Source organism: Pseudaeromonas pectinilytica (genome assembly GCF_054780855.1).
In genome coordinates this window covers 57672-113210 of the sequence record NZ_BAAGVN010000363.1, presented here as the reverse complement: position 1 = coordinate 113210, position 55539 = coordinate 57672, and the positions used below count along the sequence as shown (strand labels likewise).

The 55539-nt window shown below is 55.8% G+C and carries 65 protein-coding genes and 2 pseudogenes (2 of these 67 running past the window's edge); 15 read left to right on the top strand and 52 right to left on the bottom strand.

All coding sequences use genetic code 11. The features are described from left to right. A protein-coding gene (locus tag ACYVG7_RS21730; protein ID WP_460885189.1) for an alpha-amylase crosses the window boundary here: on the top strand, positions 1–362 show its end. It extends 1762 nt beyond the left edge of the window; only the last 362 of its 2124 coding nucleotides appear in the window; its start codon lies beyond the left edge, outside the window; it ends in the stop codon at positions 360–362. A 101-nt stretch (positions 363–463) separates the two neighbouring features. Here ACYVG7_RS21730 and ACYVG7_RS21725 read toward each other — a convergent pair whose 3' ends face one another. Both ACYVG7_RS21725 and rsmD read right to left on the bottom strand, forming a co-directional pair. Continuing rightward, on the bottom strand, positions 464–778 hold the full coding sequence (locus tag ACYVG7_RS21725; protein ID WP_460885188.1) for a DUF1145 domain-containing protein: 315 nt from the start codon (positions 776–778) through the stop codon (positions 464–466). Then, complete coding sequence (gene rsmD / locus ACYVG7_RS21720; RefSeq protein ID WP_460885187.1) at positions 775–1389, bottom strand: 16S rRNA (guanine(966)-N(2))-methyltransferase RsmD; 615 nt, start codon at positions 1387–1389, stop codon at positions 775–777. The genes ACYVG7_RS21725 and rsmD overlap by 4 nt, the downstream gene beginning before the upstream one ends. 429 nt (positions 1390–1818) lie before the next feature. Here rsmD and ftsY point away from each other — a divergent pair. From ftsY to rpoH, 4 genes and pseudogenes are all read left to right on the top strand, one after another. Beyond that, positions 1819–2763, top strand: a pseudogene (ftsY, locus tag ACYVG7_RS21715) (signal recognition particle-docking protein FtsY); the annotation flags it as partial. A gap of 3 nt (positions 2764–2766) precedes the next feature. Further along, positions 2767–3450, top strand: coding sequence for a cell division ATP-binding protein FtsE (gene ftsE / locus ACYVG7_RS21710; RefSeq protein ID WP_460885186.1), 684 nt, complete (start codon positions 2767–2769; stop codon positions 3448–3450). After that, positions 3440–4393 carry a permease-like cell division protein FtsX gene (ftsX, locus tag ACYVG7_RS21705; protein ID WP_460885185.1) on the top strand — a complete coding sequence of 318 codons (954 nt, stop codon included), beginning with the start codon at positions 3440–3442 and terminating at the stop codon, positions 4391–4393. Before ftsE ends, ftsX begins: the two co-directional genes overlap by 11 nt. Positions 4394–4702: 309 nt before the next feature. After that, a complete protein-coding gene (gene rpoH / locus ACYVG7_RS21700) occupies positions 4703–5557 on the top strand; it encodes an RNA polymerase sigma factor RpoH (protein WP_460885203.1) in 855 nt (284 codons plus the stop codon). A gap of 192 nt (positions 5558–5749) precedes the next feature. On the opposite strand, the gene rplQ is transcribed toward rpoH, so the two are convergent. The 33 genes from rplQ to argC form a co-directional block, all read right to left on the bottom strand. Continuing rightward, positions 5750–6139 (bottom strand): 50S ribosomal protein L17, encoded by a 390-nt coding sequence (gene rplQ, locus ACYVG7_RS21695; protein ID WP_460885184.1) that lies wholly within the window; start codon positions 6137–6139, stop codon positions 5750–5752. A gap of 43 nt (positions 6140–6182) precedes the next feature. Beyond that, entirely contained in the window at positions 6183–7172 is a 990-nt protein-coding gene (locus ACYVG7_RS21690; protein ID WP_460885183.1) for a DNA-directed RNA polymerase subunit alpha, read from the bottom strand. 24 nt (positions 7173–7196) lie between these two features. Then, positions 7197–7817: a 30S ribosomal protein S4 gene (rpsD, locus tag ACYVG7_RS21685; RefSeq protein ID WP_460885182.1), complete on the bottom strand. Its 621-nt coding sequence runs from the start codon at positions 7815–7817 to the stop codon at positions 7197–7199. A gap of 36 nt (positions 7818–7853) precedes the next feature. Beyond that, positions 7854–8243, bottom strand: coding sequence for a 30S ribosomal protein S11 (gene rpsK / locus ACYVG7_RS21680; RefSeq protein WP_012728351.1), 390 nt, complete (start codon positions 8241–8243; stop codon positions 7854–7856). A 17-nt stretch (positions 8244–8260) separates the two neighbouring features. Further along, complete coding sequence (rpsM, locus tag ACYVG7_RS21675) at positions 8261–8617, bottom strand: 30S ribosomal protein S13 (protein WP_460885181.1); 357 nt, start codon at positions 8615–8617, stop codon at positions 8261–8263. A gap of 143 nt (positions 8618–8760) precedes the next feature. Then, on the bottom strand, positions 8761–8874 hold the full coding sequence (gene rpmJ / locus ACYVG7_RS21670) for a 50S ribosomal protein L36 (RefSeq protein WP_005319705.1): 114 nt from the start codon (positions 8872–8874) through the stop codon (positions 8761–8763). Between the two features lie 31 nt (positions 8875–8905). After that, positions 8906–10237, bottom strand: a complete 1332-nt coding sequence (gene secY, locus ACYVG7_RS21665) for a preprotein translocase subunit SecY (protein WP_460885180.1) — start codon at positions 10235–10237, stop codon at positions 8906–8908. 7 nt (positions 10238–10244) lie between these two features. Further along, on the bottom strand, positions 10245–10679 hold the full coding sequence (rplO, locus tag ACYVG7_RS21660; RefSeq protein WP_460885179.1) for a 50S ribosomal protein L15: 435 nt from the start codon (positions 10677–10679) through the stop codon (positions 10245–10247). A 3-nt stretch (positions 10680–10682) separates the two neighbouring features. Beyond that, on the bottom strand, positions 10683–10865 hold the full coding sequence (rpmD, locus tag ACYVG7_RS21655; protein ID WP_460885178.1) for a 50S ribosomal protein L30: 183 nt from the start codon (positions 10863–10865) through the stop codon (positions 10683–10685). Positions 10866–10871: 6 nt separating this feature from the next. Then, the gene (rpsE, locus tag ACYVG7_RS21650) at positions 10872–11372 is read right to left on the bottom strand and encodes a 30S ribosomal protein S5 (RefSeq protein ID WP_460885177.1); all 501 of its coding nucleotides are present in this window, start codon (positions 11370–11372) and stop codon (positions 10872–10874) included. Positions 11373–11386: 14 nt separating this feature from the next. Further along, positions 11387–11740, bottom strand: coding sequence for a 50S ribosomal protein L18 (gene rplR, locus ACYVG7_RS21645; protein ID WP_460885176.1), 354 nt, complete (start codon positions 11738–11740; stop codon positions 11387–11389). 9 nt (positions 11741–11749) lie between these two features. Beyond that, positions 11750–12283: a 50S ribosomal protein L6 gene (gene rplF, locus ACYVG7_RS21640; protein WP_460885175.1), complete on the bottom strand. Its 534-nt coding sequence runs from the start codon at positions 12281–12283 to the stop codon at positions 11750–11752. 12 nt (positions 12284–12295) lie between these two features. Further along, the gene (rpsH, locus tag ACYVG7_RS21635; RefSeq protein WP_460885174.1) at positions 12296–12688 is read right to left on the bottom strand and encodes a 30S ribosomal protein S8; all 393 of its coding nucleotides are present in this window, start codon (positions 12686–12688) and stop codon (positions 12296–12298) included. A 21-nt stretch (positions 12689–12709) separates the two neighbouring features. Further along, on the bottom strand, positions 12710–13015 hold the full coding sequence (rpsN, locus tag ACYVG7_RS21630) for a 30S ribosomal protein S14 (protein ID WP_460885173.1): 306 nt from the start codon (positions 13013–13015) through the stop codon (positions 12710–12712). Between the two features lie 11 nt (positions 13016–13026). Further along, positions 13027–13566, bottom strand: a complete 540-nt coding sequence (gene rplE, locus ACYVG7_RS21625) for a 50S ribosomal protein L5 (RefSeq protein ID WP_460885172.1) — start codon at positions 13564–13566, stop codon at positions 13027–13029. A gap of 13 nt (positions 13567–13579) precedes the next feature. Further along, complete coding sequence (rplX, locus tag ACYVG7_RS21620) at positions 13580–13897, bottom strand: 50S ribosomal protein L24 (RefSeq protein WP_460885171.1); 318 nt, start codon at positions 13895–13897, stop codon at positions 13580–13582. A 13-nt stretch (positions 13898–13910) separates the two neighbouring features. Beyond that, positions 13911–14279, bottom strand: coding sequence for a 50S ribosomal protein L14 (gene rplN, locus ACYVG7_RS21615; protein ID WP_460885170.1), 369 nt, complete (start codon positions 14277–14279; stop codon positions 13911–13913). A 144-nt stretch (positions 14280–14423) separates the two neighbouring features. Further along, positions 14424–14672, bottom strand: a complete 249-nt coding sequence (gene rpsQ / locus ACYVG7_RS21610; protein WP_460885169.1) for a 30S ribosomal protein S17 — start codon at positions 14670–14672, stop codon at positions 14424–14426. After that, positions 14673–14864: a 50S ribosomal protein L29 gene (gene rpmC, locus ACYVG7_RS21605; protein WP_460885168.1), complete on the bottom strand. Its 192-nt coding sequence runs from the start codon at positions 14862–14864 to the stop codon at positions 14673–14675. It lies immediately after the preceding gene. Beyond that, a complete protein-coding gene (gene rplP / locus ACYVG7_RS21600; protein ID WP_460885167.1) occupies positions 14864–15277 on the bottom strand; it encodes a 50S ribosomal protein L16 in 414 nt (137 codons plus the stop codon). Before rplP ends, rpmC begins: the two co-directional genes overlap by 1 nt. 13 nt (positions 15278–15290) lie before the next feature. Then, on the bottom strand, positions 15291–16004 hold the full coding sequence (rpsC, locus tag ACYVG7_RS21595; RefSeq protein WP_460885166.1) for a 30S ribosomal protein S3: 714 nt from the start codon (positions 16002–16004) through the stop codon (positions 15291–15293). 18 nt (positions 16005–16022) lie between these two features. Then, the gene (gene rplV / locus ACYVG7_RS21590) at positions 16023–16355 is read right to left on the bottom strand and encodes a 50S ribosomal protein L22 (RefSeq protein WP_460885165.1); all 333 of its coding nucleotides are present in this window, start codon (positions 16353–16355) and stop codon (positions 16023–16025) included. 10 nt (positions 16356–16365) lie between these two features. Then, complete coding sequence (gene rpsS, locus ACYVG7_RS21585; RefSeq protein ID WP_377150763.1) at positions 16366–16644, bottom strand: 30S ribosomal protein S19; 279 nt, start codon at positions 16642–16644, stop codon at positions 16366–16368. A gap of 22 nt (positions 16645–16666) precedes the next feature. Next, the gene (rplB, locus tag ACYVG7_RS21580; protein WP_460885164.1) at positions 16667–17488 is read right to left on the bottom strand and encodes a 50S ribosomal protein L2; all 822 of its coding nucleotides are present in this window, start codon (positions 17486–17488) and stop codon (positions 16667–16669) included. A 15-nt stretch (positions 17489–17503) separates the two neighbouring features. Next, complete coding sequence (gene rplW, locus ACYVG7_RS21575) at positions 17504–17809, bottom strand: 50S ribosomal protein L23 (protein WP_460885163.1); 306 nt, start codon at positions 17807–17809, stop codon at positions 17504–17506. Next, the gene (gene rplD / locus ACYVG7_RS21570; RefSeq protein WP_460885162.1) at positions 17806–18411 is read right to left on the bottom strand and encodes a 50S ribosomal protein L4; all 606 of its coding nucleotides are present in this window, start codon (positions 18409–18411) and stop codon (positions 17806–17808) included. Before rplD ends, rplW begins: the two co-directional genes overlap by 4 nt. Before the next feature lie 17 nt (positions 18412–18428). After that, positions 18429–19067: a 50S ribosomal protein L3 gene (rplC, locus tag ACYVG7_RS21565; RefSeq protein ID WP_460885161.1), complete on the bottom strand. Its 639-nt coding sequence runs from the start codon at positions 19065–19067 to the stop codon at positions 18429–18431. Positions 19068–19090: 23 nt separating this feature from the next. Next, positions 19091–19402: a 30S ribosomal protein S10 gene (gene rpsJ / locus ACYVG7_RS21560; protein ID WP_005307944.1), complete on the bottom strand. Its 312-nt coding sequence runs from the start codon at positions 19400–19402 to the stop codon at positions 19091–19093. A gap of 341 nt (positions 19403–19743) precedes the next feature. Further along, positions 19744–21132 (bottom strand): argininosuccinate lyase, encoded by a 1389-nt coding sequence (gene argH, locus ACYVG7_RS21555; protein WP_460885160.1) that lies wholly within the window; start codon positions 21130–21132, stop codon positions 19744–19746. A 121-nt stretch (positions 21133–21253) separates the two neighbouring features. Further along, positions 21254–22465, bottom strand: a complete 1212-nt coding sequence (locus ACYVG7_RS21550) for an argininosuccinate synthase (RefSeq protein WP_460885159.1) — start codon at positions 22463–22465, stop codon at positions 21254–21256. Further along, entirely contained in the window at positions 22465–23382 is a 918-nt protein-coding gene (locus ACYVG7_RS21545) for an ornithine carbamoyltransferase (protein WP_460885158.1), read from the bottom strand. The genes ACYVG7_RS21550 and ACYVG7_RS21545 overlap by 1 nt, the downstream gene beginning before the upstream one ends. Positions 23383–23437: 55 nt before the next feature. After that, entirely contained in the window at positions 23438–24217 is a 780-nt protein-coding gene (argB, locus tag ACYVG7_RS21540; RefSeq protein WP_460885157.1) for an acetylglutamate kinase, read from the bottom strand. A gap of 14 nt (positions 24218–24231) precedes the next feature. Then, complete coding sequence (gene argC / locus ACYVG7_RS21535) at positions 24232–25239, bottom strand: N-acetyl-gamma-glutamyl-phosphate reductase (RefSeq protein ID WP_460885156.1); 1008 nt, start codon at positions 25237–25239, stop codon at positions 24232–24234. 240 nt (positions 25240–25479) lie between these two features. Between argC and argE the strand changes: the two genes are divergently transcribed. From argE to ybaK, 3 genes and pseudogenes are all read left to right on the top strand, one after another. Then, the gene (gene argE / locus ACYVG7_RS21530) at positions 25480–26625 is read left to right on the top strand and encodes an acetylornithine deacetylase (protein WP_460885155.1); all 1146 of its coding nucleotides are present in this window, start codon (positions 25480–25482) and stop codon (positions 26623–26625) included. Between the two features lie 148 nt (positions 26626–26773). Beyond that, on the top strand, positions 26774–29404 hold the full coding sequence (gene ppc, locus ACYVG7_RS21525; RefSeq protein ID WP_460885154.1) for a phosphoenolpyruvate carboxylase: 2631 nt from the start codon (positions 26774–26776) through the stop codon (positions 29402–29404). 150 nt (positions 29405–29554) lie between these two features. Beyond that, positions 29555–30016, top strand: a pseudogene (gene ybaK / locus ACYVG7_RS21520) (Cys-tRNA(Pro) deacylase). Positions 30017–30092: 76 nt separating this feature from the next. Here ybaK and ACYVG7_RS21515 read toward each other — a convergent pair. Then, positions 30093–32525, bottom strand: a complete 2433-nt coding sequence (locus ACYVG7_RS21515) for a bifunctional aspartate kinase/homoserine dehydrogenase II (protein ID WP_460885153.1) — start codon at positions 32523–32525, stop codon at positions 30093–30095. 21 nt (positions 32526–32546) lie between these two features. Further along, positions 32547–33713 (bottom strand): cystathionine gamma-synthase, encoded by a 1167-nt coding sequence (gene metB / locus ACYVG7_RS21510; protein ID WP_460885152.1) that lies wholly within the window; start codon positions 33711–33713, stop codon positions 32547–32549. A 168-nt stretch (positions 33714–33881) separates the two neighbouring features. Between metB and metJ the strand changes: the two genes are divergently transcribed. Next, positions 33882–34202 (top strand): met regulon transcriptional regulator MetJ, encoded by a 321-nt coding sequence (gene metJ, locus ACYVG7_RS21505; RefSeq protein ID WP_460885202.1) that lies wholly within the window; start codon positions 33882–33884, stop codon positions 34200–34202. Positions 34203–34515: 313 nt separating this feature from the next. On the opposite strand, the gene nudE is transcribed toward metJ, so the two are convergent. Beyond that, positions 34516–35079: an ADP compounds hydrolase NudE gene (nudE, locus tag ACYVG7_RS21500; RefSeq protein WP_460885201.1), complete on the bottom strand. Its 564-nt coding sequence runs from the start codon at positions 35077–35079 to the stop codon at positions 34516–34518. A 101-nt stretch (positions 35080–35180) separates the two neighbouring features. Here nudE and yrfG point away from each other — a divergent pair, with 101 nt between their 5' ends. Together yrfG and ACYVG7_RS21490 are read left to right on the top strand one after the other, a co-directional pair. Then, entirely contained in the window at positions 35181–35867 is a 687-nt protein-coding gene (gene yrfG, locus ACYVG7_RS21495; RefSeq protein WP_460885151.1) for a GMP/IMP nucleotidase, read from the top strand. A gap of 136 nt (positions 35868–36003) precedes the next feature. Continuing rightward, positions 36004–37083, top strand: coding sequence for a calcium:cation antiporter (locus ACYVG7_RS21490; protein WP_460885150.1), 1080 nt, complete (start codon positions 36004–36006; stop codon positions 37081–37083). A 265-nt stretch (positions 37084–37348) separates the two neighbouring features. On the opposite strand, the gene ACYVG7_RS21485 is transcribed toward ACYVG7_RS21490, so the two are convergent. The 12 genes from ACYVG7_RS21485 to gspC all read right to left on the bottom strand — a co-directional run bounded on the left by ACYVG7_RS21485 (position 37349) and on the right by gspC (position 48567). Continuing rightward, a complete protein-coding gene (locus tag ACYVG7_RS21485) occupies positions 37349–38104 on the bottom strand; it encodes a type II secretion system protein N (protein WP_460885149.1) in 756 nt (251 codons plus the stop codon). Continuing rightward, a complete protein-coding gene (gene gspM, locus ACYVG7_RS21480; protein ID WP_460885148.1) occupies positions 38101–38577 on the bottom strand; it encodes a type II secretion system protein GspM in 477 nt (158 codons plus the stop codon). The genes ACYVG7_RS21485 and gspM overlap by 4 nt, the downstream gene beginning before the upstream one ends. Next, positions 38574–39758, bottom strand: a complete 1185-nt coding sequence (gene gspL / locus ACYVG7_RS21475) for a type II secretion system protein GspL (RefSeq protein WP_460885147.1) — start codon at positions 39756–39758, stop codon at positions 38574–38576. The genes gspM and gspL overlap by 4 nt, the downstream gene beginning before the upstream one ends. Next, positions 39755–40753 carry a type II secretion system minor pseudopilin GspK gene (gene gspK, locus ACYVG7_RS21470; protein WP_460885146.1) on the bottom strand — a complete coding sequence of 333 codons (999 nt, stop codon included), beginning with the start codon at positions 40751–40753 and terminating at the stop codon, positions 39755–39757. The genes gspL and gspK overlap by 4 nt, the downstream gene beginning before the upstream one ends. Beyond that, positions 40750–41385, bottom strand: coding sequence for a type II secretion system minor pseudopilin GspJ (gspJ, locus tag ACYVG7_RS21465; protein ID WP_460885145.1), 636 nt, complete (start codon positions 41383–41385; stop codon positions 40750–40752). The genes gspK and gspJ overlap by 4 nt, the downstream gene beginning before the upstream one ends. Next, entirely contained in the window at positions 41372–41731 is a 360-nt protein-coding gene (gene gspI, locus ACYVG7_RS21460) for a type II secretion system minor pseudopilin GspI (protein ID WP_460885144.1), read from the bottom strand. Before gspI ends, gspJ begins: the two co-directional genes overlap by 14 nt. Then, on the bottom strand, positions 41728–42381 hold the full coding sequence (gspH, locus tag ACYVG7_RS21455) for a type II secretion system minor pseudopilin GspH (RefSeq protein ID WP_460885143.1): 654 nt from the start codon (positions 42379–42381) through the stop codon (positions 41728–41730). Before gspH ends, gspI begins: the two co-directional genes overlap by 4 nt. Continuing rightward, positions 42382–42822 carry a type II secretion system major pseudopilin GspG gene (gene gspG / locus ACYVG7_RS21450; RefSeq protein ID WP_460885142.1) on the bottom strand — a complete coding sequence of 147 codons (441 nt, stop codon included), beginning with the start codon at positions 42820–42822 and terminating at the stop codon, positions 42382–42384. A gap of 63 nt (positions 42823–42885) precedes the next feature. Further along, complete coding sequence (gene gspF / locus ACYVG7_RS21445) at positions 42886–44106, bottom strand: type II secretion system inner membrane protein GspF (RefSeq protein ID WP_460885141.1); 1221 nt, start codon at positions 44104–44106, stop codon at positions 42886–42888. Between the two features lie 2 nt (positions 44107–44108). After that, on the bottom strand, positions 44109–45569 hold the full coding sequence (gene gspE, locus ACYVG7_RS21440; RefSeq protein WP_460885200.1) for a type II secretion system ATPase GspE: 1461 nt from the start codon (positions 45567–45569) through the stop codon (positions 44109–44111). 71 nt (positions 45570–45640) lie between these two features. Continuing rightward, entirely contained in the window at positions 45641–47653 is a 2013-nt protein-coding gene (gene gspD / locus ACYVG7_RS21435; protein ID WP_460885140.1) for a type II secretion system secretin GspD, read from the bottom strand. 23 nt (positions 47654–47676) lie between these two features. Further along, positions 47677–48567 (bottom strand): type II secretion system protein GspC, encoded by an 891-nt coding sequence (gspC, locus tag ACYVG7_RS21430; protein ID WP_460885139.1) that lies wholly within the window; start codon positions 48565–48567, stop codon positions 47677–47679. 184 nt (positions 48568–48751) lie between these two features. Between gspC and hslR the strand changes: the two genes are divergently transcribed. The 3 genes from hslR to pckA all read left to right on the top strand — a co-directional run bounded on the left by hslR (position 48752) and on the right by pckA (position 52022). Further along, complete coding sequence (hslR, locus tag ACYVG7_RS21425; RefSeq protein WP_460885138.1) at positions 48752–49162, top strand: ribosome-associated heat shock protein Hsp15; 411 nt, start codon at positions 48752–48754, stop codon at positions 49160–49162. A 32-nt stretch (positions 49163–49194) separates the two neighbouring features. Further along, entirely contained in the window at positions 49195–50079 is an 885-nt protein-coding gene (gene hslO, locus ACYVG7_RS21420) for an Hsp33 family molecular chaperone HslO (RefSeq protein ID WP_460885137.1), read from the top strand. A 320-nt stretch (positions 50080–50399) separates the two neighbouring features. After that, complete coding sequence (gene pckA, locus ACYVG7_RS21415; protein WP_460885136.1) at positions 50400–52022, top strand: phosphoenolpyruvate carboxykinase (ATP); 1623 nt, start codon at positions 50400–50402, stop codon at positions 52020–52022. A gap of 103 nt (positions 52023–52125) precedes the next feature. Here the strand turns inward: pckA and greB are convergent, their stop codons facing one another. Then, on the bottom strand, positions 52126–52611 hold the full coding sequence (greB, locus tag ACYVG7_RS21410; protein ID WP_460885135.1) for a transcription elongation factor GreB: 486 nt from the start codon (positions 52609–52611) through the stop codon (positions 52126–52128). Positions 52612–52852: 241 nt separating this feature from the next. On the opposite strand from greB, the gene ACYVG7_RS21405 reads away from it, so the two are divergent. After that, on the top strand, positions 52853–55156 hold the full coding sequence (locus tag ACYVG7_RS21405) for a Tex family protein (protein WP_460885134.1): 2304 nt from the start codon (positions 52853–52855) through the stop codon (positions 55154–55156). 100 nt (positions 55157–55256) lie between these two features. Here ACYVG7_RS21405 and ACYVG7_RS21400 read toward each other — a convergent pair whose 3' ends face one another. Then, positions 55257–55539, bottom strand: the end of a protein-coding gene (locus ACYVG7_RS21400; protein ID WP_460885133.1) for a putative metalloprotease CJM1_0395 family protein. Its footprint extends 596 nt past the window's final position; 283 of the gene's 879 nt are visible here — the last part of the coding sequence; its start codon lies beyond the right edge, outside the window; the stop codon is at positions 55257–55259.

Genomic DNA, 55539 nt, shown 5'->3' with positions numbered 1-55539 from the left:
ACGATACCAAGCTGTTCTTCGGGGATTATGAAGATGCCGCCTTGCAACGCCGGGTTGCCAACAGCTTTATGTTGCTGCCGGGTGGCGTGCAAATCTACTACGGCGATGAATCCGGCCGCGGTCTGATGAAGAACGATGGCGTCTTTGACCAGGCGGTACGCTCCGATATGAACTGGAGTGAACTGGCCACTGGCGAGAAGGCAGACCTGGTGAAACACTGGCAAAAGCTGGGTGAATTCCGCAATAACCATCCGGCTGTTGCCGCAGGCAGCCATAAGAAGCTGAGCGACAAGCCTTACACCTTCGTCCGGCAAAAAGGCGATGACAAGGTGATGGTGGTGTTTGCAGGCCGCAAGGGCTAAGCCACTACCTGAATCAGGCAACAAAAAAGCCAGTCTATCGACTGGCTTTTTTTCATTTCAGTTCCAAACGCCCAAGCACATGAATGACTCCAGCGCTATAGCTAATCTTTTTTCCGAGCTTGCAGGGCCGCACTCTGGGCCTGAGCCGCCTTGAACAACTGTTCGCGCAACTCCAACATGGTGAAAAAACCAAATAATAGCACCGAGATATAGTGCTTCGCGCTCAGCGGAAGCAGATCCTTGGCGATCAAGGTCAGCAAGACGGCCTGTATACCGTGCACCAGCAACATCAGCACGGCAAACGCCGGGATCAGGGTACTGATTTTACCCGGCAGTGGATGGATAAAGGTGAAATAGACAGCCCCGACCCAGAAGCCAAGCACGATTAGCTTAGCTAGCCACAACACAATCTTCATGGTGCAACACTCTCCCGTTGGTAAAGCTGATAACACACTTGTCCAGCCTGCTTATCTTTCAACAAGCGCCAATTGGCTGGTAATTGCGGCGCCACACCTTCACGTTCACGCTCGATATAAATCAGCGCCTCATCGCTCAACCAGCCACCCTGCTCCAGACGCTGACAGACGGTATCCAGCAAATCTCGGCGAAAGGGCGGATCCAGAAAAATGATATCAAAAGGCTCCGCGGAATCAGCCAGCCACGACAGAGCATCCCGCTGGATAACCGTTGCCTGCTGACTCTGTAACGTCGACAGGTTCTTGCTCAACTGCTGGGCTGCGCCCTTATCCATCTCCACCATGGTGACATGGCGAGCATAGCGAGAGAGTGCTTCAAATCCCAGACTGCCACTGCCAGCAAACAAGTCGAGACAACGGCTGTCGCGCACCTCGGCGGCTAACCAGTTGAACAGAGTCTCCTTGATGCGATCCGTGGTCGGGCGCAGACCCTCGACTTCACGCACGGGGAGTTTGCGACCTTTCCATTGGCCACTGATCAGGCGGATAAAGCCACTGCGACCACTCCCGCTTGGGGGACGAGGAGCAGGCTTGGGGTTGCTTCGGGGCATCGCGTTTCTTCACCGAAATATAGTGATAGTATAGGCGTCTATTTTTCCATCCTATACCGACCAAGGGGCCGCCATTCTAGCAGCCCCACAGTGAGTGAGTAAGTTGTAATGGCAAAGAAAGGTTTCCTGTCGTGGCTAGGTCTCGGCCGTTCGGCCAATGAAGCAGCATCCCCCGTCGACGCAGCGCCCGAGGCGGCCGTGCTCGATCCATCACCAGTCACTGAGGTGGATAACTCCAGCGCCGGAGCTAGCACTGCTACTGAAGCAATCCAGGATGCAGAGCCCTATATCGTCGGGGAAGCCGAGCCACAGCCTAAAGACGAAGCCGAAGCCGAAGCCGAAGCCGAAGCCGAAGCCAGCATAATGTTCGATGCCGATCCTGAAGCACAGCCCTTGAATGTTGAAGAGACAGTAGCCCTGCATCCCGAGACCCAGGACAAACCTAAAACCGCGGGCTTCTTTGGTCGTCTGGTGCAGGGATTGATGCGCACCCGGGAGAATATCGGAGCTGGCTTCCTAGCCCTGTTCCGCGGCAAGAAACTGGATGACGAGCTGTTCGAGGAGTTGGAAACCCAGCTTCTGACCGCTGATTTGGGCGTCGAGACCGCATCGCGCATCATCCGCAACCTGACAGAACAAGCCTCATTCCGCCAACTTAAGGATGCCGAGGCCCTCTACGACCTGTTGAAAAAGGAAATGGCGGACATTCTTAAGCCGGTCGATCAGCCTCTCGTCATCGACGGCAGCAAGCGTCCTCACGTCATCCTGATGGTCGGGGTCAACGGCGTCGGCAAGACCACCACCATTGGCAAATTGGCCAAGCGCTTCCAGCAAGAGGGTAAAACCGTGATGCTGGCGGCTGGTGATACCTTCCGCGCCGCTGCCGTAGAGCAGTTGCAGGTGTGGGGACAACGCAATCAGATACCGGTCATTGCCCAGCACACCGGAGCAGACTCGGCGTCGGTGATTTTTGATGCCCTCCAGGCGGCGCGCGCGCGGAACGTGGATGTCCTGATCGCCGACACAGCAGGCCGTTTACAGAACAAGGCTCATCTGATGGAAGAGCTGAAGAAAATTGTCCGGGTGATGAAGAAGCTGGATGCAGAAGCACCTCATGAAGTGATGCTGACGCTGGATGCCGGAACCGGCCAGAATGCGCTCAGCCAAGCGAAATTATTTGATGAAGCTGTTGGTATCACCGGGATCACCCTGACCAAACTGGATGGCACCGCGAAGGGCGGTATCATCTTCGCTGTAGCCGACAAGTTTGGCATTCCAATCCGCTACATTGGCGTGGGCGAAAGCATTGAAGATTTACGCCCGTTCCAGGCCGATGATTTTATCGAAGCATTGTTTAGCCGGGAATCAAATTAACCCATGATTCGTTTCGAACAGGTCAGCAAGCACTATCCGGGTGGTCATCAGGCTCTGCAGAAGATCAGCTTTCATCTGCAGAAAGGCGAAATGGCATTTCTCACCGGTCATTCCGGCGCAGGGAAAAGTACCCTGTTAAAACTGATCGGGGTCATGGAGCGCCCCAGCGCCGGACGTATCAGCTTCCATGGCCATGATGTTAGCCGCATCTCCCGCAGTGATATCCCCTATATTCGCCGCCAGATTGGCATGATCTTCCAAGACCACCGCCTGCTGATGGACCGCACCGTGTACGACAACGTGGCCCTGCCGCTGATCATCGATGGCTTCACTCCTGCCGAGGCACAAAAACGCGTCTCGGCGGCACTGGACAAGGTCGGGCTCCATGATAAATCCGGCTATTTGCCATTGATGCTTTCCGGTGGTGAACAGCAACGGGTCGGTATCGCTCGAGCCATTGTAAATACCCCACCTCTGTTATTGGCGGATGAACCCACTGGTAACCTAGATGCACAACTAGCAGCCGATATCATGCAGCTATTTGCCGAATTCAATGACGTCGGCGTCACTGTGCTGATAGCTTCCCATGATCAAGGCCTGATCCGCGCCAGTGGCTGCCGCACGCTGACCCTTCATGAGGGACGGCTAATGGGTGATCAAGTCTCTGGAGATCGCAATGAAGCGTAAGCGCCACACCGCGAACCTGTCCCGTAACCTGTCACTGTTCTTCTATCATCACCTGCAAGAGGCGCGCCGAGCCGTGGCCGGGATCTGGTTTGCTCCTCTGACCTCCTTGATGACTATCTCGGTGATCGGCATTAGCTTGGCATTACCGGCAACCCTCTACCTAGTACTGAAGAATGCGGAGCTCGTCAGCCATCAGTGGCAGAGCGGCACCCAGATCACTCTCTATCTACGTAAGGCTAACGACGACAATGCCGCCTTAACCTTGAGTGAACGCATCAAAGCCTTGCCGGAGGTTGCCGCCGTCCGCTACATCTCGCCGGCACAGGGGATGACGGAGTTTGGCGCTTTGTCGGGGTTCAGCGGTGCCATGGATTACCTAAGCGATAACCCTCTACCTCCGGTTCTGGAAGTGACCCCGCAGCCGCAGTTCCGTACAGCACAGGGTGCGCGGGAGCTGTTAGCCAAACTCACTCAGGAAGCAGAAGTAGAACAAGGCAAGCTGGATATGCAATGGCTGGAGCGGTTGGATGGCATTGTCAACCTGCTACGACATTCTATTCAAGGTATCACCACGCTGTTGTTACTGGGCGTATTGCTGACCGTGGCCAATACCCTGCGCCTGAATATTCTCGGGCGCCGAGCCGAGATTGAAGTCATGAAACTCGTGGGCGCGACCGATAGTTTTATCTATCGCCCCTATCTGTATCTCGGTCTCTGGTATGGCTTTATCGGCGGTTTGCTGGCTTGGTGGTTGTGTGAGGTGCTGATGCTCTGGAGTGAGCGTGTGGTCGTTGAATTGGCATCATTGTACGAAAGCTCATTCCGACTGGCCGGCTTGACCGCTGATGAAGGGTTAAGCCTGCTTGGACTCAGTGTACTATTGGGCATAGGTGCCGCATGGTTTTCCGTTTACCGCCACATCCGGGAAATTGAACCCAGTTAGATTTTTCAAATCAGGATCGCTTATGAGTGTGAGGCAGGCACGATCTGTGATTATTTTTGCGGAACTTTTTCCTGATTCTGACACTCTGAGTATCGAGGGTTAAATCCGAGCCGATGGTTACATGCCATCAACTCGGAGGGCATGTTTGACGGGCTAGATACGTGCATTCACCGACATGCTTTTTTCAGGGGGAAACTTGAAAGTTTCCCCCTTTTTTATGTATATAAGGTGAGCCTAGCGGCGGATCCAGACGTTTATCGCCACCGAGCGGTGTGGTACAGTCCGCAGGAACAGATAAAGAGGTTAACGATGACGACAGCTATTCAACAATCCATGTTTCTAGTCCCCCAGGGCAGCCTGGAAGGATATATTCAGGCGGTGAACAGCATTCCAGTGCTGACGGCTGATGAGGAACGTGAACTGGCAGAGCGCTTGCAGCAGCAGGGCGATCTTGAGGCTGCGCGTTTATTGGTTATGTCCCATCTGCGCTTTGTGGTTCATATCGCTCGTAGCTACGCTGGCTACGGCTTGCCGCAAGCCGATCTGGTACAAGAAGGTAATATCGGCCTGATGAAGGCGGTTAAGCGCTTCGATCCGGGTGTCGGCGTTCGCCTAGTCTCCTTTGCCGTGCACTGGATTAAATCCGAAATTCACGAATTTGTGCTGCGAAACTGGCGCATGGTTAAAATTGCGACCACCAAGGCGCAGCGGAAACTATTTTTTAACCTGCGTAAATCTAAAAAGCATCTAGGCTGGTTCAGCGGCGAAGAGATCCGTGCGGTGGCTGATGACTTGGGCGTCACGCCACAAGAGGTGGTCGAAATGGAAGCGCGCATGAGCGGCCATGACGTGGCCTATGATGGCTATGACGATGATGATGGCGAGGGTGTCGCCTACGCCCCAATTCATTATCTGGAGGATAAAAACTCGGATCTGGCCGCCACGTTTGAAAGCGATAACTGGGAACATCATGCTGAAAACAAGCTGGGACAAGCATTGTTGCGCCTAGACGAAAGAAGCCAGCATATTGTGAAGCGCCGCTGGCTGGATGAGAACAAAGCGACGTTGCAAGAGTTAGCCGATCTTTACTCCGTATCAGCAGAGCGTGTCCGCCAATTGGAGAAGAACGCATTAAAACGTTTGAAGGAAGCCCTCGAAGGCTAACTCAGCCCCCATTTCTATACTGATACCGGCCTTAGCGCCGGTATTTTTTTTACAATTTTTTCTTAATGACGAACGGATTCGCAAAAGTGATGGCGATTGGGAAGGCGGTATCGCGAGGGATGAGGAACAATAGCGAAATACAAAAAACAAAAAGCCGGGGTAATCCCCGGCTTTTCATAAGAGAAGAGTAAATTACTCTTCTACGCTGACAGCCTCAGCGGCTGCAGGGCGACCTACCAGCTCAATATAAGCCATAGGAGCCTTGTCACCGGCACGCAGACCACACTTGAGAATGCGGGTGTAACCACCAGCACGCTCCAGGTAGCGCGGACCCAATTCGGTGAACAGCTTGCCAACAACTTCGCTATCGCGAGTGCGGGCAAATGCCAGACGACGGTTAGCAACACTGTCAATCTTGGCGAGTGTAATCAGAGGTTCAACTACACGACGCAGCTCTTTTGCCTTAGGCAGAGTCGTCTTGATGATTTCATGACGAACCAGGGAGCTGGCCATGTTACGGAACATAGCCTGACGATGGCTGCTGTTCCGGTTCAGTTGACGACCACTCATACGATGGCGCATGACCTTATCCTTCTAACTTAATCTGTGAGACCCGTAATCTGGATTACTCATCAGCGAGGCTGGCAGGCGGCCAATTCTCGAGGCGCATGCCCAGAGAAAGACCACGGGAGGCCAAGACGTCCTTGATTTCAGTCAGGGACTTCTTACCGAGGTTCGGAGTCTTGAGAAGCTCGACTTCGGTACGCTGCACCAGATCACCAATGTAATGGATGGCTTCAGCCTTCAGGCAGTTCGCAGAACGAACTGTCAGTTCCAGATCGTCGACAGGACGCAGCAGGATCGGATCAAACTCCGGCTTCTCTTCCTTCTTCTCGGGCACGCTGACATCACGCAGGTCCACGAAGGCTTCCAGTTGCTCAGCCAGAATAGTGGCCGCGCGACGAATAGCTTCTTCAGGATCCAGTGTGCCGTTGGTTTCCATATCGATAACCAACTTGTCCAGGTCAGTACGCTGCTCAACACGTGCAGCTTCGACATTGTAAGCAATGCGAACTACAGGACTGAACGCGGCATCCAGCAGAAGACGGCCAATTGGACGTTCTTCATCATCGCTGTGTACGCGAGCAGATGCAGGTACATAACCACGGCCACGCTGCACCTTCAGACGCATGCTGATTTCAGCATGAGCGCCGGTCAGGTGGCAAATCACGTGATTCGGGTTGAGAATAACGACGTCATCACCATGAATGACGTCGCCTGCAGTAACAGGGCCCGCACCAGACTTGGTCAAAGATAGGGTAACCTCATCCTTGCCTTCCAAGCGCACAGCAATGCCTTTCAGGTTGAGCAGGATCTCAAGGATATCCTCCTGTACACCTTCCTTGCTGCTGTACTCATGCAGTACGCCGTCGATCTCGACCTCCGTGACTGCACAACCCGGCATGGAAGAAAGGAGAATGCGGCGCAGCGCATTGCCCAGGGTGTGACCAAAACCACGTTCCAGCGGCTCAAGCGTCACTTTCGCGTGAGTCTGACTCAGTTGTTCAATATCAACGAGGCGTGGCTTAAGAAAATCTGTTACAGAACCCAGCATTATGTCCTCTCTTAGAAGCTAGCCTTACTTGGAGTAAAGCTCGACGATCAGCTGTTCATTAATGTCGGCGGACAGATCAGAACGTTCCGGCAGACGCTTGTACACGCCTTCCATCTTATCTGCGTCAACTTCAACCCAAGTCGGCTTTTCACGCTGCGTAGACAAGTCCAGTGCGGCCTTGATACGAGCTTGTTTCTTCGCCTTCTCGCGAACAGTGATAACGTCTTCAGGAGAAACCTGGTAAGAAGGAATGTTAACAACGCGACCATTAACAACAATGGCTTTGTGGCTTACCAATTGACGGCATTCGGCGCGAGTAGCACCAAAGCCCATACGGTAAACGACGTTGTCCAGACGACCTTCCAGCAGCTGCAACAGGTTTTCGCCGGTATTACCCTTCTGACGGGCAGCTTCGCGGTAGTACGTGCGGAACTGCTTCTCCAGAATGCCGTAAATACGACGAACTTTCTGCTTCTCACGCAGCTGAACACCGTAGTCAGACAGACGCGGCTTGCGCGCACCATGTTGACCAGGCGCAGTATCAATTTTGCACTTTGAGTCAATCGCGCGAACGCCTGACTTCAGGAACAGGTCAGTGCCCTCACGACGGCTAAGCTTGAGCTTAGGACCGATATATCTTGCCATGTTCTTTCTCCAACAATCCTATACCAAGAGGCTCAGTTACACGCGGCGCTTCTTGGGAGGACGACAACCGTTATGCGGGATCGGAGTCACATCTGTGATGTTAGTAATGCGGAAACCAGCCGCATTCAGAGCACGGATTGACGACTCACGGCCAGGACCAGGGCCCTTCACCATGACTTCCAGGTTCTTAACGCCATACTCTTTGGCAATTTCGCCAGCACGTTCAGCAGCTACCTGAGCAGCGAACGGAGTAGACTTACGAGAACCACGGAAACCAGAACCACCTGCAGTAGCCCATGAAAGAGCATTACCTTGACGGTCAGTAATGGTTACGATCGTGTTGTTAAAAGATGCATGAACGTGAGCGATACCATCGCTTACTTGCTTTCTAACGCGCTTGCGAGCACGAGTCGGAGCTTTTGCCATTTTCTACACCTTCCCGCTTACTTCTTAATCGGCTTACGAGGACCCTTACGGGTACGCGCGTTAGTTTTGGTGCGTTGTCCACGAACTGGCAGGCCACGACGGTGGCGCAGACCACGGTAGCAACCGAGATCCATCAAGCGCTTGATGTTCATGGAAATCTCACGACGCAGGTCACCTTCAACAGTAAACTTGGCAACTTGCTCGCGCAGTTTTTCGATCTGAGCTTCGTCCAGATCTTTGATCTTCACATCCTCGGCAATACCTGCATCTGCGCAAATTGATTTTGCGCGGGTATTACCAATGCCATAAATCGCAGTCAAAGCGATGACTGCATGCTTATGGTCAGGAATGTTAATGCCAGCGATACGGGCCACTATCCCACTCCTAAAGCTGAATATATTGTTGACCGCCATAAAGCCCGTTCCGGATACATGGCGGCCGTCATAGTGCACAACAAAAGTTGGCTGGCTAATTTAGCCAGCCTAACTTTTTTTTTCAAGTACCAACCGTAAATTTATTAGCCTTGACGCTGTTTATGCTTAGGCTCGCTGCAGATCACACGCACCACACCGTGACGCTTGATGATCTTGCAGTTACGGCAGATGGCCTTAACGGAAGCACGTACTTTCATTGCTTAACTCCGCGTAACTGTGAAACTACTCTTATCGGCCGTAGCCTTTAAGATTAGCTTTTCTCAGAACATCGCCATATTGATGAGACATCATATGGGTTTGTACCTGAGCCATGAAGTCCATGATAACCACGACAATAATCAGCAGCGAGGTGCCGCCGAAATAGAACTGTACGTTCCACATCGTCATCAGGAACTGGGGCACGAGACAGATAAAGGTAATGTACAGAGCGCCTGCTAATGTCAGGCGAGTCATCACTTTATCAATGAACCTCGCAGTCTGTTCACCCGGACGAATACCGGGAATAAATGCGCCACTTTTCTTCAAGTTATCTGCTGTTTCACGTGGATTAAATACCAACGCAGTGTAGAAGAAACTAAAGAAAATGATGGCCGCAGCATACAGCAACTCATATAGCGGCTGACCTGGTTGCAAGGTCATAGAGACCTCTTGCAGCAAGTTGGCGACCCATGAGTTACCCTGCCCAAACCAGGAAGCAATCGTCCCCGGGAACAAGATAATGCTGGATGCGAAGATCGCAGGAATAACACCGGCCATGTTGAGCTTCAGCGGCAAATGAGTGCTTTGTGCGGCAAACACCCGATTACCCTGTTGACGTTTGGCATAGTTGACAACGATACGACGCTGTCCTCGCTCCACAAACACCACAAAGTAGGTGACCGCAAACACAATCACCGCCAGTAACAACAATAACAGGATGTGCAATTCGCCTTGACGCGCCTGCTCAGCCGTAGCGCCGATCGCATTCGGTAGACCCGCAATGATACCCGTGAAGATAATCAACGAGATACCATTACCGATACCGCGCTCGGTAATCTGCTCACCCAACCACATCAGGAACATGGTACCGGTGACCAAACTGACCACAGCCGTGAAATAGAAGCCAAAGCCCGGGTTTGCAACCAGACCCTGCATCATATTTGGTAGACCGGTGGCGATACCGAATGCCTGAACGGTACCCAACAACAAAGTGCCGTAACGGGTGTACTGGCTAATCTTACGACGACCAGTCTCCCCTTCCTTCTTCAACTCAGCCAAGGCCGGATGAATCACCGTCAACAGCTGGATGATGATCGATGCCGAAATGTACGGCATGATCCCCAGTGCGAAGATGGAGGCACGGGACAGGGCACCACCACTGAACATGTTAAACAGTTCAATGATGGTTCCCTTTTGTTGCTGGAACAATTCAGCAAGTACGGCGGCATCAATCCCAGGAATCGGCACATAGGAGCCTGCACGGAACACAATGATGGCACCGAGCACGAACAGCAGTCTGCTCTTCAGCTCGCTGAGACCACCTTGTGCACCCTTTACATCTAATCCTGGTTTCTTAGCCATGTACTTATTATTCCTCGATCTTGCCGCCTGCGGCTTCGATGGCTGCACGTGCACCCTTGGTGACGCTCAGACCACGTACGGTTACCGGACGCTCGATTTTGCCAGAAAGCACGACTTTAGCAAACTCGATGTTCTTGGTGATAACACCAGCTTGCTTCAGGGTGTTCAGGTCAACTACGTCACCTTCAACGGCAGCGATTTCGTGCAGGCGGACTTCAGAAGTCACTGCGCCTTTACGAGAATAGAAACCGAACTTCGGCAGACGGATCTTCAACGGCATTTGACCGCCTTCAAACCCGACGCGAGTGCCACCGCTCTTACGAGAGCCGGCACCCTTATGACCACGACCAGAGGTCTTGCCCAGGCCAGAACCGATACCACGGCCCCGACGCTTCTTTTCAGGCTTAGAACCAGCGGCCGGAGAAAGAGTGTTTAAACGCATGGATTACTCCTCCACCTTCACCATGTAGAAAACCTGGTTGATCATACCGCGGACGCATGGAGTATCTTCCAGCTCAACGGTGTGACCAATGCGACGCAGGCCCAGGCCACGCAGAGATGCTTTGTGCTTCGGCAGACGACCGATCGCACTGCGAGTCTGAGTTACTTTTACAGTTTTATTAGCCATGGCGCATTATCCCAGAATTTCATCGACTCTGAGGCCACGCTTCGCAGCGACTTGCTCAGGTGACTTCATATGAGCCAGAGCGTCGATGGTAGCGCGAACCACGTTCATCGGGTTGGTGGAGCCGTAGGTCTTAGCCAACACGTTATGCACGCCAGCCACTTCCAGTACTGCACGCATCGCGCCACCGGCGATGATACCAGTACCTTGTGAGGCAGGCTTCATGAACACGTTGGAACCAGCGTGGGTACCATTCACCGCGTGGTGCAGGGTACCTGAGTTCAGCTCAACCTTGGTCAGGTTGCGGCGAGCTTGTTCCATTGCCTTTTGAATGGCAGCAGGAACTTCACGCGCTTTACCGTAACCGAAACCTACACGGCCGTTACCATCACCCACAACAGTCAGAGCTGTGAAGGAGAAAATACGACCACCCTTAACTACTTTAGATACACGGTTAACTGCGACGAGCTTCTCTTGCAGATCACCGGCTTGAGTTTCGACTTTAGACATTTTCGACCCCTACCTTAGAACTGAAGACCGGCTTCACGCGCTGCTGTAGCCAGAGCGGCTACACGGCCGTGGTATTGGAAACCAGAACGGTCGAAGGAAATGGTGGTAACACCCTTTGCCAACGCACGTTCAGCGATTGCCTTACCCACAACGGCAGCGGCATCAGCGTTACCAGTGTATTTAACTTGCTCAGCGATGGCCTTCTCTACAGTAGAGGCAGAGGCCAACACTTCGGAACCGTTCGGTGCGATAACCTGCGCATAGATATGGCGCGGAGTACGGTGAACCACCAGACGAGTCGCACCCAGTTCCTGCATCTTCTTGCGTGCTTTAGTAGCACGACGGAGACGAGCTGCTTTCTTGTCCATAGTGTTACCTTACTTCTTCTTAGCTTCTTTAGTACGTACGACTTCATTGGCGTAACGTACACCCTTGCCCTTGTAAGGCTCTGGACGACGGTAGGCACGGATGTCCGCAGCTACCTGGCCCAACAGCGCCTTATCAGCACTCTTCAGAACGATTTCAGTCTGAGTCGGGCATTCAGCAGTAACGCCTTCCGGCAGTTCGTGCTCGACCGGGTGAGAGAAGCCCAGAGAGAGGCCGACTGTCTTGCCCTTAGCTTGGGCACGATAGCCTACGCCTACCAGCTGGAGCTTGCGCTCGAAGCCAGCGGTAACACCAATTACCATGTTGTTTACCAGGGCACGAGCGGTACCGGCCTGAGCATCTGCACCAACGACACCGTCGATTGGGGCAAACTTCAGGACGTTCTCTTCCTTGGTAATAACAACAGCGGCATTGATAGAACGCTTCAGAGTACCGTTCTTGCCTTTAACACTAATTTCCTGGCCATTTAGAATTACTTCTACGCCGGCAGGAATCGCGACGGGTGCCTTAGCAACACGAGACATTTTCCTACCTCCTTAGGCTACGTAGCAGATGATCTCACCGCCCATGCCAGCCTTACGGGCAGCACGGTCAGTCATCACACCTTTTGACGTGGAGACGACGGCGATACCCAGACCATTCATGATCTTTGGCAGTTCGCCACGCTTCTTGTAAATACGCAGACCAGGACGGCTAACGCGCTGAATCAGCTCGACAACCGGCTTGCCTTGGAAATACTTCAATTCAACTTCGAGTTCGGCCTTTACGTCACCGTTAACTTTGTAGTCAGCGATGTAACCTTCTTCTTTCAGCAGTTGGGCAATTGCCACTTTCTGCTTGGAAGAAGGCATAGCAACCGAAACTTTCGCTGCGGCCTGACCGTTACGAATGCGGGTCAGCATGTCCGCGATCGGATCTTGCATGCTCATTTGTCTTACTCCCGTGATCGATTACCAGCTAGCCTTCTTCAGGCCAGGAATTTCGCCCTTCATCATGTGCTCACGCACTTTGATGCGGCACAGACCAAACTTGCGCAGGTATCCGTGCGGACGACCAGTGATGTTGCAACGATTACGTTGACGAATCGGACTGGAATCACGAGGCAGTTGTTGCAACTTGAGCACAGCTTCCCAACGCGCTTCATCAGATGTAGCTACGTTAGAGATGATCGCCTTCAGTGCAGAACGCTTCTCGAAGAACTTCTCGACCAGTTTGGCACGCTTTACTTCACGTGCTTTCATGGAAAGTTTTGCCATAACCCTACACCTTACTTACGGAATGGGAAGCTAAAGGCAGCCAGCAGAGCTCGGCCTTCCTCGTCGGACTTCGCAGAGGTCGTGATAGTGATATCCAGACCGCGAACCTTGTCGACCTTGTCGTAGTCGATTTCGGGGAAGATGATTTGCTCACGTACGCCCATGGAGTAGTTACCACGACCGTCAAAGGACTTCGGGCTTACACCACGGAAGTCACGAATACGGGGCATAGCGATGCAAATCAAACGCTCCAGGAACTCCCACATACGCTCGCCGCGCAGGGTTACTTTACAACCGATCGGGTAGCCTTCACGGATCTTGAAGCCAGCAACGGACTTGCGAGCTTTGGTGATCAGCGGCTTTTGACCAGAAAGAGCAGCCAAATCAGCAACTGCGTTTTCCAGAATTTTCTTATCCGCCAAGGCCTCACCGACACCCATATTCAGGGTGATCTTTTCGATCCGAGGGACTTGCATGACAGTCTGGTAGCCGAACTGAGTCATCAGCTCCTTGGCTACTTTTTGTCTGTAAACATCATGCAGTTTCGCCATCGTTAAACTCCAATTACTTTACAAGTTCACCATTGGATTTGAAGAAGCGGACTTTCTTGCCATCTTCAATCCGGAAACCAACACGATCAGCCTTGCCAGAGGCAGGGTTGAAGATCGCAACGTTGGATACGTTAATCGGGGATTCTTTGCTAACGATACCGCCAGCAGTGCCCAGAGCCGGAACCGGCTTCTGATGCTTCTTCACCAGGTTAACGCCTTCTACTACTACTTTGCCGTGCTGAACCAGGACTTGAGTGACCTTGCCACGCTTGCCCTTGTCTTTACCGGTCAAAACAATTACTTCGTCTTCACGACGGATTTTAGCTGCCATGTTTCTCGACTCCTTACAGTACTTCAGGGGCCAGGGACACGATCTTCATGAACTTTTCAGTACGCAGTTCACGAGTCACTGGGCCGAAGATGCGAGTACCGATCGGCTGATGGTTGTTGTTCAACAGCACAGCCGCGTTGCGGTCGAAACGGATGACAGAGCCATCCTGACGGCGAACGCCTTTTCTGGTGCGCACGACCACCGCATTTACTACATCACCCTTCTTCACTTTACCGCGAGGAATCGCTTCCTTAATGGAAACTTTGATGATGTCGCCGATACCGGCGTAGCGGCGGTGCGAACCACCAAGAACCTTAATACACATTACGCTGCGAGCGCCGGAGTTGTCGGCGACGTCCAGCATACTTTGCATTTGGATCATGTGAGTGCTCCGCTTTACTTTACTACTGATCCCTTTCGGGACTGGCTGCCCACTAAAGGCGCGGCATAATACCACAGCCGATCCGCGATTGGTAGTTGAAAAAAAGAACGGCCCGGGAAGGGCCGTTCCTATCAGGCGAAGGCCTTAGGCCTTCTCAACGACAGCAACCAGGGTCCAGGACTTAGTCTTGGACAACGGGCGGCACTCGCGGATTTCCACGAGGTCACCAGTCTTGCACTCGTTGTTTTCGTCATGTACGTGCAGCTTGGTGGTACGCACGATAATCTTCCCGTAGATCGGGTGTTTTACCTTGCGCTCGATAGCTACGGTGATGGACTTGTCCATCTTGTCGCTAACGACACGGCCTTGCAGAGTACGGATTTTATCGGTCATTTACGCACCCGCCTTCTCGTTCAGAACAGTCTTGACGCGAGCGATGTCGCGACGTACCAGTTTCAGAGTATGAGTCTGAGACAGTTGACCAGTGCTGGCTTGAATACGCAGGTTGAACTGCTCACGCAGCAGACCGATCAGTTCAGCCTTCAGCTCTTCTACGCTCTTTTGGCGAAGATCTTGTGCTTTCATCACATTACCGTCCGAGTTACGAAAGTGGTCTTAACTGACAGTTTAGCGGCCGCCAGGGCGAACGCTTCACGAGCCAGGGCTTCAGGCACACCGTCCATCTCGTACAGGACCTTACCAGGCTGGATCAGGGCTACCCAGTATTCCACGTTACCCTTACCTTTACCCATACGAACTTCGAGGGGCTTTTCAGTAATTGGCTTGTCCGGGAACACACGGATCCAGATCTTACCTTGACGCTTCACAGCACGAGTCATGGCACGACGAGCTGCTTCGATCTGACGAGCAGTCAGTTGACCGCGGGTTACCGCTTTCAGACCAAAGGAACCGAAAGAAACTTCGTTGCCGGCATTCGCCAGACCACGGTTACGGCCCTTGTGGACTTTACGGAATTTTGTACGCTTAGGTTGCAACATTTACCGAATCTCCTTACTTACCGCGAGGCTTGCGCTTCGGCTTGGCAGGAGCCGGCTCTTGTTGAGCGGCTGCTGCGGCTGCGTTAACAGCTGCGATACCACCCAGAACCTCGCCCTTGAAGATCCAAACCTTGACGCCGATGACGCCGTAGGTGGTATGTGCTTCAGAGGTAGCGTAGTCGATGTCAGCACGCAGAGTGTGCAGGGGCACGCGACCTTCACGGTACCATTCGGTACGCGCGATTTCGGCGCCGCCCAGACGGCCGCTAACTTCTACCTTGATACCCTTGGCACCCAGACGCATGGCGTTTTGTACCGCGCGCTTCATAGCACGACGGAACATAACACGGCGCTCGAGTTGGGAGCTGATGCTATCAGCAACCAGTTTGCCGTCGAGTTCAGGCTTACGCACTTCGGAAATGTTGATCTGTGCAGGTACGCCAGTGATCTTGGCGATGTACTTGCGCAGCTTCTCAACATCTTCACCTTTCTTCCCGATAACCACACCTGGACGAGCAGTGTGAATAGTCACACGAATACTCTTGGCCGGACGCTCGATGACGATACGAGACACAGACGCAGCCTTCAGTTCCTTGGTCAGGTACTGACGGACTTGGAAATCGCCGTGCAGGTTGTCTGCGAAGTCTTTAGTACTCGCAAACCAAGTCGAATTGAAAGGCTTGGTGATTCCTAAGCGAATACCATTAGGATGTACTTTCTGACCCATTGCTTATCTCCTAGCCTCTTAGCGGTCGGACACTACCACAGTGATGTGGGAGGTACGCTTCAGGATACGGTCCGCGCGGCCTTTGGCACGTGGACGAATGCGTTTCATGGATGGACCTTCGTCAACCATGATAGTGGCAACCTTCAGCGTGTCGATGTCTGCACCTTCATTGTGCTCGGCATTTGCAATGGCAGATTCCAGTACCTTCTTAACCAGTACAGCCGCTTTACGCGGGCTGAAGGTCAGCAGGTTCAGAGCCTTGTCAACCGTCAGACCACGCACTTGGTCAGCGACCAAGCGAGCCTTTTGGGCAGAAGTCCGGGCGAAACGGTGTTTAGCGATAGCTTCCATCATTTACCCCTTATTTCTTCTTGGCCTTCTTATCAGCGGCATGACCGCGATAAGTACGAGTTGGCGCAAACTCACCCAGCTTGTGACCGATCATTTCATCGGAAACGTATACCGGTACGTGCTGACGACCATTATGGACAGCGATGGTCAAACCGATCATGTTCGGGATGATCATTGAACGACGGGACCAAGTCTTAATTGGCTTCTTGTCCCCGCTTTCCACCGCTTTCTCTACCTTCTTCAGCAAGTGCAGGTCAATAAAAGGACCCTTCTTGAGAGAACGTGGCATGGTGATTCCTCTTTAAAAAGAATTACTTGTTACGACGACGTACGATGTACTTGTCGGTGCGCTTGTTCTTACGGGTCTTGTAACCCTTAGCCGGCGTGCCCCAAGGAGATACAGGTTGCATACCCTTGTTGCGGCCTTCACCACCACCGTGCGGGTGATCAACCGGGTTCATGGCCATACCACGAACAGTCGGACGAACACCGCGCCAGCGCTTGGCACCAGCCTTACCCAGTTGACGCAGCATGTGCTCGGAGTTACCGACTTCACCAATGGTGGCGCGGCACTCGGCCAGCACTTTGCGTACTTCACCGGAACGCAGACGCAGAGTCACATAGCTACCTTCACGGGCCAGGATCTGAGCGAATGCACCAGCAGAACGAGCAATCTGAGCACCCTTGCCCGGCTTCATTTCGATAGCGTGGACAGTGGTACCAACCGGGATGTTACGCATCGGCAGAGTGTTACCTACCTTGATGCCTGCATCGATACCAGAAGCAATCTGGTCGCCGGCTTTCAGGCCCTTCGGAGCCAGGATGTAGCGGCGCTCGCCGTCTGCGTACAGCACCAGCGCGATGTGCGCGGAGCGGTTCGGGTCATATTCCAGACGCTCAACTTTGGCCGGGATCCCGTCCTTGTTGCGCTTGAAGTCGACCAGACGGTAATGCTGCTTGTGGCCACCACCGATATGACGGGTGGTGATACGGCCGTTGTTGTTACGACCGCCACTCTTACGCTTCTCTTCCACCAGGGCGGCGAATGGCTTGCCCTTGTGCAGTTCCGGGGTGACGATCTTGACGACGTGACGGCGACCCGGAGAAGTAGGCTTACATTTTACAATTGCCATTTGCTAAGACTCCTCTTACTCGGCGGCGCCGCCCATGAAGTCGATGTCTTGACCAGGAACCAGTGTCACGTAGGCTTTCTTCCAATCGGAACGACGGCCAACACGAGCACCAGTACGCTTGGTCTTACCCATCACATTCAGGGTGCGTACAGCTTCAACTTTAACTTCGAACAGTTTCTCAACTGCAGCCTTGATTTCCGCTTTGGTCGCGTCAGTGGCAACCTTGAACACTATGGTATTCAGCTTTTCAGCCACCATGGTGCTCTTCTCAGAGATGTGCGGAGCCTTCAGAACTTTCAGCAGACGCTCTTCACGGATCATGCCAGCATCTCCTCGATTTGCTTCACTGCTTCAGCAGTCATCAATACCTTGTCGAAAGCGATCAGGCTAACCGGGTCGAGGCCAGTTACATCACGCACGTCAACCTTGTACAGGTTGCGAGCGGCCAGGAACAGGTTCTCATCCACTTCCGGAGTGACGATCAGCACGTCTTTCAGGTCCATGCTCTTCAGCTTGGCAACCAGATCCTTGGTCTTCGGCGCATCGATTGCGAATTGCTCAACCACGATCAGACGTTCTTGACGTACCAGCTCAGACAGAATGCTCTGCAGAGCGGCGCGGTACATCTTCTTGTTTACCTTCTGGCTGTGATCTTGCGGACGAGCGGCGAAAGTCACGCCACCTGAACGCCAGATCGGCGAGCGAATGCTGCCCGCACGAGCACGACCAGTACCCTTCTGACGCCATGGCTTTTTACCGCCACCGGACACTTCAGAACGGTTCTTCTGAGCGCGAGTACCCTGACGCGCACCATTGGCGTAGGCTACGACTACCTGATGGATCAGGGCTTCGTTGAACTCACGCCCGAAGGTAGTTTCGGAAACTTGAAGAGCGCCTTGGGCGTCTTTCATTACCAATTCCATTACTATCTCCTCAGACGTTACGCTTTAACGGCAGGTTTGACGATCACATTGCCGTTGGTTGCGCCTGGAACTGCGCCTTTAACCAGCAGCAGATTGCGCTCAACGTCAACACGAACCACATCCAGGCACTGCACGGTGACGCGCTCGTTGCCCAGGTGACCGGCCATTTTCTTACCCTTGAACACTTTACCCGGTGATTGGTTTTGACCAATTGAACCCGGTACACGGTGTGAACGTGAGTTACCGTGAGTCATGTCCTGAGTGCGGAAGTTCCAGCGCTTTACAGTACCGGCAAAGCCTTTACCCTTGGAAGTACCCGTAACGTCTACTTTTTTGACGTCAGCGAAAACGCCAACGTTCAGCTCAGCACCGACAGCAACGTCAGCTGCTTCGCTTTCGTTCAGACGAAATTCCCACAAACCACGACCAGCATCTACGCCAGCCTTAGCAAAGTGACCAGCTTCGGCGCCAGTCAGGCGATTAGCCTTCTTAGCACCGGTGGTAACCTGGATGGCAACGTAGCCGTCGCTTTCCAGAGACTTAACCTGAGTCACACGGTTTGCTTCAACTTCGATAACAGTCACAGGGATGGACACGCCGTCTTCAGTGAAGACGCGAGTCATACCCAGCTTGCGACCTACAAGACCGATTGTCATTGTTATCAACCTCTATTCCGTAATTAACCCAGGCTAATCTGTACGTCGACGCCAGCTGCCAGATCCAGACGCATCAGAGCGTCAACGGTCTTGTCAGTCGGTTCAACGATGTCTACCAGACGCTTGTGAGTGCGGATTTCATACTGATCACGTGCGTCTTTATTCACGTGTGGAGAAATCAGTACGGTGAAGCGCTCTTTGCGCGTCGGCAGCGGAATCGGGCCGCGTACCTGAGCGCCAGTGCGCTTAGCAGTTTCGACGATTTCCGCAGTAGACTGGTCGATCAAGCGGTGATCAAACGCCTTCAGGCGGATGCGAATTCTTTGGTTCTGCATTTACCAGAGCTCCAAATGGATAAAAGAACATAAAACAAACCGCCCGAAGAACCCATATTGGCCCCGGAGGTTGTTTCATAACGTTTCTCCCCAAATCGGGGAGACTGTGTGATTCATCCGGCGAGCCGTTTGAACCGAGCCTGTTGGCTCTGCTGTCAGATTGACAAGCCCGCGTATTATACGGATCAGCCTGACTCTTGCAAGGGTAATTCTTCTTTTTTGTCTATTATCTGTTCTGCTTGTTGCGGAGCGCAGATCCACAACAAAAATGGGGCCAATCAGGCCCCGAATGCAGACTCATAGTCCAGAAAACCGCGTGCTCCATGAACACGCGATGTGGCTTACTTGGCGTTACGCTGCGCCAGATGCTGCTCCATATAGACCAAGGCGCTATCGATCTGTTCTGGAGCCACACCGCCCTTTGCCACACGCTTAGCCAACGTCGACTCCAGGGAGAGAATGGGATAGACATCCGCAGCCACCACCGGGCTGAATTGCTGGAATTCGCTCAGGCTGAGCTCTTCCAGCGGTTTTGCCACCTGGATAGCAAATACCACAGCTTCACCCACAATATGGTGCGCTTCGCGGAACGGAATGCCCTTGGCCACCAGATAGTCGGCCAACTCGGTGGCATTCGCGTACCCACCTTGTGCAGCGGCGAGCGTACGCGCCTGATTGACCTTGATATCCTCGAGCACCAGACAAGCCATATCCAAGCAGTCGTGCCAGGAGTCCAGCGCATCAAACAACCCTTCCTTGTCTTCCTGCATGTCCTTGTTATAAGCCAATGGCAGGGCCTTGAGGGTCATCATCATCCCCATTTGTGCGCCGACCACTCGGCCGGCTTTACCCCGGATCAGCTCCAGAGCATCGGGGTTCTTCTTCTGCGGCATCAAGGATGAGCCCGAGGTTACCTTATCGGAGAGCTCGACAAAGCCCGCCTCGCCGGTATTGAAGAAGATGAGGTCTTCGGCAAAGCGCGACAGATGAACCATGGAGAGGCTGGCGCAATTCATCAGTTCGACCACATGATCTCGATCCGAGACCGAATCCAGACTGTTACGGGTGGCCCCGGCAAAACCCAGATCCAGGGCCAGTACCTCGCGGTCGATGGCATAAGCAGTGCCGGCCAGAGCGCCGCAGCCCAGCGGGCTCAGATTCAAGCGTGCCAGCGCGTCCTGCAAGCGGCTGAAGTCCCGCTCCAGCATCTCGACATAAGCCAGCGCCCAGTGGGAAAAAGTCACGGGTTGCGCCCGTTGCAGGTGGGTATAGCCAGGCAGTACGGCACTTTGATGCACCCGAGCCGCCGCCACCAGAGCCTGCTGCAGCTGATGGATTGAGTTCAGCAACACCTGACCCTGAGCCTTGCACCAGAGCTTCAGATCGGTGGCGACCTGATCGTTGCGCGAACGACCGGTGTGCAACTTCTTACCCAGATCGCCGACGCTTGCGATGAGTTTGCCTTCCACCCAGGAGTGAATATCTTCGGCATCGGATTGCAGAATTTGTTCCGGATCAGCCTGAACCTCGGCGAGCAGACTATGCAGCGCTTGTTCCAGACGCGCCTGTTCATCCACACTGAGGATGCCGACCGAGACCAGAGCCCGCGACCAGCCCACAGAGCCGACGATATCCTGTTCCGCCAGGCGATAATCAAACCGCAGGGAATCATTGAACTGTTTGAACCGGGTATCGGCTGCCTGACTGAAACGTCCGCCCCACAATGCCATGGTCTCATCTCCCAAACTTGCGCTACAAAATGACGACTCCCGCCATAGCAGGAGTCAGAAAATTAGGGCTTCCCGCGCCACATTACCGGTCGCAGGAAGCCGACAGCAGCAAATGCCGCCTTTATTTCTTGCTTTGCTCTTTCAAGGCACGAATACGGCTGGCCAGGGTGTAGAGACGGATAAAGCCTTCGGCATGGCTCTGGTCGTACACTTCATCGGCGCCGAAAGTGGCGAAGTCTTCGGAGTAGAGGCTGTTCGCGGAGCGCTTTTGCACCGCATTCACGGAGCCCTTGTACATCTTCAGCACCACTTCACCGCACAGGTCTTCGGCGATGGCATCGGCTGAAGCCACAATGGCCTTGCACAGCGGCGTGAACCAGCGACCGTCGTACACCAGATGGGAGAACTCTGCCCCCAGCTTCTCGCGCCAGGCGCGGGTGGTCTTATCCAGTACCAGCTCTTCCACAGCACGCAGCGCAGCCATCATGACGGTACCGCCCGGAGTCTCGTAGCAACCACGGGACTTCATGCCGACCAGACGGTTTTCGGTGATATCGATACGACCGACGCCGTGCTTGGCGGCGCGCTCGTTCAAGGTCACCAGCACTTCATAGGGGCTCAGCGCCTGGTCATCGACAGCGACTACTTCGCCATTGGCCACGGTCAGCTTCACATACTCGGCCTGATCCGGTGCCTGCTCCGGAGAAACCGTCCACTGCCAAACGGCTTCAGATGCTTCGTTCCAGGTACTTTCCAGCTCGCCACCTTCGGTGGAGATGTGCCAGGCGTTGGCATCACGGCTGTAGATCTTGGTGATGGAAGCCTTGCACGGAATATTGCGCTCGGAGAGGTAATTCAGCAGTTCTTCACGGGAGCGCATGGTCCAGATCCGCCATGGGGCGATCACTTTGAGCTGCGGAGCCAGAGCGGCAACTGCGCCTTCAAAACGCACCTGATCGTTACCCTTGCCAGTACAACCGTGAGCGATAGCATCGGCACCCTCAGCAATAGCCGCTTCGACCATCGCCTTGGCGATGACCGGACGAGCCATGGAAGTACCCAGCAGATAGGTGCCTTCGTAGATGGCACCTGTCTTCAGAGTCGGGTAGACGTAGTCTTTGACAAACTCGTCTTTCAGATCCTTGACGATACACTTGGAGGCACCGGAAGCGATGGCCTTCTGCTCGACCCCTTCCAAATCATCAGCACCCTGCCCTACGTCGGCCACGAAGCAGATCACTTCGCAGTTATAGTTTTCTTTCAGCCAAGGCACGATGGCCGAAGTATCCAGACCGCCCGAGTAAGCCAGTACAACCTTGTTGATGCCTTCCATTATTTGTCTCCTTGATTGATCAGTGTGTGCAGGACAGCGTTTTGCGCGTGCATCCGGTTTTCAGCCTCATCCAGGATGAGGGAGGCCGGGCCATCCATGACGTCAGATGTAATTTCCATTTCCCGGTGCGCCGGCTGGCAATGCAGCACATGGCGGATCCCGGTATTATCCAGCAGCCCTTGATTGATCTGGTAGGGCATGAATTTATCTTTTACCGCTTCCAGCGGGGTATTGTCACCCATGGAAACCCAGGTATCGGTATAGGCCACATCGAAACCGACAATATCCTGAACACTATCGGTGACAGCCAGACGCGCCCCGGTCACTTTGGCCAACTCCGCGGCCTCATTGAAGATCTGGGCATCCGGACCACAGCCTTTCGGCGCAACCACAGTCACATCGGTACCCAGAATAGCACCGGTAATCAGCAGCGAGTGAGCCACGTTGTTACCATCCCCCAGATAGGCCAGTTTCACCTTGGCCAAATCCTCATAGTTCTCGGCGATGGTCATAAAGTCGGCCAGCGCCTGGCAAGGATGGTAGAGATTACACAGCGAGTTGATGACCGGCACAGTCGCATGTTGCCGCAACTCCAGCAACGTCTTGTGGTCATAGACCCGCGCCACTATGCCTTCGCACCAGCGGGACAGGTTACCCGCGAAGTCCTTGACGGTTTCCCGCGAGCCCATGGCGCCATTTTGTTGATCCAGATACACGGCATGTCCACCGAGGCGATGGATCCCGATGTCAAAGGTCACCCGGGTACGCAGGGAGGGTTTCTCAAACAGGGTTACAATGCTCTTGTTCGCCAGGCTGGCGCGGAATCCGGCTGGATTAGCCTTCATCGCACGTCCCAGCTGGATCAGTTCCAGCAACTCTTCCTTGTTGAATTCCTTGGTCGTTAACAGGTGCCGCATGCCGCTCTCCTTAAAAGTCATTCTTCTTGTCGCGCTATGAATGCGCTTTGCCCTATCAGGCTGAAATGCGGGTTCCGATATCACCACCGGCCAGCAATTTGCTCAGCTGATCCGGATAGCGCCAGCTGGCAACACAGATCGGACGTCCCAGGCTGGCTGAAGCATGCAGTGCCGCTTTGACCTTAACCTCCATGCCACCGGTGATGACACCCTTGGCAATCAGCTCATCGGCCTTGGCTTGTGTCACCTCGTGGATCAACTGTCCCTTGCCATCCAGAATGCCGCTGACATCGGAGAGCATCACCAGATCGGCACCCAGCGCCTCGGCAATGGCTGTGGCAGCCTGGTCAGCGTTGACGTTCATCAGTTGACCTTCAGCGGTAATACCGATGGAGCTGATCACCGGCAGGAAACCACCATCCAGCAAGCTATGCAGTAAGGAGGCATCACCGGGTTGGCAATCACCCACGGCGCCCAGCTCGGGATCCAGTTGCGTGACCTGACACAGGCCACCGTCCGCCAGGCACAGACCCACCGTCTTGAGCCCATGCTGGATGGCTTTAGCCATCATCTGCTTGTTAGCAGTCCCGGCCAGAGCCCCTGCAATGATCGGGATCTGCTCGAACGGTGTAACCCGCAGACCATTCTTCTTGGTGCTCTTGAGGCCCAACCCCTTGAGCAGGTCGTCCACCAGGCAACCGCCACCGTGCACCAGCACCAGAGGTCTGTGCTGCTGCTCCAGAAACTGGGTCAGTCCGTCGAACAGCGCACTCAGCGCCTCATCACTTTCCAGCAGCGCACCGCCAAGTTTGATAATCAGGGTATTGTTGGCCATATCCGTTTGCTCCGTTACAGCAGACCCGCGGTCTGCTCGAATCCATAATTGATGTTGATGCACTGCATGGCCTGGGAAGAAGCGCCTTTAAGCAGGTTGTCGATGGCCGATGCCACGATCAGCTGATCCCCCTCGACCTGCCAATGCAGATCGCAGAACGGAGTTCCGGCGACACTGGCAATCGATGGCCATTGGGCACTCAAGCGAACGATAGGTTTGCCGTCGTAGGCACTCGCGTAAGCCGCATCCACCTGTTCAGCCGTCACACCATCGGCCAGCTGCACATAGATGGTCGCCAGAATACCACGGATAAAATTACCCAAATGAGGCTGGAATAGCACCTTGGTTCCCAAGTGGTGGCTGATTTCCGGTTGGTGTCTGTGCTTGAACACGCCATAGGGGTTCAGACTGACTTCGCAGAAGCTGGTGTTGATGGCCGCTTTACGTCCGGCGCCGGAAACCCCGGACACCGCATTGATGATCGGCGTGGTGCCCGCTTTGATGAGTCCTGCGCTCATCAGCGGCTTCAGGGCCGAGAGCGAGGCGGTGGGATAGCATCCCGGAACGGCCACCAGCTCAGCCTGGGCGATGGCCTCTTCATTCCACTCGGCCAAGCCATAGACAGCTTGCTGCAACCACTCGGGCTGGTTATGACTAAAGCCGTAATATTCGTCGTAGAAACCCTGCTCTTCGACCCGGAAGGCGCCAGAGAGATCAAATACCTTGATGCCCGCCGCCAGGAATTGAGGCGCCAAATCCATGCTCACCTCATGGGCGGTGGCCAGGCAGACCAGATCGGTCCCGGCTTTGGCTTCCTCCATCCCTTGTTCCGTCAGCGGCTGGATGGACAAGTCCACCAAACCGGCAAACCGCGGATACAGGGCCGCAAATGGTTTGTGGGCATCCTGGCTGTTGGCGGAAACATAGAGTCCCTTCAGGTGCAGGTGCGGATGTTTCTGTACCATGGCAGCCAATTCAGCACCGGCATAACCACTGGCTCCAATAATGACGACATTCAGCATGACAATTTCCGTAATGGCTCAGCAGAGTTTAGGTATCGGGGTACAACGGGAAACAAAGGCTGCAAGCTGATGCAGCATCAAGCAGGGTTGAGTCGTCGATTGTTTATGAAGTGACAGGACATCAACATTACCTTACAAATAGTCTCTTACCGTTTAGCGCCCGACACATCTTAATATTTATGCATCGAACTTGCATTTATATTATTTATCAAATTAGTATCTGGGCTGCAAGGAGGATGTATGGCAAATCTGGATTTTTTTACGTTATACCGGGATATCATCGCGATTCCGTCGATTAGCAGCACAGATCCAGCCTGGGATCAGAGTAATCAGGGGGTCATTCAACTGCTGGCCGACTGGTTCAGCCAGCTGGGTTTTCGGTGCGATATCACCCCGCTCCCCGATCTGCCGGGCAAATTCAATCTGGTGGCGACGCTGGGATCGGGGGATGGCGGCCTGCTGCTGGCAGGTCATACCGATACCGTCCCCTTCGACGCCGGGCGCTGGAGTAAGGATCCATTTACCGTGACCCAGGAGGGCGATCGGCTCTATGGCTTGGGCACCATTGATATGAAGGGTTTTTTTGCCTTTATTGCCATGGCGGTTCAGGAGATGGATCTGCGCCAGCTGAAAAAGCCGCTGCGCATTCTGGCCACGGCCGATGAAGAGACCACCATGGCTGGTGCTCGAGCCATTGCCGAGGCCGCCACTATCAAGCCAGATTACGCAGTCATCGGCGAGCCGACCGGGTTGGTGCCGGTGATGATGCATAAAGGCCATATGTCGGAATCAATCCGCGTCACCGGTAAGAGCGGTCATAGCTCGGATCCGGCCAATGGCGTCAATGCCATCGAGATCATGCACAAGGTGCTCGGCAAGTTGACGCTGCTACAACAAGATTTGTCGAAAAAATACCACAATTCCCACTTCAAGGTGCCGCATCCAACCCTCAACTTTGGCGCCATCCATGGTGGCGACAGCCCGAACCGGATCTGCGGTGCCTGCGAATTGCAGATCGACCTACGCCCCATCCCGGGCGTCAGCCCTCAGGAGCTGATGGTGATGCTGGAAGAAAACCTGAGCGAGATCCATGCCTGCCATCCTGGCTGCCTGCACATCAGCCATATGCATGAACCTATTCCGCCCTATGCCTGTGACAGCGCTTCGGAGCTGATCGCCGAAGCCGAGCAAGCCACCGGCCACAGCGCAGAATCAGTCAATTACTGCACCGAGGCGCCGTTTGTGCAGCAACTGGGCTGTGACACTCTAGTGCTGGGTCCTGGCTATATCACCCAGGCTCATCAACCGGATGAATATCTCGACCTGTCTTTCGTCACTCCCACCAAGGAAGTGTTGAAACATCTGGTGCAACGCTTCTGCCTGTGACCCACTTCGGCGCAAATTTCGCATAAATTTGCACTTTAAACGGGCTCAAGATTTGACCTGGCTAACAGATTACGGATAGATTGTACCCTCGGCCGGTGGGGGCAATTTTGTGGTAATCCTCACAACAAAAGGGAAGGGACGGACGATTATGCATGAGAAGTACGCGGCACTGCGTGGCAACGTGGGCCTGTTAGGTCAGCTTTTGGGCAAGACCATCAAGGATCATCTGGGTGAAGAGTTTCTGGCAAAAATTGAAACCATCCGCCAGTTGGCCAAATCCTCTCGCCAAGGAAATGAAGAGGCACGGCAAAACCTGCTGGATACGCTGCACGGCTTGAGCGACGACGAATTGTTGCCGGTTGCTCGTGCATTCAGCCAGTTCCTGAACCTGGCCAACGTGGCCGAGCAGTTCCATACCGTATCTCGTCATAATGAAGATCACAGTGGCCCGGATGCCATCGACAAACTGTTTGCCAAGCTCAAGGCAAGCAACCACTCCGAACAAGAGATCATTGCCGCGATCCGCGAGCTCGATATCGAGCTGGTACTGACCGCCCACCCGACGGAAGTTACCCGTCGCACCCTGATCCACAAGCATGTCCAGCTGAACGAATGTCTGGAACAGCTGGAGCTGTGCGACCTGAGCGAGCGTGAACGCAAGATCATCCTGCAACGCATCGAGCAACTGATCAATCAGGCCTGGCATACCAACGAAATTCGTGAACAGCGCCCGACGCCGGTCGACGAAGCCAAGTGGGGCTTCGCGATGATCGAAAACAATCTGTGGCCTGCCATTCCGAATTTCATGCGCCAACTGGATGAACGGCTGCAAGAGAACTTCGGTCTGCGTCTGCCGCTGGATGTCGCACCGGTGCGCTTTGCCTCCTGGATGGGTGGCGACCGCGACGGCAACCCGTTTGTAACCGCCAAAGTGACCCGCGAAGTGCTGCTAACCTCCCGTTGGGTCGCGCTGAGCCTGTTCCAGAATGACGTGCAGGAGCTGGTCTCCGAGCTGTCGATGATGGATGCCAGCCCGGAACTGCGCGCCATTGTCGGTGACAACACCGAACCGTACCGCTTCTTGCTGCGCACTCTGCGGGATGACATCAAAGAAACTCTGCAGAACCTGACCGCGCGCCTGCAAGGTCAGTACACCGAGAGCCGCGATCTCATCTGTCGCACCGAACAACTCCGCGAACCGTTGGAGTTGTGTTATCACTCCCTGCACGCCTGTGGCATGAGCATCATTGCCGATGGTCTGTTACTGGATGTGCTGCGCAAGCTGGCCTGTTTCGGTATCACCCTGCTGAAACTGGATATCCGTCAGGATGGCGAGCGTCACGGCGACGTCCTCTCCGAACTGACCCGCTATCTGGGCCTGGGGGATTACGCGCAATGGAGTGAGGAAGACAAGCAAGCCTTCTTGCTGACCGAACTCAATTCCCGCCGTCCGCTGTTGCCGCCCGATTGGCAACCGAACGCCGAAAATCAGGAAGTCCTGGATACCTGCCGCGTCATCGCCGAGACCGATCCAGGTGCCTTTGGCATCTACATCATCTCCATGGCCCGTCAGCCCTCCGACGTCCTCGCCGTGCAACTGCTGCTCAAGGAAGTGGGTTGCCCATTCCGCATGCCAGTTGCGCCGCTGTTCGAAACCCAGAATGACCTGCAAAATGCCGCTCTGGTGATGAACCGTCTGCTCTCCGTCGACTGGTACCGTGGCTACATCCAAGGCCAGCAGTATGTGATGATCGGCTACTCCGACTCCGCCAAGGATGCCGGCATGATCTCCGCCAACTGGGCCCAATACCGGGCGATGGAAGAACTGGTGGCGATCGCCGAACGCGAAAACCTCAAGCTCAACCTGTTCCATGGCCGCGGTGGTACTGTGGGTCGTGGCGGTGGTCCGGCTCATCAGGCGATCCTGTCCCAACCCCCAGGATCCCTGAAGGGTGGCTTCCGCGTGACCGAACAGGGCGAAATGATCCGCTTCAAGTTTGGTCTGCCAGCCGTTGCCATCACCAGCCTCAAGCTCTACACCAGTGCCGTGCTGGAAGCCAACCTATTGCCACCACCGAAGCCGAAGCGAGAATGGTGTGAAGTGATGGAACAGCTGGCGCAAGTCTCCTGCGACCATTACCGCAGCATCATTCGTGATGAGCCGGACTTTGTGCCCTATTTCCGTGCCGCCACGCCGGAAATGGAACTCGGTAAACTGCCGCTGGGCTCCCGTCCTTCCAAGCGCAAGCCGAATGGCGGCGTGGAATCCCTGCGAGCCATTCCATGGATCTTTGCCTGGACCCAGAATCGTCTGATGCTGCCCTCCTGGCTGGGAACCCACATTGCGCTGAATACCGCGGTGGCCGAAGGCAAGGAAGAGTTGCTGATCGAGATGAGCAAGGAGTGGCCATTCTTCCGCACTCGTCTGGAAATGCTGGAGATGGTGTTCCTCAAAGCCGATATGTGGCTCTCCGAGTACTATGACCAACGTCTGGCACCGGAGAATCTCTGGCCGCTGGGGCAACGTCTGCGCGCCGAGCTCAAGGCCTCCACCGAAGTGGTGCTGCGCTTGCGGCCGCAGGGTGGTCTGCTGGATGACCAGCCATGGATCAAGGAATCCATCAAGCTGCGGAACCCCTATACAGACCCCTTGAACGTGCTGCAGGTGGAGCTGCTTAATCGCTCCCGGAGTACGCCGGACGAGCTGCATCCGCAGGTTGACCAGGCGCTGATGGTCACCATCGCCGGGATCGCCGCCGGGATGCGCAATACGGGCTAGTCAGCAAGAAAACAGGCCGGGAGCAATCCCGGCCTTTTCGTTTCTGCTGCCGAGCAGTACCCTATCTCACAATCCGCTCGACCATAACCATCACAAACGCCATCACGATGGCTCCACTGATCCTGAACCATCATCAAGGAGAATAGGTGTATGACCCCTGCTATCCGCTTTCTGAAAATCGCCGGTATCGACTTCAATACCCATAGCTACGAGTGCGAAGTGCTCGAGGATTTTGGTCTGCATGCTGCCGCACAGCTGGGGCTGCCCGCTGAACAGGTCTAAAAGACCCTGCTGGTGCACCAGGATAAACAAGTGGTGACCGCGGTGATCCCGGTGTCCTGCATGCTGAGTCTCAAGGAAGTCGCCAAAGCGACCAAGCTGAAGAAGGTGGAGATGATGAAGCCGACGGATGCCGAACGGTTGACGGGTTATAAAGTCGGCGGTATCAGCCCATTTGCCCAGAAAAAACAGCTTCCCACTCTGTTGGATGCTCGGGCGCTAACCCAGGACACCATACTGGTCAGCGGCGGTCGTCGCGGTCTGTCGGTCGAGATCAATCCCCAAGACTTCATCCAATTGCTGGGCGCGACCGTGGCCCCAATCGGCGAATAATCAAACGGCGGCCCCCTCAGGGGCCGCCGCTATTGCTCAAGAAGAGACACTGGCTAGCCGTGCCCGAGCCAAGCCGCTAGATCGCTGCGCAGATAGTCCAGAGATCGGCCTGTACCGCGGCGGCCGTGACTTCGCGCCCGGCGCCTGGGCCTTGCAGGATCAGCGGATTGCTACGGTACCAGTCGGTCTCGATGGCGAAGATATTATCACAGGGACGCAGGTTGACGAATGGATGATGAGGCTCCAGCGCCTCCAGGCCGACACTCGCCCGGCCATCCCGCTCCAGCCGCGCCACATACCGCAGCAGTTTGCCATGATGTTGCGCCTCTTCGATGGCATCCAGCAGGCTGTCATCCATCTCGCTCAAGCGCTCCATGAACACTTCCCGACTGACGCGGCGCAAGGCATTGGGTACCAGATTCTGCAAAGTAATTTGCTCCGGCTCCAGGGCAAAGCCCGCTTCACGAGCCAGGATCAACAACTTGCGCCGCACATCCTGCCCCGAGAGATCCTCTCGTGGATCTGGCTCAGTCAAGCCGTGCTGCCAGGCCTCCTCGACCAGCTCGGAGAAGGGGCGCGAGCCATCATATTGCTGAAACAGCCAGCTCAAGGTGCCGGAGAAGATCCCGCTAACGCCATGGATGCGGTCTCCCGAGTGGGAGAGCATCTGCAAGGTACTCTGGATCGGTAACCCAGCACCGACGGTGGCATTGTAACGCCACTGCCGTTGGTGATCGGTGAAGCTCTGCTTGACCCGATTATAAAAATCGACCGGCGCCGAACCGGCAAATTTGTTGGCCGTGATCAGGTGGGCACCCAGCTGACCAAAATCCGGGTAAAAAGCACTGAGCTCTTCACTGGCGGTCAAGTCGATCAGGATCAGGCCGTCGAAACTATGCTGTTCGAGCAGGGTCAGCAGCTCGGGCATGGTGAAGGATTCCGGATGAAAGTGATCCACCATCGCCAGAGGATCCAGTCCGTGATCCGACAGCATACCGCCGCGGGAATCAAACACTCCGTACAGGGTGAGCTCCAGATGATGCTCGGCCTCCAAGCGCGCCTTTTCACGAGCGTAGAGGTTTAACCACTGACTGCCGATGTTGCCACGACCAAACAGCACGATCCCGGCTCGATGTGTCTGATGGAACAGAGTGGCATGCAACGCCAGCAACAGCGGCTCCAGGGTCACTTCCCGCACCACAGCAATCAGGCTCAAGCCCTCCTTGCTGGTCTGGATAAACTCCAGCGGCTGATCCGCCAGCAGGCGATAGAAACGGTGACACTGCTCGGCATGATCACAGACGCCGGCGCCCACCAGCGCCAACAGGCTGTAACCTTCGCGCTGAATGAGTCCAGTGAACAGCCCCTGCTGTTGCAACTCCAGCAACAGCGCCATGGCATTGGGCGCTGTCTCCGGGGTATACGCCAGCCGCAGCAATTTACGGTCCGGTTGGTGATGAATGGCCAGTGCGGCTAATTGCTGCTGGGCCAATGCCCCTTCGATGGTGGCAATCGCCTCGGCATAGCTCTGCTGGGGTAGAACCTTCAACTCCAGCAACACCACCTGATCCAGCGAAGTTACAATCCGCGCCCCCTGGACCAGGGACTTGCGCCGCAAGATCTGGGTTGAACCGGCGTTCGCATCATAACTGCAGCGCAGCGCCAACCGTTGCTGGCTGTCGAGTACGGGTTGCAGCGTGCGGCTGTGCAGCACGGGCGATCCCAGACGCGCTAGCTCGTTGGCCTCGGCCAGGGAGAGGCGTTCCAGCAGATGGGCCGATTTGACCCGACGCGGATCCGCGCTATAAACCCCGGCCACATCACTCCAGATGGTAGTCGCTTCGGCACCCGCCAGAGCGCCGAGCAGGGTCGCCGAGTAGTCGGAGCCATTGCGCCCCAACAGCAGGGTTCGCCCCTGAGCATCTGCAGCGATAAAACCAGTGACCACCACGCGCTGCTCGCCCAACTCATGGAGGATTGCCTGCAAGCGCTCGCGAGACGCCGCAACCGCAACGCGGGCCAACGCCGCCTCTTCGGCCAGCAAAAAGCGCCGGGAATCCAGCCAGGTAGCGGCATTCCCCCGCTCCACCAGCAGGGCCGCCAGCAGACGGGCCGACCAGACTTCTCCGAACGAGAGCAGGCGATTGCGCTCCAGAGGATCAGGAGTCTGACTCAGGGAGAGTGAAATAGTGTGCAGATCGTCCCGTAGCGCGTCTGATAACTGCTGGTGGGATTCGCCCTCCAGCAGACCGTCGATCAAGCCTTGCTGGTAGGTTTGCAGCGCGGTCAGCACAGCAGTCAAGGCATGCTCCCCCGCCTCCGGCGCATCCAGCAGCTGGATCAGCCGGTTGGTGGTCTTGCCGGCGGCCGAGACCACAATCAACTCGTCTCCGCGTCCCTGCTGTTCAATCAGCCCGGCGACCCGGCGGTAGCAGCTGGGATCGGCCAGACTGCTGCCTCCAAACTTGTGAACCTGACGACCCGCCGATACCGCTGCAGCTTGTGACATTATGTTCCCCGAAACAAAAAATTAGACGCAGGCCTTGGCCCGCTCGAAGGCTTGGTCCAGATCGGCAATCAGGTCATCCGCATGTTCGATACCCACTGACAGCCGCAGCAGCTGATCAGTAATACCGGCAACCAGACGTGCCGCAGGATCCATACCGGCGTGGGTCATGCTGGCCGGGTGGGCCACCAGACTCTCGACGCCGCCCAGAGATTCTGCCAGACAGAACAGCTCCAGTGCCATCAGGAAACACTGCATTTGTTCGAGAGTGAAATCGACCTCAAAGCTGAGCATGGCGCCGAAGCCCTGTTGCTGGCGCTTGGCAATCTCATGGCCCGGGTGGCTTGGCAGGCTGGGATGATAAATTTTCCGCACCAGCGGTTGCTGTTGCAGGTAGCTGATGATGGCAGCCGCGTTCTCCTGATGGGTGCGCAAACGAGGTGCCAGGGTGCGCAAACCGCGCAGCGTCAGATAGGAGTCAAAAGCTCCGCCGGTATGGCCCAGACAATTACCCCACCAGGCCAACTGTTCGACCAGTTGCGGATCCTTGGCGATCACGGCGCCCCCCACCACATCGGAATGACCATTGATGTATTTGGTGGTGGAGTGCACCACCACATCGGCCCCCAACTGCAGCGGCTGCTGCAACAAGGGGGACAAGAAGGTGTTATCCACCGCCACCAGAGCGCCGACCTGATGAGCGGCTGCACAGATAGCCGTGACATCCACCACTCGCAGCAACGGATTGGAGGGGGTTTCAATCCATACCAGCTTGGGTTTCTGTGCCAAAGCTTCGGCCAGCGCGACCGGATCCCCCTGATCGACAAACAGCACCCGGTAGTTGCCGCGCGCCGCGACATGCTGGAAGAGTCGATAGCTGCCGCCATAACAGTCGTGGGGCGCAATCAGTAAATCCCCACAGCGCAGCAGGGCCTCGGCCACCAAGTTGACTGCCCCCATGCCGGTACCGGTGATCACGGCACCACTACCGCCTTCCAGCGCCGCCAAAGCCTGGCCCAGAGTTTCCCGGGTCGGGTTTCCGGAACGGCTATAGTCGAACTGGCGCTTTTCACCATAACCGGCAAAGGTGTAGTTGGTAGAAAGATAGATAGGTGGCACGACGGCACCATACTGACTATCCACGCCGATCCCAGATTTGACTGCGTGCGTCTGTTGTTTGTACTCCGCCATGATGCCCCCTGGCCTGCTGGAAAATAGAAGTTGAATGCAGCTTACACCTTACCGGTCAGCACAAAAGCCGTCAACACTTCTAGACGTCTAAATGGCTTTACTGTCGGATTGCCATTACTGGCTATACGGGTTAAAATCGCGCCGGAACAACCAGATAACGGGTGCATGATGAAGACAGAGTGGAACGGCGATTATGTCAGTCCCTATGCCGAACACGGCAAAAAGAGCGAACAGGTCAAGAAAATAACTGTCTCGATCCCGCTCAAGGTACTCAAGATCCTTACCGATGAGCGGACACGCCGTCAGGTTAACAATCTCCGTCACGCCACCAACAGTGAGCTGTTGTGCGAAGCCTTCCTACACGCCTTCACCGGTCAACCTCTGCCCGGAGATGACGATCTGCGCAAAGACCAACCCGATGATATTCCGGGTACCGCCCAGCGCATCATGATCCAGTTGGGTAAGACCATCGAAAAATTCGACGAGTAAGCCCAACGGCTCATCAGGCACACGACTCAAGGCGACCGGATGGTCGCTTTTTTATAGCCGCAATCTGCCGTGCGGCAATTACCACGTCGCTGTGACTATGCTGCGCCCGCCGCGACCATAAAATCGCAGCAAAAAAAACGCGACCCTGAGGGTCGCGACATCAAACAAAGAGACAGATTTTTGCAGTGGATTTTTCCTGATCCGCATGGGCACAGCATCGGATCCATGCCGCTAGTCTATGTCAGCCACCGGTCCTAGACCGTGACAGAAAGCGATTTCATCGCGATATGGATAATAGTGTGCCAACCCGAAATCAAGGCAGATCCTGCTGACGCAGCCAGCGCAGGGCCAACATCAGCGCTGCGACACTACGCGACTCATTAAATTCGGGATCGTCCAATAATACCTCGGCCTCGGCCAATGGCCAGGACACCAGTTCCAGGGGTTCCGGTTCATCACCTTCCCGCCATTCCGGATAGAGATCTCGCGCTAGCAACAAGTCCATGCGACTGGCAAAGAAACCGGGGGCCAGTGAGACCTGCTTGAGCGGTATCAGCTCGCGAGCACCATAGCCGGTCTCTTCCATCAACTCCCGGTTCCCTGCCTGTGCCGCATTTTCACCAGCATCGATCACGCCTTTGGGAAAACCCAGCTCATAACTATGGGTACCGGCCGCATATTCGCGGACCAGTAGCAGAGTGTCATCATCCAATAACGGCACCAACATGACAGCGCCGCGGTGGCCGCCTTGCATCCGTTCATAGATGCGCTCAGTGCCATTGGTAAAACGCAGGTGCAGTGCTTCCACCTTGAACAGCCGGCTCTGGGCCACCAGCTCCTGCTTGAGTATCTGGGGTTTGCTCTTGTCCCGCGTCATCATTGTTCGGCTATAATCGCCGCCTCCGCCACCGAGGGCATCCGTTGTGGATGGACCCGTCTTCAGGTGGCCATTGTAAGCAAAGTCGGACAAGGAACACCATGCTCGCTTGGCAAGAGATCGATACCGTGCTGCTGGATATGGATGGCACCCTGATTGACCTGCATTTTGACAACTACTTCTGGCAGCGTCTGGTACCCGAACGCTGGGGCCAGGAGCGTGGCATGCCGTTGGATGATGCCCGACGTGAACTAGAGCCGGTGTTTGCCGCAGTCGCAGGTACCCTTAACTGGTACTGCACCGATTACTGGAGTGAGCAGCTAGGGCTCGACATTCTGGCTCTGAAACACGAAATTGCCGATAAAGTACGCTGGCGCGCCGACTCGCGGCCCTTTCTCGACGCCTTACGCCAATCAGGCCGCCAGCTGTTTTTGTTTACCAATGCTCATCCGGATAGTCTGGCCCTGAAAATTCAGCGCACGGCACTGGATCAATATCTGGATGGTCTCTATTCCACCCATGAGTTTGGTACCTCCAAGGAACACCAAGCCTGCTGGCAGGCCCTGCATCAGCGGCTGCAATTTGATCCGGCCCGAACCCTGTTTATTGATGACTCCCAGCGCATCCTGCTCGCCGCCCGCCAGTTCGGACTTGCCCATCTACTGGGTATTCTCAATCCCGACAGCCAGCAACCTCATCAGCAGTTTGTCGGCATCCCCGCCATCAGCGACTATGGCGTATTGATCCCGGAAGTTTTGGCTCATCCTCGCGCCAAGCCAATGCTCTGATTGTCTTAGCGCACTGAGCCCACGCTAATCAGGACTCAAACATGGCGAGGAAGCGATATCCTTCCATCCAAGATCTGTCATCATGGCTCCAGTGTCCCGCGCTTGGGCATCACCTTCTCTTGGCATAGGAGCCACCATGAAGAGTCATCCGTTATTACCCGCCTGGACCCTGGTTGCACCCATTGCCGGTTGGCTCTTGCTGGCCGGAACCCTATTCACTCCAGGCGCCTTCTACACCCTGTTTCTCGGTGCCGGACTGCTAGGCTGCGTATTGGCTGCCGTGCACCATGCCGAGGTCGTCGCCCATCGCGTTGGCGAGCCCTATGGCACTCTGGTGCTGGCCGGTGCCATTACCATCATCGAGGTGGCCTTGATCGTCACCCTGATGTTGGCCGGAGGCCCCGATGCCAGTGCTCTGGCGCGAGATACTGTCTTCGCTTCTGTGATGATCATCCTCAACGGTATCATCGGCTTGTGTCTGCTGGTCGGCGGCAGTCGCTTCGGCGAGCAGAGCTTCCGCCTCTCCGGCGTCAGTGCCTCCTTGGCCACTCTGGCGGCGATCGTCGTCCTGACCCTGGTGCTCCCCAACTACACCACCTCGCTGGCCGGGCCCGTGTATAACGCCAGTCAGTTAGGGTTCGTCGCGGTTGTCTCGTTGCTACTGTATCTGGTGTTTATCTTTGTCCAGGCGGTTCGCCATCGCGACTACTTCTTGCCTGCAGAAACCGATCTCGAAGATAGCCATCTACCGCCGCCCAGCAATGCAATGACCCTGATCAGTTGCGGTATGTTGCTACTTAGTCTGGCGGCCGTGGTCTTGCTCGCCAAGTCCGTATCCCCCTGGGTGGAGTGGGCCGTGGCAGCCATTGGTGCACCAGCCGCCCTGGTTGGCGTCATCATTGCCACCATAGTGCTGCTGCCAGAAGGGTTGGCGGCTATTCGTGCCGCTCGGGCCAATCGAATTCAAACCAGTCTGAATCTGGCCTTAGGCTCGGCACTGGCGTGTATTGGCCTGTCGATCCCGGCAGTGGCAATTGTCTCCTTGCTCACCGGCTGGACCTTGACCCTGGGCATCGATCTGAAATCTACGGTCTTGCTCACTCTCTCGCTGATGGTTGCCACCCTGTCACTGGGTACCGGACGAACCACCATACTACAAGGCGCGGTGCATCTGGTGATCTTCATGGTTTACATCTTCACCACCATAGTGCCTTAGTCGAGGCTATCACCAGCCGAACTAAATAGCCGATCCTAATGATGCGACATCGACAAGGGAGCACACGCTGACACGCCGTGAACCCATCCCTGGCGCGGAGGGTCAGCTTAGCGCTACCCAATCGCTGTCGTGAAGTTCTGCTATTCGAAATGGCTATTCGCAGGCTGAAGCCTGGATCCATCCAACGAGCAGATAACCAAAAGGCGCCCGCGGCGCCTTTTGGTTGGGGGAATTCAGCCCCCGTGATGAAATCAGAAACTAGCCGCTATAACCGGCCAACATAGTTCAGACGAATAGCACCCTGGCTATCCCGCTGGCCGAGAAAATTCATCCCCTGGGCAAACGACGGCGGCAATTCGACACCCGGCGTCAGCGTGCCCTGAAAGCTGTAGTTACCCTTGAAATCCAGCTCGGCCCGGCCATTCAGCTTGAGCTGTGGTGAGTCTTGCTGCACCTTGGCTACCCATTTGCCCTGCTCGCAGCTCAACTGCGCCCTGGCCTCGTCCAAGCGCAGAGCGCCCATCGGGCTCTGCACCTCGGCACCACGCCAGAGCAAGTTGCCAGCCAGGGTGACACACTGCTGCGGCGTGATAATGAGCTCAGCCAGCTGCAAGCGCACATCGCCCGTGGCGGTCACCGGAACCGGTAAGGGCATTGGCGCCTGGCTCAATAACCAGGCCGCATCTGCACGCAGATCGACATCCCGCCAACGGATGCCGGAGGCCCAACCTAGCTCAGCTTGCCCCTGCAGCGTATTGCGATCCTTGAAGCTCAGCTCGATCACTGGATCAAACAGTAGCACGCTGCTCAGCGGCAGATGCCAGCCCACCTTCTGCAACAATTTACCCCGCCACATCACCTGTTCGAAATCACCCTGCCAAAGGGTACCACTCGGGCCGCTCAGTACCAGCCCCGGCGGCAACGGAAACCAGGGCAGAACCCGGGCCACCGGACATTGGCTGATCAGAAAGAATAGATAACAGGCTACCGTGAATACACCGGTCAACAGGATACGCTTCATTCGTTACGCCCCACTTGCAAACGGCGAACCTTGACCATCCCCTTCCCCCCTTCAGCTGCCAGCTCGATCATCTGCACCGAGACGGCATAATCCCGCTCCATGATCACCAGCCAGTTCATCAAGCGTTCAAACTCCACCGGGTTCAACTCCAGCTGCAGCTGTTTATCCAGCGGCTGGAGTCGGGTCAGGGAGAGCCCCAACTGTTTGGAGGTGGTCGTTGCAACCGCCTCCAACGTGGCCCCCAGATCCGGCTGGCGACCCGTGCGTCCCTGCCCCTGTGGTAGATCGGCGGCCCGGAGCTGCATCCAGGCCAGGGTTCCGCGCTGCACATCCCGTTGCTGCTCCGCCGTCTCGATCCCTTGGATCAACGGCCGCCACGCCCCCCAATACAGCAGGGCAATCAGCAGCAGAATGCCGCCGATACCCACTAATTGTCGCTCCCGACCACTGAGGCTATTCCACCAACTGCTCATGACTTGCTCCTCAGGATCAGGGTGCCCTGCACCTTGCCATTGCTACTCTTCATATCCCCCGGCTTGACCGTGAAATCATTAGCGGTCAGCTGGCGAAAGCGATCAAAGTCTTGATAACCATTGCCTGTCGCCTGCAGGCGGAACTCACCCTGTTTCTGATCGAAGCGCAGTTGCTCCAGCGTCAAGCCACTGGACTGGGTAAACACCGGCACCAGCTTCATCAACTGACGAATAAAACCCGCTTGCTGCCCCGACTCGCCGAGAGCCTGCAGATGCTGCTTCATTTGGGTTTTCGGATTGATCACCCGGGTCTCACCGGGGAACAGTTGCTTATAGAGCTGGACACTCTGGGTTCGCAGGCTGGCCGCCTCGGCGCGAACCTCTTGCCAATAGAGCACCCGATTGCTCACCAGCAGCACCAGCAGGGTTGCCGCCAGCAGCGCCACTTTGCGCCAGGGCCGCCACAGACGCTGCCATTCCGGCTGGATACGATACTCACCACTGAGCAGATTGCCACGAGCCAGCGGCGCGCCCAACGCCAGCAAGCGCATCGGTAACTCAGCGGGCTCAGCCAGCCACTCCCCGGGAGCATCCTGCGGTGGGGCACTGTAGCTGCTGATCGTCGGCAATGGCTCAAACCCCGCCAGCAAGACGTTCAGCCAGGCCTCTTCGACCTGCATGCCAGCATATTCACTCTGCCGGAATAGCCACTGGTCACCGAGTTTGACGGCGCTCCAACCCTCGTCTGCACGCGGCAGTGCCAGCACATCCGGCAGCAACTGCTTGAGGCTCAAGCCTGCGGCCTCGATCCAGCCGAGCCACTGGCTCATGCGCTTGTGATCCACCGCCAGCAGCGACACCTGCTTGCCCTGGCTGCCTAACACCACCAGATGCAAGGATTCCACATCGCTGGCCACCTCTTCTTCCAGCAGGAACGGCAATGCCTTGAGGCTCTGCCGGGTCAGCTTGCCCGGCAGCGTGACCTCACGGAACAGTACTTCGGAAGAGGGCACCAGACCAATTACCGGTCGACCACCGGCCCGCTCCTTGAGTAACGCCAGTTCGGCAGCATCAAGCAGAGTTCCGCTGGCAATAATTTCCCGTTCACTCTGGGACCACACCAGCCAATGCACAGGGTCCGTGGCGCGCACGCCAAGACGGATCACCAAATATTCGTTCACTCCAAGCCTCCGTACTGTCGGCGGATCACGACGACCTTGTTGCTACTCTGTCGCTTGAACAGCGTGATGAAGCGCACCTGCACCTCATCCATCTCAATCTGCAAGCGAGCTTCAAAAAAGTGACTATTCACATCGATGCTTTTTTGCACCTTGTCACCCAATCCGCTATTGGCATTCATGACCTCGGCAATCGTCATAAAAGTCGTTACTGATTCCCAACCATCCTTGGGTCGCGCCTGCAGGACAGTCAACGCCTCATCCTTGCTCATCTGTCCGAGAAACAACGCAGATAACAAAGGAGCCTGGGTTTCGCGCAAAGTGTTGACGTTGACTTTCAACTCCACGGCGGTGCCTTGGGCCGTCGAGGGCAGAGCGCAGACAAGAGGCTGCAACCGTCGATAGATGCTGGCACTGATGCCACGAACCAGACGTAATTCACTGACATCGACCAACGGCCCATTGGCCGCCAGATAGGGAACCCTCAACGATTGATACCAGGAATCTTCCGCCCCCAGACTGGAAACCAATTCATCATCGGTATCCACCCAATCGCGCAACGCATCCGTGATCTGGCTGGCATCGAATTCATCGACATTCACAGCCATCAACAAGTGTTTAAATACATTGGCATTATATGGCAGCGTGCTCTCTGCGGTGGCACTGCCGCCATTGATGGCGTTGAGATTGAAGCAGGCTTGTCCGTCTCTGACCTCCCCCATGATCACACCTTCATCCACCGGAAACACCTGGTTGGGAGTGGCCCAGTATTGCCCCAGGTGGGTGCGATTCGGGCTGTCCTTGATATCCTGATTCAGGGTCTTGGTCACCAGGGTTTCTGCCCCCAAGGCGTACCATTTGGCCTGGCTTTGCCGCACCAGATTCGAGGTACGGAACAGTTCGGTCTGGAAACGATTGCTGATGTTGGCCGCCAGGACCACCATGACCACCAGGATCATCAGCACCACCAGCAAAGCGACGCCTCGTTGCTGCTTCATTGGCTAGCCACCTGCGTCAATAAAAACAATCGCCGCAGCACGCCATAATCGGTGAGCTCCAACTCGAGCTCTATGGCACGAGGAAGTTGAGCCGTATTACTCCACTCGGTAGCCCAGGCCCCATTGGTATAGAAACGCAGTTTGAAACTTTTCACCCCATCCAACAGAGGGGTCACCACGGGTTCGGTACCGACCACGGGATCCACGTATAGATAGCTCAGCCGCTCCAGCTTATTCTCGCGCAATCGATAACCGACCTTCTGCAAGTTGGAACGTGGCAGTTGAGCGCCTGGATTAAACCAGCCATTACGGATAAAGGAGACCGACCAATCATCGCTTTCCATCTGGAAACGGGCGGCCTGAAACACCACCTTGCTCACCTCGCCATTGGTGCGTGAGGTTCTGGGGACTGCCTGGCTAAAATCTCGCTCCAGCATGCTGAAGACCCGCTGCAACATTGCCAGACGCTCGACCTTGATCCTGGTCTGGGCATCATTTTGCATCACGCCCTGGAGCACCTGATAAGCACTCAGACTCAGTCCTGCCAGGATCACTAGTGCCAGCAACACCTCCAGCAGGGTAAAACCTGCCGAACGGAAACGGTCAGGATGAGACCGTTTAGCGAGAAACATAAGTACGCAGTGACATGCGAGGGTTTTTGGCCTTTTCTTCACTGCGAACCTCAACATCTAGTGCCCGAAAATTCGAATCCTGGGTTTCCACGCCGCGCCAGCGCCAGTACCAGGTCTGTCCGGCCATCTCTTCCTTGCCATTGGTCCAGGATAGACCCGGCCAGTTCTTACGCAGCGCTACCTCGACTTGGCGGTTATCTGCCACCCAGGTGGCAATCGTCTTTTCTTCCAGCAGAGTCAGACCGACCAGCTGTTGCGACACGGTACGCACCACGGTCAACCCAGCCACGGCAAAGATGGCCAGAGCCACCATCACCTCGAGCAGGGTCATGCCGCGGACTCTCATTCCTTCGCCTCGGCTTCGACTTCGGACCGGGTCAGCACCCGGACTTGCCCGGTTTCATCCCCACGCAGCTGGATATAGTTTTTATCCAGCTCGTTAGCATCCTCATCCACCGGTGGCGTCAGTGTCAGCTGGAATGGGGTGATCTCTCCGCCCGGCAGCAGCAGGATTTGGGGTTCAGGATTGGTTTCATCGCGCTGGCTAAACCAGTCGACCTTATCCAGACCAACCCGATTCTCTTCGTTGTCCAGAGCCAAGCCCCCAAGCTCGAGTTCGACTTCGGTTCCCTCCGGGAAGGTGGCTTTGGTCAGCAACTTCTCTTTTTCGTAGTTCACCCAGACTTGATCGTCCCAAGCCGTCGCGACCTGATTCGACTCTGTGGTAACGGCCTGATCCGCACTTTTTTGCTGCCGCACCATAAACTGATAGCCGCTCTTGTCGACCCGCAGACCTATGGTGCGCCCCTCCAGCATCGCCTGTTCGGCAATCTGGCTGACCAGGGCCTGCAAGCGCTCGCTCTGGGTCTTGATATCGCCGTCACCCTGCGAGCCTACGCCGGGCATGGAGAGTACGACTATGCCGACCGCACAGCCGATGATCACCATCACCAACATGATTTCAATCAGGGTAAAACCACGGCTCTTGCTGGGCATTTATTCGCTGCCCTTCTTCTGATCCATGTTCCAGTTACCGATGTCATCATCGCTACCGGCTTCGCCATCCAACCCAGGGGAGAATACGTCGATCTTGCCGTGCTCACCCGGGCTCATCAGCTGGTAGGCATTGCCCCACGGATCTTGCGGTAAACGCTTGATGTAGCCATCGCTGCTGTAGTTACGCGGCTCCGGCTCACCTTGCGGCTTGGTCACCAGCGCCTCTAATCCCTGTTCAGTGGTCGGGTAGCGGCTGTTGTCCAGCTTGTACATGTCGAGGGCATTTTCCAGTGCCACGATATCGCTGACCGCCTTCTGCCGATCGGCCTGGTCCTTTTTACTCATCAGATTCGGCACCACCATGCTGGCCAGAATGCCGAGGATGACGATAACCACCATGATTTCGAGCAGGGTAAAACCACCTTGACGCTGTGTAGACATGAAAGACTCCCGTTATAACGTCGCTAACTTAAAGGCCAGGCGAGCCGGAATGACCCTGGGCCGTTACATGCTCACCATGTTATTCAATTCCAGGATCGGTTGCAGGATCGACATGACGATAAACAGCACGATCGCCGCCATCGACACCACCAGCGCCGGTTCAAATACCCCGAGAGCCAGATTGACCTGACCTTCGAATTCCCGATCCTGGTTATCCGCCGCCCTCTCCAGCATGTTGTCCAACTCGCCGCTGCGTTCACCCGAGGCAATCATGTGCAGCATCATGGGCGGAAACAACTTGGTCTGCTCCAATGCCGTGCGCAGGCTACTGCCTTCCCGCACGCGCTCGGAGGCGGCCACCAGCCGGGCGCGGGCGTAATCGTTGGTCAACACCTCACCGCTGATGCGCATCCCTTCCAGCAAGGGTACGGCGCTGGAGTTGAGGATACTTAAGGTACGGGCATAGCGGGCGGTATTGATGCCGCGCGCGACCCGACCGATGACCGGTAAACGCAACAGCAAGGCGTGATAACGGATCCGCCGCTCCGGCTTGCGATTCCACCAGCGGAAAAACAGTAACGCGCAGCCCAGCAGCAGGACCACAGCAAGGCCATAATCACGGACAAAATCACTGGCTCCCATCAGGATGCGGGTCGATAGCGGCAGTTCCTGCTTCATGTGCACAAACTGTTCGACCACCTTGGGTACCACCGAGGAGAGCAGGATCGCGATCACACCGACCGCCACCAGCGTCAACACAATCGGGTAGATCATCGCCTGCATCAGCTTGTTCTTCATCTGCTGGCGTTGTTCGGTGTAATCCGCCAACCGATTGAGTACCTTTTCCAGGTGACCGGATTTTTCCCCAGCCGCCACCATGGCGCGATAGAGTTGGTCAAACACCGACGGAAAGGTTGCCATCGCCTCGGCCATGGCATGGCCTTCCAGCACCTTGCCGCGCACCGCCGAGATCAGGGTGCGCTGCTTGGGCTTTTCGCACTGTTCGGCCACCGCCTTGAGTGATTCCTCAATCGGCAGGGCAGCCGCCACCAGGGTGGCCAACTGACGGGTGATCAACGCCAGATCGCCGGTACTCATCGACGGTCGGAACAGTGAAAAACCGCTCGCCTCACGCCGGGCTTTTTCCACCGTCTCCGTGACCTCCAGTGGCGTCAGTCCCTGCTCACGCAGTTGCTGACGCACCAGGCGCGCGGAGTCAGCCTCCAGCACGCCGTGCTTGCGGCGGCCTTTGGCATCCAGGGCCTGATACTCGTAAGCAGCCATGGCTAATCCTCCCGGGTGACCCGCAGCACTTCTTCCAGACTGGTGATGCCCAGCATCACCTTATCCAGACCGTCGCTGCGAATGCTCGGGGTAAAAGCGCGGATCATCCGTTCGATAGCGAGTTCACCCGCTTCGGCGTGGATCGCCTCCCGCACCGCCTCATCCACCAGCAGTAATTCATGAATGCCGGTCCGCCCGCGGTAGCCGGAGTAGTTGCACTCCTCGCACCCCTTAGGTCGGTAGATGGTCGGGTTGTCCTGCGCCGGAAGACCCAGCAGCAGTTTTTCCTGCTCAGTCAGCTGATGAGGCTCACGGCAGTGCGGACACAGGGTTCGCACCAGCCGCTGGGCCAGAACAGCCAATAACGAAGTCGACAGCAAGAAGGGTTCAATGCCCATATCCCGCAAGCGGGTGACAGCGCCGATGGCGGTGTTGGTGTGCAAAGTTGACATCACCAGGTGACCCGTCAGCGAGGCTTGCACTGCAATTTGCGCGGTTTCCAAATCACGGATTTCCCCAACCATCACCACATCCGGATCCTGCCGCAAAATGGCGCGCAGGCCGCGGGCAAAGGTCATATCCACCTTGGTATTAACCTGGGTCTGGCCGACGCCTTCCAGGTCATATTCGATAGGATCTTCTACCGTCAGGATGTTGCGGTCCTTGGAGTTGATCTCCGACAGCGCCGCGTACAGGGTGGTACTCTTGCCCGAGCCGGTCGGCCCGGTGACCAGAATGATGCCGTGGGGTTTGCGGATCAGCGTCGAGATATGTTCCCGATTGCGCGCCGTCATGCCCAGTTGTTTCAGTTCCAGACGGACGTTGTTCTTATCCAGCAAGCGCAATACCACCCGCTCGCCATGGCTGGAGGGCATAGTCGAAACCCGGACATCGACCGCTCGCCCACCAATGCGCAAGGCAATCCGGCCATCCTGGGGCACCCGCTTCTCGGCAATATCCATCTTGGACATCACCTTGATCCGCGAGACCAGCAGCGATGCCAGTTTGCGGTGAGGACGCAGAATTTCACGTAACACGCCATCGATGCGGAAACGGATGATCAGATGCCGCTCGAAAGTCTCGATATGGATATCCGAGGCCTCTTCCTTGATGGCTTCACTGAGCATGGCGTTGATCAGCCGGATAATCGGAGCATCATCCTCGGCATCCAGCAAATCTTCGTTGTCCGGCAGCTCCTCGGCCAGCGTGAAGAAGTCGACCTCGTTGCCGATATCCTCCATCATCTGCCGCGCCTCGGACGAATCACGTTGATAGCTCATCATCAGGTGTTCATCGAAAGCTTCCGTCTCCAGAAACTCGACCCGGAACGGCGCTCCGGCGACCCGGCGCACCTCGAGCAGAGTCTCCGGTGATACACATGGCCGACACAGCAGGCGCAACTCGCCCTCCTGCCCCTCGAGAATGACGCCGCGATCGCGGGCAAACGCAAAGTGCAGGCGCACGCCATCACCATATTCAGCCTGTGACTCGACGCCGAGAACCTCCTGTGACCGCTCCAACACCGGCACCTCCCTCACTGGCCTTGGGTCGTGGCACGACCCGCCGCTGCGGCCTCGGCCTGCTTGGCCCGGAATAGCTCGATCTCTTTTTGCAATTCAGGCGACAAGGTGGCACCTGAGCCATAGGCAGGCATCACCGGCGTGGTTATCTCATCGGGCATCAGGCGCAAACCCTTGCTGGCCCGATCCAGTTGCTCGGCGCGGAACATGCTGTATTTGGCGTTGGAAATCCCGGAGTAGGTCACCGGATCCCGCAGGATCACTGGGCGGATAAACACCATCAGGTTGCGTTTGGTCTTATCGGTACTGGTGGACTTGAACAGCTCACCCAGTACTGGGATATCCCCCAGTAAAGGCACCTTGGAGACCACCTCATTGGTTTTCTCGTCCAAAAGACCACCAAGCACGACAGTCTCGCCGCTCTTGACCAGCACCGTATTCTTGATGGTGCGCACATTGAAGGTAGAACCAAGATCGCTATTGGCACTGGCGCTATCGACACTGGACACTTCTTGTTCGATCTCCAACAACACAGAATCGCCTTCGTTGATCTGGGGCTTAAATTTCAGCTTGGTGCCGACGGTCTTACGTTCGATGGTGTTGTATACCGTCGAAGCATCGGTCGAACTCTGGGAGCCAGTCTTAACGGGGACTTCCTGCCCGACATTGAACTCGGCTTCCTGGTTATCCATGGTGGACAGACTTGGCGTCGCCAAAACATCACTCTTAGAGTCGGTCTGCAGGGCCGTCAACAAGGCAAACCAGTCGCCATGATAGAAACCCAGTGCCGCCCCCGATACGCCAGCCAGTGCACTCTTGCTCGCATCGCTGGGATCCGAGCCAATCGCATCGACGAAGGTACTAACTGGGAGGGGGGAAGTAGTGCTGTCGGCAAACTGCACCATGCCCGCATTGGTATTACCCCACTGCACGCCCAGCTGTGCCCCCGTGCCATTGGCGACCTCGACGATGATCGCTTCGACCAGGACCTGAGCGCGGCGGATATCCAGTCGGGAGATCACCTTCTCCAGTTCCTGCATCTCATCGGGTTGGGCAGTGATGACCAGCGCATTGGTCTGTTCATCCGCCTCGATGCTCATCTTTTTAGCAGTAGCAGCGCCCTGCTGGCCGCCCCCCTGCTTCTTATCCTGAATACTCTTGCTGACGCCGGTCAGCACTTCGACCAGATTCTTGGCCTTGGCGTATTTGAGGTAGTACACCTTGGTGTTGCCGTCATTTTGCTGATCCTTGTCCAACTGCCGGATCATCTGCATCACCCGCTGCCGGGCCTTGGGATCGCCCGACACCACCACCGAATTGGTTCTATCATCAGCCACCACTTTCGGTGCTAACAAAGAGCTCATGCTGGTTTTGCCGTCATCCTTGGTCAACGCACTGATTAGACGCACAATCTCGGCAGCAGAGGCGTACTTCAACCGCACAATATCCACATCCTGGTCACCGACCTTATCCACGCGACGGACAATATCCACCAGACGGTTGACCACCATGGCACGACCGGTAATCAACAGTACGTTGGAGGGCTCGTAGTGCACCACGTTGCCACCACCGGCATTGTCGTTGAGCTGGCGTAACAAAGGCGCCAACTCACGAACCGAGACGTTACGCACCGGAACCACCCGGGTCACCATTTCATCACCTGAGCCGGGGGCCGCATCATCCACCACCGGGATCCCGGAGGTTTTCGCGGTATTGGAGCGCAACACCTTGAGCACACCGTTATCCATGGTCACCACGGAGAAGCCATAGACATCCAGCACGCTGAGGAAAAACTGGTAATACTGCTCGTCGTTCAGCAGGTCATAGCTGCGGACGTTGATTTTGCCACGCACCGAGGGGTCGACAATGATGGTCTTGTTCAGGTTCTTGCCGACCGTATTGATGAACTCTTGAATATCAGTTCCTTTGAAACTGGCAGAAAACTCGGCCGACCGGGCAAGCGGACTGCCCAGCAGGGTCGCGGCCAAGATACAGGCCAGTAGCGTAGAGATTCCCTTGTTACTCATTAACTGCGTGACTCCAGTTTTAGTTATTCCGTCAGCTTGATGTAGATATCCTGCTGCTGGCCATTACGCTCCACCGTCAGGTTCATCTCGGTCATCGAAGACAATTGATTCATGATTTGCATGGCCTGGCCATTATCGCGCAGGTCATAGCCATTGATGCTGACCGCCAGGTCATTGGATTGCAGTCCAAGGCGATGGAAGAAGGCAACATCCTTGCCCGGGTTGATGCGATACCCCTGCATCTTGCCGTCCGTCATGATCGGGGAAATATTGACATAATCGAGCAACTTCCCCGGATTTTTCACTAGATCGTTACGTAATTGGCTCAGCTCGGGCGTGCCACCACTCGCCTCTGGGGCTGTCGGTTGCTGCTGCCCCAGCGCCTTGAACTCTTCACCATCCAGCATCAGTGTTTCATCCTGCCCCTGGTTATCCAGGATCACCCGATCCGGTAAAATATCCCGTAACCTGGCCTGGGTACCAGTCACCAGATCCCCGATGCCATAACTCGACTCTTCGCCGCCATTGATGATGATGGCGATCGACCGATCGGCCTGATTACTGGCCAACACCCCGGTCAACGTCAAATTCAATCGCGTACGCGGCATGGCCTGCTGTCGATCCGAACTGCCAGCGACCGGACGCTTGGCTGCGGGCGCCTCTGCTTTACCAAACAACGCCAGCTGCAGCAAAGAGCGCACATCCAACGGATTAGCGGCCGGTGGCGCACCGCTCCCCGTCAGGGTCGGACGAATCAAGGGTTGTGCCGGCCCCTTGGCCGCAGGCAGCAGTTGCCAGGTCAGAGTGGCCAACTGCTGGCAACAGAGGATCAGTAATATCCCGAATGCACCCTGGCTTAATCGGGATATGGGCAAGCCAGCCAGCCATTTAACAAGACGATCCCGTGGTTCCATGCCTATTCCCTGATGTCGCAATACCAAAATGACAGAATCCTCGCCCTGTGAACGAGCTCGGTATTCTCACCCGTCAGCTCAGAGCTGACAACCCACCAAGTCCGCGCTAGTTCAAATTCCTGAATCCTGCCAGCCCTTATCCTCTGTTATAATCGTTCGGCGTGACACAAGGTGAGACAATTCGATGACAAAAGCCGAATCAGCCAGCAATCAGGTGCGTCTGGACAAGTGGTTGTGGGCTGCACGCTTCTACAAGACTCGCGCCATCGCTCGAGCCATGATTGAAGGCGGCAAGGTTCACTACAATGGTCAGCGCAGCAAACCCGGAAAAGTGCTTGAAGTCGGAGCCCTGATCACCCTGCGACAGAGCGACGAGGAAAAAGAGGTCGTGGTACTGCAGCTCAGCGAACAAAGACGCAGCGCCCCGGAAGCCCAGCAGTTATATGCCGAAACTGACGCCAGCCGCATCAAGCGCGAACGTCAAGCCGAGGCTCGACGACTGAACAGCCTGTACGCCCCGCATCCGGATCAGCGGCCGGACAAGAAACAACGACGTCAATTAGTCCGCCTCAAACAGGGCAACACAGAGTCATAACCGCAGCCAAGACATATATATAGAGAGATATGATGAAAAAACCGGATCAGCTGTATCGCTATCTATTTGAACACTACCAAGTCCGCGGCGAACTGGTGCAACTGGATGAGACGTTTCACCAGATGGTGGCGGCCCAGACATATCCGGAGCCGGTACGCCGCTTGTTGGGCGAATTGCTGGTAGCAACCAGCTTGCTCACCGCCACCTTGAAATTTTCAGGTGCCATCACGGTGCAGTTGCAAGGAAATGGCCCGGTGCGGCTGGCAGTGATCAACGGCGACGACCAACAACAACTGCGCGGTGTGGCGCGCTGGGAAGGCGATATGCCAACGGAGCCGACCCTCAAGGCCCTGGTGGGCGATGGCCAGTTGATCATCACCATATCCCCGGAAGAGGGCGAACGCTATCAGGGGATAGTGGCACTGGAAACCGACAGTCTGGCTCGCTCGCTGGAAAGCTATTTCGCACAATCTGAACAGCTGGCCACGCGGATCTGGATCCGCACCGGCGGCACCCATGATGCGCCGCTGGCGGCCGGTATGCTGTTGCAATCCCTCCCTGCCAGTGGCGAGGAGCATGCCGACCAGTTTGACCATCTGAGCAAACTGACAGATACCATCAAGGACGAAGAGCTGTTCACCTTGCCGGCCGAGGAGATCCTCTACCGCTTGTACCACGAAGAAGAAGTCCGCGTGTTCGATCCTCAGGACATCCGCTTCCTGTGCACCTGCTCCCGCCAGCGTTGCGAACAGGCGCTGTTGCAACTTGGTCAAGGTGAAGTGGAAGCCATGATTCAAGAGCAGGGGCAAGTCGATATGCACTGTGACTACTGCGGTACTCACTATCTGTTTGATGCCATTGATGCCCAAGTGCTGTTCAATGACAACCGGGCCAGCGGTAACGATGCGGTACACTAACGCCTGAGTGCAACCACCCTTTCCCCACAGGAGGCCATTGGCCTCCTTTTTATGGCAGAGCCCGCACAAATTTGGTGCTGCATCGCACATTATCCATATCTTTTATGTTGTCATTATTCATCTGCCCATTTTGGCTTTTTCAGTATAAGTCACTGGAAAGAAACGATTTCAATGGTGCATCAGCAACGCCCAATAACAACCCAGCCCGATCCTGCTCATAAGCTATCCCGGTTCTTTGACTCGGGTCGCTTTTCTCCCCGTCAGCGCTGTCTAGACTCAGATCCAGATAGACCATACCGCTACGACACCAGGAGAAGACAATGGCAAACCAAGCTACCCTGGCTGATGTATTAAGCCTCGAGCAATACGGCATTCATGATGTGGCCGAGATAGTACGCAATCCCTCGTATGAACAGCTGTTTATCGAAGAAACTAATCCGGCATTGACCGGCTTCGAACGCGGTGTGGTGACCTCTATGGGGGCGGTCAAAGTGGATACCGGCGTTTTCACTGGACGCTCACCCAAGGATAAGTATCTGGTGCTGGACGATACGACTCGAGACACTGTCTGGTGGAGTGATGGCGGCAAGAATGATAACAAACCGATCAGCCCGGAAATATGGACTCACCTGAAGCAGTTAGTTGGCGAAGAACTCTCTGGCAAACGTCTGTTTGTGGTGGATGGCTACTGTGGAGCCAATCCGGATACCCGACTGAAGGTTCGGATCATCACCGAAGTGGCCTGGCAGGCGCATTTTGTCAAAAACATGTTTATCCGTCCGAGCGAGGCGGAGTTGGTCGACTTTATGCCCGATTTCGTAGTGCTCAATGGCTCCAAGTGCGTCAACCCGCAATGGAAAGAACAGGGACTCAACTCCGAGAACTTTGTCGCCTTCAACCTGACGGAAAACCTGCAGGTTATCGGCGGCACCTGGTATGGCGGCGAGATGAAGAAGGGCCTGTTCTCGGTCATGAACTACCTGTTGCCACTGCGTGGCATTGCCTCCATGCACTGCTCTGCCAACGTGGGGAAAGATGGCGATGTGGCGGTGTTCTTCGGTCTCTCCGGCACCGGTAAAACCACACTATCGACCGATCCGAAACGAGCACTGATCGGTGATGATGAACATGGCTGGGACGACAGCGGCGTCTTCAACTTTGAAGGTGGCTGCTATGCCAAAACCATCAAGCTGTGTAAGGAAGCCGAGCCGGATATTTACAATGCTATCCGCCGGGATGCCTTACTGGAGAACGTCACCGTCGATGAACAGGGCGTTGTCGATTTCAATGATGGCAGCAAGACCGAAAATACCCGGGTTTCTTACCCGCTCTACCATATCGACAATATTGTCAAACCGGTATCAGCCGCCGGGCATGCCACCAAGGTCATATTCCTGACCGCCGATGCCTTCGGGGTGTTACCTCCGGTATCCAAGCTGACCAAGGAGCAAACCAAATACCATTTCCTGTCCGGTTTCACGGCTAAATTGGCGGGTACCGAACGCGGCATCACCGAACCCCAACCAACCTTCTCCGCCTGTTTCGGCAAAGCTTTCCTGACGCTGCACCCAACCAAATATGGCGAGGAATTGGTCAAGCGTATGGAGGCAGCCGGTGCTGAGGCTTATCTGGTCAATACGGGCTGGAATGGCACCGGCAAACGGATCTCCATCAAGGATACTCGCGCCATCATCGACGGCATCCTTGATGGCTCCATCGAGCAGGCCGAGATGAAGACCTTGCCTATTTTCAACCTGGCGATCCCGCTGGAGTTGCCCAATGTAGACGCCCACATTCTGGATCCTCGCGACACTTATTCCAGTGATGCCGAATGGCAAAGTAAAGCTCTGGATCTTGCCGGGCGTTTCATTAAAAACTTTGTCCCCTACACTGACAACGAGGAAGGCAAGCGACTGGTTGCGGCCGGACCTCAACTCCCTTGATCCAGCTCCAATCCGTCCCATATGACAAACGGACCGCGAGGTCCGTTTGGTTTTTCATGCAAAGCCATTACCGACATGCCAGAACAAAACTGCAAAATCCCGGTCAGGACTCTTTGGCAGAGGGATAACGGATCAGGTTGATATACCAACTTTTTTTCCCGGTGGGGGTTTCCACCAGTGCCTCATCATCCACAGATTTCTTCAGCAAGGCTCGGGCCATAGGTGAATCAATCGAGATGTAATCCTTACGCTGATATATTTCATCCGGCCCGACGATCCGCAACCGCAGGCTCTCGCCGGCATCATTTTCGATCTCGACCCAGGCGCCGAAGAAGACCTTGCCATCCTGCTGGGGGGAGTAATCGACTACCCGGATCTCTTCCAACCGCTTGCGCAAATAGCGGACCCGCCGATCGATTTCCCGCAGTAACTTCTTGTTATAGTGGTAATCGGCATTCTCGGAACGGTCACCCAGACTCGCCGCCCAGGTCACCTTTTTGGTGACGTCGGGTCGTTTTTCACGCCACAAATGGTCAAGTTCCTGCTGTAAGGCTTCATAGCCTTCTCGGGTGATCAGATTTGTTTTCATAAGGCAAACTTGAGGAATAGTATCCAGACTCGAAACGCGAGCCTCCTTTATAGCGACTGTAGCCCTGAGTTTGAAGCACTAAGCATCCAGCTTGGCATGGGGATCCCGGAATCCGGCGCTATTTCCTGCCCTGCTGTTCGCTCCCGGCAAGCTGAGCTATGCTGTAGCCCCCGATGAAACATCAGATATCCGATATCGGGTGCTCGTCCGATCACGTCCGTTGCTACAGAAGAGAATCCAGATGCTATCCATTCCTCATATTCTAGCCACCGAGCTCAATGCCCGTCCCGAGCAGGTCGAAGCCGCCATCCGCCTGCTGGATGAAGGGTCTACTGTGCCTTTCATCGCCCGTTATCGCAAAGAGATCACTGGCGGACTCGACGACACCCAACTGCGAAATCTGGAGCAACGGCTCGGCTATCTGCGTGAACTCGAAGAGCGGCGGCAGGTCATCCTCCATTCTATCGACGAGCAGGGCAAATTGACGCCTGCGCTGCGAGCCGACATTATCGCCGCCGACACCAAGACTCGGCTGGAAGATCTCTATCTGCCCTACAAACAAAAACGGCGCACCAAAGGCCAGATCGCCATTGAAGCGGGTCTGGAGCCACTGGCCGAGTTGCTGTTTACGGATCCGACTCGTCATCCAGAACAGGAAGCGCAGGTCTATGTGAACCCTGAGTTGCAGCTCCCCGATACCAAAGCTGCACTGGATGGCGCTCGCTATATCCTGATGGAGCGCTTTGCCGAGAACGCCACCCTGCTGGAAAAGCTGCGGAATTACCTGTGGCAGTACGGCCTGCTGCAATCCCGGCTAGTCGCGGGCAAGGCTCAGGAAGGTGCCAAGTTCAAAGACTATTTTGAACACCAGGAGCCGATTGCCAAGACCCCTTCCCACCGCACACTGGCCATGTTGCGCGGGCGCAACGAAGGGATCCTGGCCCTTGCCATCGGTGTCGAAAGCGAGTCTGCTGCCCACCCCTGTGAGGCCATGATAGCGAATCAGGTTGGCATTCAGGCCAAGGGGCGTCCGGCCGATGGCTGGCTCGCCAGCGTGGTCAGCTGGACCTGGAAGATCAAACTCGCCACCCAGATGGAAACCGAGTTGCTGGGGCGGCTACGAGAGCTGGCCGAAGCGGAAGCGATCCGCGTCTTTGCCAGCAACCTCAAGGATCTGCTGATGGCGGCCCCCGCCGGAATGAAAGCCACCATGGGCTTGGATCCGGGGATCCGGACCGGCGTCAAAGTCGCGGTGGTCGATGCCACCGGTAAGGTGGTAGCAACCGACACCGTTTACCCGTTTGAGCCAAAACTTCAGGTTGAACGGGCTATTCAGACCATCCATGCCTTGTGCCAGAAACATAATGTCGGACTCATCAGCATTGGTAATGGCACCGCGTCGCGAGAAACCGACAAGCTGGTGGCCCAGATGTTGAAACAGAACCCCGAGTGTCAGGCACAAAAAGTAGTGGTCAGCGAAGCCGGGGCCTCTGTGTATTCCGCATCCGAGCTGGCGGCACTGGAATTTCCAGATCTGGATGTCTCACTGCGCGGTGCCGTCTCGATCGCCCGCCGACTGCAGGATCCATTGGCCGAACTGGTCAAGATTGATCCCAAGAGTATTGGCGTCGGTCAATACCAACATGATGTCAGCCAGAGCCAACTAGCGCGTAATCTGGATGCTGTAGTTGAGGATTGCGTCAACGCCGTCGGGGTGGACGTGAACACGGCCTCGGTGCCGCTGCTGACCCGGGTTTCCGGCCTCAGCAAAACCCTGGCCCAGAATATTGTCAGCCATCGCGACGAACAGGGTGCATTCCGCAACCGTTCACAACTGCTGAAAGTCACTCGTCTTGGCCCCAAGGCGTTTGAACAGTGCGCCGGATTCCTGCGCATTCAGGGTGGAGACAATCCTCTCGATGCCTCATCGGTGCACCCGGAAGCCTATCCGGTGGTAGAGCGCATCCTGGCCCGCACCGGTAAAGCCGTGCATGAACTGATTGGTAACAGTCCGCTCCTCAAAGAGCTCAAACCCGCTGAGTTTACCGATCCTCGATTCGGGGTGCCGACCGTCAGCGATATCATTGGTGAACTGGATAAACCTGGCCGCGATCCACGCCCCGAGTTCAAGACGGCCACCTTCCGGGAAGGAGTGGAAACCATCCGCGACCTGCAACCCGAGATGGTGCTGGAAGGTACCGTCACCAACGTCACCAACTTCGGTGCCTTTGTCGATATCGGCGTGCATCAGGATGGGCTAGTCCATATCTCGGCGCTGACCGACCGCTTCATCAAGGATCCGCGAGAAGTCGTCAAGGCGGGCGACATAGTGCGCGTGAAGGTGCTGGAAGTGGATGTAGAGCGCAAACGCATTGCCCTGACGATGCGTCTGCAGGATCAGGCACCCAAAGCGACAGCCAATCGGGAGACTCGTGCTCCCGCCTCCGCCAGCCCGACTCCCCGGCGCGAGGAGCGCGCCCCCCGACAAGAAACACCGAGCAATAACGCATTTGCCGATGCCTTCGCCAAAGCGAAACGCAAGTAAGCAGGAAGACGAACGGGGAGCCAAGGCTCCCCGTTTTCATTTGAAAATGTTCGTCAAAGGTTTTCAGGGGTTGCCGGAAATCGCCGGAAGAGCCAGTCAATCAGGCATAGCGGCTGAGTTGGGATTCAGGCTCTGGTTGCCACGCCAATTCATAGCGGCGAGAGATAACCTGCCCTCGTTGCGTCATCAAATCGGTCAGGGACTCCTGAACATAACTCCGGCTACGACTCACCACTGGCGACGATTCCACATTTGTCGATGCGGTACTGTCGCCATCTTGAGTCTTAGGGGCACTAGCGCTCGCACCTTGGCTTTGCAGTTCTGCGCGCGCCGCCATGGCCATCTGCGCGGCCTTGGCCGCGACCGCATGATCCTGCCCGGAA

Bases quoted from the DNA above. Each gene is read 5' to 3' on its own strand.
- ACYVG7_RS21725 (WP_460885188.1), bottom strand. From the start codon at position 778: ATGAAGATTGTGTTGTGGCTAGCTAAGCTAATCGTGCTTGGCTTCTGG.
- rsmD (WP_460885187.1), bottom strand. From the start codon at position 1,389: ATGCCCCGAAGCAACCCCAAGCCTGCTCCTCGTCCCCCAAGCGGGAGT.
- ftsE (WP_460885186.1), top strand. From the start codon at position 2,767: ATGATTCGTTTCGAACAGGTCAGCAAGCACTATCCGGGTGGTCATCAG.
- ftsX (WP_460885185.1), top strand. From the start codon at position 3,440: ATGAAGCGTAAGCGCCACACCGCGAACCTGTCCCGTAACCTGTCACTG.
- rpoH (WP_460885203.1), top strand. From the start codon at position 4,703: ATGACGACAGCTATTCAACAATCCATGTTTCTAGTCCCCCAGGGCAGC.
- rplQ (WP_460885184.1), bottom strand. From the start codon at position 6,139: ATGCGCCATCGTATGAGTGGTCGTCAACTGAACCGGAACAGCAGCCAT.
- ACYVG7_RS21690 (WP_460885183.1), bottom strand. From the start codon at position 7,172: ATGCTGGGTTCTGTAACAGATTTTCTTAAGCCACGCCTCGTTGATATT.
- rpsD (WP_460885182.1), bottom strand. From the start codon at position 7,817: ATGGCAAGATATATCGGTCCTAAGCTCAAGCTTAGCCGTCGTGAGGGC.
- rpsK (WP_012728351.1), bottom strand. From the start codon at position 8,243: ATGGCAAAAGCTCCGACTCGTGCTCGCAAGCGCGTTAGAAAGCAAGTA.
- rpmJ (WP_005319705.1), bottom strand. From the start codon at position 8,874: ATGAAAGTACGTGCTTCCGTTAAGGCCATCTGCCGTAACTGCAAGATC.
- secY (WP_460885180.1), bottom strand. From the start codon at position 10,237: ATGGCTAAGAAACCAGGATTAGATGTAAAGGGTGCACAAGGTGGTCTC.
- rplO (WP_460885179.1), bottom strand. From the start codon at position 10,679: ATGCGTTTAAACACTCTTTCTCCGGCCGCTGGTTCTAAGCCTGAAAAG.
- rpmD (WP_460885178.1), bottom strand. From the start codon at position 10,865: ATGGCTAATAAAACTGTAAAAGTAACTCAGACTCGCAGTGCGATCGGT.
- rpsE (WP_460885177.1), bottom strand. From the start codon at position 11,372: ATGTCTAAAGTCGAAACTCAAGCCGGTGATCTGCAAGAGAAGCTCGTC.
- rplR (WP_460885176.1), bottom strand. From the start codon at position 11,740: ATGGACAAGAAAGCAGCTCGTCTCCGTCGTGCTACTAAAGCACGCAAG.
- rplF (WP_460885175.1), bottom strand. From the start codon at position 12,283: ATGTCTCGTGTTGCTAAGGCACCCGTCGCGATTCCTGCCGGCGTAGAA.
- rpsH (WP_460885174.1), bottom strand. From the start codon at position 12,688: ATGAGCATGCAAGATCCGATCGCGGACATGCTGACCCGCATTCGTAAC.
- rpsN (WP_460885173.1), bottom strand. From the start codon at position 13,015: ATGGCAAAACTTTCCATGAAAGCACGTGAAGTAAAGCGTGCCAAACTG.
- rplE (WP_460885172.1), bottom strand. From the start codon at position 13,566: ATGGCGAAACTGCATGATGTTTACAGACAAAAAGTAGCCAAGGAGCTG.
- rplX (WP_460885171.1), bottom strand. From the start codon at position 13,897: ATGGCAGCTAAAATCCGTCGTGAAGACGAAGTAATTGTTTTGACCGGT.
- rplN (WP_460885170.1), bottom strand. From the start codon at position 14,279: ATGATCCAAATGCAAAGTATGCTGGACGTCGCCGACAACTCCGGCGCT.
- rpsQ (WP_460885169.1), bottom strand. From the start codon at position 14,672: ATGACCGATAAAATCCGTACTCTGCAAGGCCGTGTCGTTAGCGACAAG.
- rpmC (WP_460885168.1), bottom strand. From the start codon at position 14,864: ATGAAAGCACAAGATCTTCGCCAAAAGAGCGTAGAAGAGCTGAAGGCT.
- rplP (WP_460885167.1), bottom strand. From the start codon at position 15,277: ATGTTGCAACCTAAGCGTACAAAATTCCGTAAAGTCCACAAGGGCCGT.
- rpsC (WP_460885166.1), bottom strand. From the start codon at position 16,004: ATGGGTCAGAAAGTACATCCTAATGGTATTCGCTTAGGAATCACCAAG.
- rplV (WP_460885165.1), bottom strand. From the start codon at position 16,355: ATGGAAGCTATCGCTAAACACCGTTTCGCCCGGACTTCTGCCCAAAAG.
- rpsS (WP_377150763.1), bottom strand. From the start codon at position 16,644: ATGCCACGTTCTCTCAAGAAGGGTCCTTTTATTGACCTGCACTTGCTG.
- rplB (WP_460885164.1), bottom strand. From the start codon at position 17,488: ATGGCAATTGTAAAATGTAAGCCTACTTCTCCGGGTCGCCGTCACGTC.
- rplW (WP_460885163.1), bottom strand. From the start codon at position 17,809: ATGATCCGTGAAGAGCGTCTGCTGAAAGTTCTGAAGGCTCCGCACATC.
- rplD (WP_460885162.1), bottom strand. From the start codon at position 18,411: ATGGAATTGGTAATGAAAGACGCCCAAGGCGCTCTTCAAGTTTCCGAA.
- rplC (WP_460885161.1), bottom strand. From the start codon at position 19,067: ATGACAATCGGTCTTGTAGGTCGCAAGCTGGGTATGACTCGCGTCTTC.
- rpsJ (WP_005307944.1), bottom strand. From the start codon at position 19,402: ATGCAGAACCAAAGAATTCGCATCCGCCTGAAGGCGTTTGATCACCGC.
- argH (WP_460885160.1), bottom strand. From the start codon at position 21,132: ATGGCATTGTGGGGCGGACGTTTCAGTCAGGCAGCCGATACCCGGTTC.
- ACYVG7_RS21550 (WP_460885159.1), bottom strand. From the start codon at position 22,465: ATGGAAGGCATCAACAAGGTTGTACTGGCTTACTCGGGCGGTCTGGAT.
- ACYVG7_RS21545 (WP_460885158.1), bottom strand. From the start codon at position 23,382: ATGCGGCACCTGTTAACGACCAAGGAATTCAACAAGGAAGAGTTGCTG.
- argB (WP_460885157.1), bottom strand. From the start codon at position 24,217: ATGGCCAACAATACCCTGATTATCAAACTTGGCGGTGCGCTGCTGGAA.
- argC (WP_460885156.1), bottom strand. From the start codon at position 25,239: ATGCTGAATGTCGTCATTATTGGAGCCAGTGGTTATGCCGGTGCTGAA.
- argE (WP_460885155.1), top strand. From the start codon at position 25,480: ATGGCAAATCTGGATTTTTTTACGTTATACCGGGATATCATCGCGATT.
- ppc (WP_460885154.1), top strand. From the start codon at position 26,774: ATGCATGAGAAGTACGCGGCACTGCGTGGCAACGTGGGCCTGTTAGGT.
- ACYVG7_RS21515 (WP_460885153.1), bottom strand. From the start codon at position 32,525: ATGTCACAAGCTGCAGCGGTATCGGCGGGTCGTCAGGTTCACAAGTTT.
- metB (WP_460885152.1), bottom strand. From the start codon at position 33,713: ATGGCGGAGTACAAACAACAGACGCACGCAGTCAAATCTGGGATCGGC.
- metJ (WP_460885202.1), top strand. From the start codon at position 33,882: ATGAAGACAGAGTGGAACGGCGATTATGTCAGTCCCTATGCCGAACAC.
- nudE (WP_460885201.1), bottom strand. From the start codon at position 35,079: ATGACGCGGGACAAGAGCAAACCCCAGATACTCAAGCAGGAGCTGGTG.
- yrfG (WP_460885151.1), top strand. From the start codon at position 35,181: ATGCTCGCTTGGCAAGAGATCGATACCGTGCTGCTGGATATGGATGGC.
- ACYVG7_RS21490 (WP_460885150.1), top strand. From the start codon at position 36,004: ATGAAGAGTCATCCGTTATTACCCGCCTGGACCCTGGTTGCACCCATT.
- ACYVG7_RS21485 (WP_460885149.1), bottom strand. From the start codon at position 38,104: ATGAAGCGTATCCTGTTGACCGGTGTATTCACGGTAGCCTGTTATCTA.
- gspM (WP_460885148.1), bottom strand. From the start codon at position 38,577: ATGAGCAGTTGGTGGAATAGCCTCAGTGGTCGGGAGCGACAATTAGTG.
- gspK (WP_460885146.1), bottom strand. From the start codon at position 40,753: ATGAAGCAGCAACGAGGCGTCGCTTTGCTGGTGGTGCTGATGATCCTG.
- gspJ (WP_460885145.1), bottom strand. From the start codon at position 41,385: ATGTTTCTCGCTAAACGGTCTCATCCTGACCGTTTCCGTTCGGCAGGT.
- gspI (WP_460885144.1), bottom strand. From the start codon at position 41,731: ATGAGAGTCCGCGGCATGACCCTGCTCGAGGTGATGGTGGCTCTGGCC.
- gspH (WP_460885143.1), bottom strand. From the start codon at position 42,381: ATGCCCAGCAAGAGCCGTGGTTTTACCCTGATTGAAATCATGTTGGTG.
- gspG (WP_460885142.1), bottom strand. From the start codon at position 42,822: ATGTCTACACAGCGTCAAGGTGGTTTTACCCTGCTCGAAATCATGGTG.
- gspF (WP_460885141.1), bottom strand. From the start codon at position 44,106: ATGGCTGCTTACGAGTATCAGGCCCTGGATGCCAAAGGCCGCCGCAAG.
- gspD (WP_460885140.1), bottom strand. From the start codon at position 47,653: ATGAGTAACAAGGGAATCTCTACGCTACTGGCCTGTATCTTGGCCGCG.
- gspC (WP_460885139.1), bottom strand. From the start codon at position 48,567: ATGGAACCACGGGATCGTCTTGTTAAATGGCTGGCTGGCTTGCCCATA.
- hslR (WP_460885138.1), top strand. From the start codon at position 48,752: ATGACAAAAGCCGAATCAGCCAGCAATCAGGTGCGTCTGGACAAGTGG.
- hslO (WP_460885137.1), top strand. From the start codon at position 49,195: ATGAAAAAACCGGATCAGCTGTATCGCTATCTATTTGAACACTACCAA.
- pckA (WP_460885136.1), top strand. From the start codon at position 50,400: ATGGCAAACCAAGCTACCCTGGCTGATGTATTAAGCCTCGAGCAATAC.
- greB (WP_460885135.1), bottom strand. From the start codon at position 52,611: ATGAAAACAAATCTGATCACCCGAGAAGGCTATGAAGCCTTACAGCAG.
- ACYVG7_RS21405 (WP_460885134.1), top strand. From the start codon at position 52,853: ATGCTATCCATTCCTCATATTCTAGCCACCGAGCTCAATGCCCGTCCC.